Source organism: Nocardia sp. NPDC058640 (genome assembly GCF_042716995.1).
Classification (GTDB): Bacteria; Actinomycetota; Actinomycetes; order Mycobacteriales; family Mycobacteriaceae; genus Nocardia.
Window position 1 is genome coordinate 1 of the sequence record NZ_JBHXRG010000027.1, and the last position, 55,993, is coordinate 55,993.

Annotated in this window: 56 protein-coding genes and 1 pseudogene (1 of these 57 cut by a window edge); 24 read left to right on the top strand and 33 right to left on the bottom strand. The window is 66.3% G+C overall.

The window, feature by feature from the left end:
• Nucleotides 1-279 (top strand): IS200/IS605 family transposase (gene tnpA, locus ACFWU5_RS23110; RefSeq protein ID WP_379268771.1); only part of this gene is annotated, 279 nt, incomplete at its 5' end.
• Between the two features lie 580 nt (nt 280-859).
• On the opposite strand, the gene ACFWU5_RS23115 is transcribed toward tnpA, so the two are convergent.
• A complete protein-coding gene (locus ACFWU5_RS23115; RefSeq protein ID WP_379268773.1) occupies nt 860-1,954 on the bottom strand; it encodes a YncE family protein in 1,095 nt (364 codons plus the stop codon).
• A 159-nt stretch (nt 1,955-2,113) separates the two neighbouring features.
• Between ACFWU5_RS23115 and ACFWU5_RS23120 the strand changes: the two genes are divergently transcribed.
• Nucleotides 2,114-2,890: an alpha/beta fold hydrolase gene (locus ACFWU5_RS23120; RefSeq protein ID WP_379268775.1), complete on the top strand. Its 777-nt coding sequence runs from the start codon at nt 2,114-2,116 to the stop codon at nt 2,888-2,890.
• A 46-nt stretch (nt 2,891-2,936) separates the two neighbouring features.
• On the opposite strand, the gene ACFWU5_RS23125 is transcribed toward ACFWU5_RS23120, so the two are convergent.
• Nucleotides 2,937-3,224, bottom strand: coding sequence for a MerR family transcriptional regulator (locus tag ACFWU5_RS23125; protein ID WP_379245762.1), 288 nt, complete (start codon nt 3,222-3,224; stop codon nt 2,937-2,939).
• A gap of 498 nt (nt 3,225-3,722) precedes the next feature.
• On the bottom strand, nt 3,723-4,145 hold the full coding sequence (locus ACFWU5_RS23130; RefSeq protein WP_379268777.1) for an anti-sigma factor antagonist: 423 nt from the start codon (nt 4,143-4,145) through the stop codon (nt 3,723-3,725).
• Nucleotides 4,146-4,338: 193 nt separating this feature from the next.
• Between ACFWU5_RS23130 and ACFWU5_RS23135 the strand changes: the two genes are divergently transcribed.
• Entirely contained in the window at nt 4,339-5,025 is a 687-nt protein-coding gene (locus tag ACFWU5_RS23135; RefSeq protein WP_379268779.1) for a PAS and ANTAR domain-containing protein, read from the top strand.
• 4 nt (nt 5,026-5,029) lie between these two features.
• Here the strand turns inward: ACFWU5_RS23135 and ACFWU5_RS23140 are convergent, their stop codons facing one another.
• Nucleotides 5,030-7,174 (bottom strand): catalase, encoded by a 2,145-nt coding sequence (locus tag ACFWU5_RS23140; protein WP_379268781.1) that lies wholly within the window; start codon nt 7,172-7,174, stop codon nt 5,030-5,032.
• Nucleotides 7,175-7,498: 324 nt separating this feature from the next.
• Here ACFWU5_RS23140 and ACFWU5_RS23145 point away from each other — a divergent pair, with 324 nt between their 5' ends.
• The 4 genes from ACFWU5_RS23145 (at nt 7,499) to ACFWU5_RS23160 (ending at nt 9,944) form a co-directional block, all read left to right on the top strand.
• Nucleotides 7,499-7,936 (top strand): anti-sigma factor, encoded by a 438-nt coding sequence (locus ACFWU5_RS23145; protein ID WP_379245638.1) that lies wholly within the window; start codon nt 7,499-7,501, stop codon nt 7,934-7,936.
• Between the two features lie 98 nt (nt 7,937-8,034).
• Nucleotides 8,035-8,856, top strand: a complete 822-nt coding sequence (locus tag ACFWU5_RS23150; RefSeq protein WP_379245640.1) for an RNA polymerase sigma factor SigF — start codon at nt 8,035-8,037, stop codon at nt 8,854-8,856.
• Nucleotides 8,857-9,019: 163 nt separating this feature from the next.
• The gene (locus tag ACFWU5_RS23155) at nt 9,020-9,436 is read left to right on the top strand and encodes an STAS domain-containing protein (protein ID WP_379268782.1); all 417 of its coding nucleotides are present in this window, start codon (nt 9,020-9,022) and stop codon (nt 9,434-9,436) included.
• Between the two features lie 79 nt (nt 9,437-9,515).
• Nucleotides 9,516-9,944, top strand: coding sequence for an anti-sigma factor (locus ACFWU5_RS23160; protein WP_379268784.1), 429 nt, complete (start codon nt 9,516-9,518; stop codon nt 9,942-9,944).
• Here the strand turns inward: ACFWU5_RS23160 and ACFWU5_RS23165 are convergent.
• From ACFWU5_RS23165 to ACFWU5_RS23185, 5 genes are all read right to left on the bottom strand, one after another.
• Entirely contained in the window at nt 9,919-10,911 is a 993-nt protein-coding gene (locus ACFWU5_RS23165) for an iron-containing redox enzyme family protein (protein ID WP_379268786.1), read from the bottom strand. The genes ACFWU5_RS23160 and ACFWU5_RS23165 overlap by 26 nt on opposite strands.
• Nucleotides 10,908-11,213, bottom strand: a complete 306-nt coding sequence (locus ACFWU5_RS23170; protein ID WP_379245647.1) for a CDGSH iron-sulfur domain-containing protein — start codon at nt 11,211-11,213, stop codon at nt 10,908-10,910. The genes ACFWU5_RS23165 and ACFWU5_RS23170 overlap by 4 nt, the downstream gene beginning before the upstream one ends.
• Entirely contained in the window at nt 11,170-11,820 is a 651-nt protein-coding gene (locus tag ACFWU5_RS23175) for a HemK2/MTQ2 family protein methyltransferase (RefSeq protein WP_379268788.1), read from the bottom strand. The genes ACFWU5_RS23170 and ACFWU5_RS23175 overlap by 44 nt, the downstream gene beginning before the upstream one ends.
• Nucleotides 11,821-11,845: 25 nt before the next feature.
• Complete coding sequence (locus ACFWU5_RS23180) at nt 11,846-12,133, bottom strand: hypothetical protein (protein ID WP_379268790.1); 288 nt, start codon at nt 12,131-12,133, stop codon at nt 11,846-11,848.
• A gap of 67 nt (nt 12,134-12,200) precedes the next feature.
• A complete protein-coding gene (locus tag ACFWU5_RS23185; protein ID WP_379268792.1) occupies nt 12,201-13,088 on the bottom strand; it encodes a ribonuclease Z in 888 nt (295 codons plus the stop codon).
• A 107-nt stretch (nt 13,089-13,195) separates the two neighbouring features.
• Between ACFWU5_RS23185 and ACFWU5_RS23190 the strand changes: the two genes are divergently transcribed.
• The 3 genes from ACFWU5_RS23190 (at nt 13,196) to ACFWU5_RS23200 (ending at nt 20,747) form a co-directional block, all read left to right on the top strand.
• The gene (locus ACFWU5_RS23190; protein ID WP_379268794.1) at nt 13,196-14,659 is read left to right on the top strand and encodes a nucleobase:cation symporter-2 family protein; all 1,464 of its coding nucleotides are present in this window, start codon (nt 13,196-13,198) and stop codon (nt 14,657-14,659) included.
• 293 nt (nt 14,660-14,952) lie between these two features.
• Nucleotides 14,953-20,418: a carboxyl transferase domain-containing protein gene (locus ACFWU5_RS23195; RefSeq protein ID WP_379268796.1), complete on the top strand. Its 5,466-nt coding sequence runs from the start codon at nt 14,953-14,955 to the stop codon at nt 20,416-20,418.
• A gap of 140 nt (nt 20,419-20,558) precedes the next feature.
• Nucleotides 20,559-20,747: a hypothetical protein gene (locus ACFWU5_RS23200; RefSeq protein WP_379245663.1), complete on the top strand. Its 189-nt coding sequence runs from the start codon at nt 20,559-20,561 to the stop codon at nt 20,745-20,747.
• Nucleotides 20,748-20,765: 18 nt separating this feature from the next.
• Here the strand turns inward: ACFWU5_RS23200 and ACFWU5_RS23205 are convergent, their stop codons facing one another.
• Nucleotides 20,766-21,248, bottom strand: coding sequence for a hypothetical protein (locus tag ACFWU5_RS23205; protein ID WP_379268797.1), 483 nt, complete (start codon nt 21,246-21,248; stop codon nt 20,766-20,768).
• A gap of 274 nt (nt 21,249-21,522) precedes the next feature.
• On the opposite strand from ACFWU5_RS23205, the gene ACFWU5_RS23210 reads away from it, so the two are divergent.
• Both ACFWU5_RS23210 and ACFWU5_RS23215 read left to right on the top strand, forming a co-directional pair.
• Complete coding sequence (locus ACFWU5_RS23210) at nt 21,523-23,268, top strand: FAD-dependent oxidoreductase (protein WP_379268799.1); 1,746 nt, start codon at nt 21,523-21,525, stop codon at nt 23,266-23,268.
• 137 nt (nt 23,269-23,405) lie between these two features.
• Nucleotides 23,406-24,959, top strand: coding sequence for an acyl-CoA carboxylase subunit beta (locus ACFWU5_RS23215; RefSeq protein WP_379268801.1), 1,554 nt, complete (start codon nt 23,406-23,408; stop codon nt 24,957-24,959).
• 1 nt (nt 24,960) lies between these two features.
• Here ACFWU5_RS23215 and ACFWU5_RS23220 read toward each other — a convergent pair whose 3' ends face one another.
• Nucleotides 24,961-26,226, bottom strand: coding sequence for a PucR family transcriptional regulator (locus ACFWU5_RS23220; protein ID WP_379268803.1), 1,266 nt, complete (start codon nt 26,224-26,226; stop codon nt 24,961-24,963).
• Nucleotides 26,227-26,501: 275 nt separating this feature from the next.
• On the opposite strand from ACFWU5_RS23220, the gene ACFWU5_RS23225 reads away from it, so the two are divergent.
• Nucleotides 26,502-26,714, top strand: a complete 213-nt coding sequence (locus ACFWU5_RS23225) for a hypothetical protein (protein WP_379268805.1) — start codon at nt 26,502-26,504, stop codon at nt 26,712-26,714.
• Between the two features lie 70 nt (nt 26,715-26,784).
• Here the strand turns inward: ACFWU5_RS23225 and ACFWU5_RS23230 are convergent, their stop codons facing one another.
• The 4 genes and pseudogenes from ACFWU5_RS23230 to ACFWU5_RS23245 all read right to left on the bottom strand — a co-directional run bounded on the left by ACFWU5_RS23230 (nt 26,785) and on the right by ACFWU5_RS23245 (nt 29,757).
• A complete protein-coding gene (locus ACFWU5_RS23230; RefSeq protein ID WP_379268806.1) occupies nt 26,785-27,429 on the bottom strand; it encodes a hypothetical protein in 645 nt (214 codons plus the stop codon).
• Nucleotides 27,430-27,521: 92 nt separating this feature from the next.
• Nucleotides 27,522-28,361 carry an alpha/beta fold hydrolase gene (locus ACFWU5_RS23235; RefSeq protein WP_379268808.1) on the bottom strand — a complete coding sequence of 280 codons (840 nt, stop codon included), beginning with the start codon at nt 28,359-28,361 and terminating at the stop codon, nt 27,522-27,524.
• Nucleotides 28,362-28,471: 110 nt separating this feature from the next.
• Complete coding sequence (locus ACFWU5_RS23240; RefSeq protein ID WP_379268810.1) at nt 28,472-28,933, bottom strand: VOC family protein; 462 nt, start codon at nt 28,931-28,933, stop codon at nt 28,472-28,474.
• Nucleotides 28,934-29,017: 84 nt separating this feature from the next.
• A pseudogene (locus tag ACFWU5_RS23245) lies at nt 29,018-29,757 on the bottom strand (alpha/beta fold hydrolase).
• Nucleotides 29,758-29,847: 90 nt separating this feature from the next.
• Between ACFWU5_RS23245 and ACFWU5_RS23250 the strand changes: the two are divergent.
• The 3 genes from ACFWU5_RS23250 (at nt 29,848) to ACFWU5_RS23260 (ending at nt 32,201) form a co-directional block, all read left to right on the top strand.
• Nucleotides 29,848-30,696, top strand: a complete 849-nt coding sequence (locus tag ACFWU5_RS23250; protein ID WP_379268812.1) for an SDR family NAD(P)-dependent oxidoreductase — start codon at nt 29,848-29,850, stop codon at nt 30,694-30,696.
• A gap of 91 nt (nt 30,697-30,787) precedes the next feature.
• Nucleotides 30,788-31,762, top strand: coding sequence for a diiron oxygenase (locus tag ACFWU5_RS23255; protein ID WP_379268814.1), 975 nt, complete (start codon nt 30,788-30,790; stop codon nt 31,760-31,762).
• An 88-nt stretch (nt 31,763-31,850) separates the two neighbouring features.
• On the top strand, nt 31,851-32,201 hold the full coding sequence (locus ACFWU5_RS23260; protein WP_379245685.1) for an Lsr2 family protein: 351 nt from the start codon (nt 31,851-31,853) through the stop codon (nt 32,199-32,201).
• A 66-nt stretch (nt 32,202-32,267) separates the two neighbouring features.
• Here the strand turns inward: ACFWU5_RS23260 and ACFWU5_RS23265 are convergent, their stop codons facing one another.
• The gene (locus tag ACFWU5_RS23265; RefSeq protein WP_379268816.1) at nt 32,268-33,569 is read right to left on the bottom strand and encodes a lipase family protein; all 1,302 of its coding nucleotides are present in this window, start codon (nt 33,567-33,569) and stop codon (nt 32,268-32,270) included.
• 283 nt (nt 33,570-33,852) lie between these two features.
• Between ACFWU5_RS23265 and ACFWU5_RS23270 the strand changes: the two genes are divergently transcribed.
• Nucleotides 33,853-34,560 carry an MgtC/SapB family protein gene (locus ACFWU5_RS23270; RefSeq protein ID WP_379268817.1) on the top strand — a complete coding sequence of 236 codons (708 nt, stop codon included), beginning with the start codon at nt 33,853-33,855 and terminating at the stop codon, nt 34,558-34,560.
• An 8-nt stretch (nt 34,561-34,568) separates the two neighbouring features.
• Here ACFWU5_RS23270 and ACFWU5_RS23275 read toward each other — a convergent pair whose 3' ends face one another.
• Entirely contained in the window at nt 34,569-34,919 is a 351-nt protein-coding gene (locus tag ACFWU5_RS23275; RefSeq protein ID WP_379268819.1) for a DoxX family protein, read from the bottom strand.
• Nucleotides 34,920-35,019: 100 nt separating this feature from the next.
• Here ACFWU5_RS23275 and ACFWU5_RS23280 point away from each other — a divergent pair, with 100 nt between their 5' ends.
• The 3 genes from ACFWU5_RS23280 to ACFWU5_RS23290 are packed head-to-tail and all read left to right on the top strand — an operon-like array spanning nt 35,020 to nt 37,340.
• Complete coding sequence (locus tag ACFWU5_RS23280; protein WP_379268821.1) at nt 35,020-35,661, top strand: TetR/AcrR family transcriptional regulator; 642 nt, start codon at nt 35,020-35,022, stop codon at nt 35,659-35,661.
• 34 nt (nt 35,662-35,695) lie between these two features.
• Nucleotides 35,696-36,598, top strand: coding sequence for an alpha/beta fold hydrolase (locus tag ACFWU5_RS23285; RefSeq protein ID WP_379245695.1), 903 nt, complete (start codon nt 35,696-35,698; stop codon nt 36,596-36,598).
• 10 nt (nt 36,599-36,608) lie between these two features.
• Nucleotides 36,609-37,340: a MerR family transcriptional regulator gene (locus ACFWU5_RS23290; protein ID WP_379245697.1), complete on the top strand. Its 732-nt coding sequence runs from the start codon at nt 36,609-36,611 to the stop codon at nt 37,338-37,340.
• On the opposite strand, the gene ACFWU5_RS23295 is transcribed toward ACFWU5_RS23290, so the two are convergent.
• Genes ACFWU5_RS23295 through ACFWU5_RS23310 form a run of 4 tightly spaced genes read right to left on the bottom strand, consistent with a single transcriptional unit; the run spans nt 37,325 to nt 41,116 of the window.
• The gene (locus tag ACFWU5_RS23295) at nt 37,325-38,803 is read right to left on the bottom strand and encodes a flavin-containing monooxygenase (protein WP_379245699.1); all 1,479 of its coding nucleotides are present in this window, start codon (nt 38,801-38,803) and stop codon (nt 37,325-37,327) included. The two genes, ACFWU5_RS23290 and ACFWU5_RS23295, sit on opposite strands and share 16 nt — an antisense overlap.
• Nucleotides 38,800-39,360, bottom strand: a complete 561-nt coding sequence (locus tag ACFWU5_RS23300; protein ID WP_379245701.1) for an NAD(P)/FAD-dependent oxidoreductase — start codon at nt 39,358-39,360, stop codon at nt 38,800-38,802. Before ACFWU5_RS23300 ends, ACFWU5_RS23295 begins: the two co-directional genes overlap by 4 nt.
• On the bottom strand, nt 39,357-40,283 hold the full coding sequence (locus ACFWU5_RS23305; RefSeq protein ID WP_379245766.1) for a ferritin-like domain-containing protein: 927 nt from the start codon (nt 40,281-40,283) through the stop codon (nt 39,357-39,359). The genes ACFWU5_RS23300 and ACFWU5_RS23305 overlap by 4 nt, the downstream gene beginning before the upstream one ends.
• Nucleotides 40,280-41,116, bottom strand: coding sequence for an SDR family NAD(P)-dependent oxidoreductase (locus ACFWU5_RS23310; RefSeq protein ID WP_379245702.1), 837 nt, complete (start codon nt 41,114-41,116; stop codon nt 40,280-40,282). The genes ACFWU5_RS23305 and ACFWU5_RS23310 overlap by 4 nt, the downstream gene beginning before the upstream one ends.
• 102 nt (nt 41,117-41,218) lie before the next feature.
• Between ACFWU5_RS23310 and ACFWU5_RS23315 the strand changes: the two genes are divergently transcribed.
• A complete protein-coding gene (locus ACFWU5_RS23315) occupies nt 41,219-41,875 on the top strand; it encodes a TetR/AcrR family transcriptional regulator (RefSeq protein WP_379245704.1) in 657 nt (218 codons plus the stop codon).
• 1 nt (nt 41,876) lies between these two features.
• Here the strand turns inward: ACFWU5_RS23315 and ACFWU5_RS23320 are convergent, their stop codons facing one another.
• From ACFWU5_RS23320 to ACFWU5_RS23335, 4 genes are all read right to left on the bottom strand, one after another.
• Nucleotides 41,877-42,326, bottom strand: a complete 450-nt coding sequence (locus tag ACFWU5_RS23320) for an SRPBCC family protein (protein WP_379245705.1) — start codon at nt 42,324-42,326, stop codon at nt 41,877-41,879.
• Between the two features lie 91 nt (nt 42,327-42,417).
• A complete protein-coding gene (locus ACFWU5_RS23325) occupies nt 42,418-43,560 on the bottom strand; it encodes a N(5)-(carboxyethyl)ornithine synthase (protein ID WP_379268823.1) in 1,143 nt (380 codons plus the stop codon).
• Between the two features lie 37 nt (nt 43,561-43,597).
• Complete coding sequence (locus ACFWU5_RS23330) at nt 43,598-45,178, bottom strand: sugar porter family MFS transporter (protein ID WP_379268824.1); 1,581 nt, start codon at nt 45,176-45,178, stop codon at nt 43,598-43,600.
• A 302-nt stretch (nt 45,179-45,480) separates the two neighbouring features.
• Entirely contained in the window at nt 45,481-45,759 is a 279-nt protein-coding gene (locus tag ACFWU5_RS23335; RefSeq protein WP_379245708.1) for a hypothetical protein, read from the bottom strand.
• A gap of 591 nt (nt 45,760-46,350) precedes the next feature.
• On the opposite strand from ACFWU5_RS23335, the gene ACFWU5_RS23340 reads away from it, so the two are divergent.
• A complete protein-coding gene (locus ACFWU5_RS23340; protein ID WP_379245709.1) occupies nt 46,351-47,070 on the top strand; it encodes a GNAT family N-acetyltransferase in 720 nt (239 codons plus the stop codon).
• Nucleotides 47,071-47,074: 4 nt separating this feature from the next.
• On the opposite strand, the gene ACFWU5_RS23345 is transcribed toward ACFWU5_RS23340, so the two are convergent.
• The 3 genes from ACFWU5_RS23345 to ACFWU5_RS23355 all read right to left on the bottom strand — a co-directional run bounded on the left by ACFWU5_RS23345 (nt 47,075) and on the right by ACFWU5_RS23355 (nt 50,120).
• A complete protein-coding gene (locus ACFWU5_RS23345; protein WP_379268826.1) occupies nt 47,075-47,920 on the bottom strand; it encodes an alpha/beta fold hydrolase in 846 nt (281 codons plus the stop codon).
• A gap of 69 nt (nt 47,921-47,989) precedes the next feature.
• Complete coding sequence (locus ACFWU5_RS23350; protein ID WP_379245711.1) at nt 47,990-49,246, bottom strand: aspartate kinase; 1,257 nt, start codon at nt 49,244-49,246, stop codon at nt 47,990-47,992.
• A gap of 124 nt (nt 49,247-49,370) precedes the next feature.
• Complete coding sequence (locus ACFWU5_RS23355; protein WP_379268828.1) at nt 49,371-50,120, bottom strand: SDR family oxidoreductase; 750 nt, start codon at nt 50,118-50,120, stop codon at nt 49,371-49,373.
• Nucleotides 50,121-50,222: 102 nt separating this feature from the next.
• Between ACFWU5_RS23355 and ACFWU5_RS23360 the strand changes: the two genes are divergently transcribed.
• Nucleotides 50,223-51,068, top strand: a complete 846-nt coding sequence (locus ACFWU5_RS23360; RefSeq protein WP_379268829.1) for a helix-turn-helix transcriptional regulator — start codon at nt 50,223-50,225, stop codon at nt 51,066-51,068.
• Between the two features lies 1 nt (nt 51,069).
• Here ACFWU5_RS23360 and ACFWU5_RS23365 read toward each other — a convergent pair whose 3' ends face one another.
• Nucleotides 51,070-51,345, bottom strand: coding sequence for a YggT family protein (locus ACFWU5_RS23365; protein WP_379245716.1), 276 nt, complete (start codon nt 51,343-51,345; stop codon nt 51,070-51,072).
• Between the two features lie 149 nt (nt 51,346-51,494).
• A complete protein-coding gene (locus ACFWU5_RS23370; RefSeq protein WP_379245718.1) occupies nt 51,495-52,382 on the bottom strand; it encodes an alpha/beta fold hydrolase in 888 nt (295 codons plus the stop codon).
• 90 nt (nt 52,383-52,472) lie between these two features.
• Here ACFWU5_RS23370 and ACFWU5_RS23375 point away from each other — a divergent pair, with 90 nt between their 5' ends.
• The gene (locus ACFWU5_RS23375; RefSeq protein WP_379268831.1) at nt 52,473-53,069 is read left to right on the top strand and encodes a TetR/AcrR family transcriptional regulator; all 597 of its coding nucleotides are present in this window, start codon (nt 52,473-52,475) and stop codon (nt 53,067-53,069) included.
• Nucleotides 53,070-53,121: 52 nt separating this feature from the next.
• Here ACFWU5_RS23375 and der read toward each other — a convergent pair whose 3' ends face one another.
• The 3 genes in view from der to ACFWU5_RS23390 are tightly spaced (at most 38 nt apart) and all read right to left on the bottom strand, a layout consistent with a single transcriptional unit that may run on beyond the window.
• On the bottom strand, nt 53,122-54,537 hold the full coding sequence (gene der / locus ACFWU5_RS23380; protein WP_379245722.1) for a ribosome biogenesis GTPase Der: 1,416 nt from the start codon (nt 54,535-54,537) through the stop codon (nt 53,122-53,124).
• A complete protein-coding gene (cmk, locus tag ACFWU5_RS23385; protein ID WP_379268845.1) occupies nt 54,534-55,238 on the bottom strand; it encodes a (d)CMP kinase in 705 nt (234 codons plus the stop codon). Before cmk ends, der begins: the two co-directional genes overlap by 4 nt.
• Before the next feature lie 38 nt (nt 55,239-55,276).
• On the bottom strand, nt 55,277-55,993 hold the 3' portion of the coding sequence (locus ACFWU5_RS23390) for a pseudouridine synthase (RefSeq protein WP_379268833.1). It continues 711 nt past the right edge of the window; 717 of the gene's 1,428 nt are visible here — the last part of the coding sequence; the start codon falls outside the window, past its right edge; it ends in the stop codon at nt 55,277-55,279.

The window sequence follows — 55,993 nt, forward strand, 5'->3', positions numbered from 1 at the left end:
GAATTCAACGGCGAAACCGACCATGTGCACCTGCTGGTGGAGTACGCGCCCAAGGTCGCGGTGTCGAGGCTGGTGAACAGCCTCAAGGGGGTGTCGGCTCGCCGCCTTCGTGACCAGTATCGGTACTGGGTGGACCAGCACAGCATGAACGGGCATCTGTGGAGTCCCAGTTACTTGGCCGCGTCCTGCGGTGGCGCGCCGATCTCTGTCGTGAGGCAGTACATCGAGCAGCAGCAACGGCCGCCCCGTGCCCCGGGAAGGCCGAAGTTGATGCGCTGACCCGGCCCTGAAGGACCGGGCTTGCGCGCTACGTTTCCTGGTCAACGAGGTGTAGTCATGCGCGGGAAACCCCGCCCCCGTATCCCGCGACGGCGCACACACATCGGCAGTGCCGGTAGTGCCGTGCGCCCACGAAATCAACGGCCACCCACCCGCAGGCGCATCCCCTCAGGAACCGCAAGCGTGCCCGACACCGCCACCGGCCGCCCCTGCAAATCCACCGACCGATACAGCACCAGATAATTACGCGCCCCCGGCAACCCCGGCTCCCCCACAGTCGGCCGCGAACAAATTACCGATCCATGCTCACCCGCCACCAATTCCGGTGCAGGAGAATAAAAGTCGAGACCACCAGCAGAGGGTTCAGCAACGGCAGCGGGCGCCGTCGACACAGCCAGTGCGGCGGCCAAAATCGCCACCGACCACCCGAACTTGCCAGTGGCAGCCAACCACACCTGAGCTTTTCAACGCCGAACCTCCATGTTGCCAATCGAGCTTCGGGCCACGCTAACCCACCACCAGTCCGTTCGTACGGCTAACAATCAACCTGATCGCGTCCACCGCTCGTCGGGTTCGGCAGTCACTCAGGCACGAGGACGTCGATGGTTTCGGCGTCCGCACCGTGGGTGACATAGACCCCGTGGTACGTGGTGTCCACCGCGATCCCCATCGTGTCGTGCCTGCCGATTGCGTCGGCCGAGGCTCGGCGAGACGCGATGACCGTGCGGGTCCTGGTGTCGATCATCGTAATGCTGCTGAACGCACTGGAGGTGAGGTACGCGGTATGCGTGGTCGGATCGACCGCCACCGCGAACGACGGTTCCTGACCCAACGAGATCTTGTCCACGACCATAGTTTTGGTATCAATGACAAACACCGAATTCGAATTCCCAGTGGCATCGGTGACGAAGGCAGTGTTCGTGCCGGGGTCGATGTCGATATCTTGCGGGTCGGTACCCACTTCGACCGTGGTTACCACCGCGAACGTGACCGGATCGACGACGGAGACATTGCGTCCGTGGGCCACCCATAGGCGATGGCTACCTGGGTCAACCGCCAGGGCGACAGCCTCAGGACCGACCCGGATCGTGGCCAGCACGGCGTGGGTTCGGGTGTCGATCGCAGTGACCGTCCCGTAGTAGTCGTTCGCGACGTAGACGACGTGGCGATCGGAATCGACGGCGACAGCCCGGTGATCGTTCTCGTCGCCGGTGAAGATGCGGGCAGTCACTGTGTTGGTGGCCGGGTCCACCACCAACAGTTTTTCCGCCGGGCCATGATCGATCACGTAGATCAGGTGTGTCGCCAGGTCGACCGCGATCGACTGGGGACCACCGACGAATGCCTCGTCCACCTCGAACTTGTCCTTCACCGACTGACTGCGGGTGTCCAGGATCGTGACGGTGTGGTCACTGTTGGCGACATACGCCTGCTGCAACCCCGGATCGACGACAACACTGCGCGGCCCTTCACCGACATTCACCGGCCCGCGGGCGCGATACGGCCCGACGCCGACATTTTTGAAGTTCGGATTGGCCGCGGGATCAGTGATCGTGGTGACGGGACTGGACGTCGGCGTGTAGGCCGCGACCGGCGTCCGCGAAGCACAACCACTGGCGACCACGACCGCCACCACAAGGCCGATCCCCCCGATACCCTTTGCTACGAAGCACATTCGCGGAATGTAGCACCCACACCACGAGCACACGCCCGACCGATCACGGCCGCCGTTGCTCACCCGGCACGACCTCGGACGCCGAGACCGATGAGTTTCACAGGGCGGTGGCGTCTTATCGGTAGGGGCTGACCGGTATCCACAGGGAGCGTGACGATGATGACTGCGATATCGAAGGATGGCACGGAGATTGCTTATGACGTCTCCGGGGACGGACCGGCGCTGGTCTACATCACCGGTGCCACGTGCTTCCGGAGGTTTCGGCCGATCGCGGCCGACGCGAAGGTGTTTTCCACGGAGTTCACCGTCTACAACTACGACCGGCGCGGGCGTGGGGACAGTGGGGACAACCTGCCGTATTCGGTCGAGCGGGAAGTCGAGGACATCGAAGCTGTTGTCGATGCCGCTGGCGGGCGCGCCATTCTCTATGGGCATTCGTCGGGGGCGGCGTTGGCGCTCGAGGCTGCGCTACGGATGCCGGAGAAAGTCGATCGCGTGGTGGCCTATGACGCTTCGTATGTGCACGACGAGGTCGAGCGGGTTTCCTACGCCGAATTGGCGGAGAAGGTTCGGGTCCTGGTCGACGGAGGCGAGAACGGGCGTGCGCTGAAGGTTTTCCTGAAGGGAATCGGGATGCCGGGTGTGTTTGTCGGGTTGCTGCCGTTGTTTCCGGGGTGGAAGACGATGAAGGCTCTCGCGCCGACGTTGATGTACGACATCGCCATCACCGAAGACCGGCCGCCGGTCGAGCGCTTCGCCGGGATCGAGGTGCCGGTGCAGATCGTGGTCGGCGAGAAGAGTCCGCCCGAACTGCATCAGGTGGCCCGCGCCCTGGCCGACGCCGTTCCCGGTTCGACCCACCGGGTACTTGCAGGGCAGAACCACATGGTCGGCGCCAAGAAATTGCTCCCTATCCTGGCCGCGGCGAACACCTGAACCCGGATCAGAGTAATCCGGGTTCCAGCCGCAGATCCGACGACGGTCAGTTCGTGGACGGGTGTTCAGAAGATCGGTTGTCCAGCGCGTGCTGCAACCCCGCGTTGATGCGCTGGGCTTCGGCGAGTTGGTCTTCCAGGATGACGATGCGGCACGCGGATTCCAGGGAATTGCCCGCGTCGACCAGTTCGCGGACTCGGCCCGCGATGCGCAGCTGGTAGCGGGAGTAGCGGCGGTGGCCGCCCGAGGAGCGTTGGGGGATGAGTAGTTCGGCGGCGTCGAGGGCGCGCAGGAAGGCCTGGGTGACGTCGAGGATTTCGGCGGCTCGCCCCATGCTGTAGGCGGGGTAGTCGTCGTCGTCGAGTTTGTCGGCGGCGCTGAGGCCGTCGGTGGTGTTCATGTTCGGTTGCTGCACAGCACCTCTCGTGATTCAACGTCGGAAGGCCCCGGCGCATTGTGCGCCGGGGCCTGAGATTTACGGATGAGGGATTGACTTCAACGGTAAGTGACTTTTCAGAGACCCACCACCTCCTGGTCGACCAGTCCTACTCACGATGTTTCGTTCACCTTGCTGTATTCATCTTGCGGTTGTTCGTCTTGCGGTTGTGCTTCGTCATTCCTGCGACGGTCCGGCCTACTACACCGGATCCTCTTCTCCGCCGAAGGAACGGTGGATCTTCGTGCTCCAGGCAGTTCACCTGCCTGGCTTCTCGGACTCTCTTGTTCGTACTCCAGCGACTGTACACACGCTCGTCGAGAATGTCTACACCCGCCACCATAGATTTTTTGCGACGTGGGTATCCGACTCGAAAATGGTGCGGGACCTGCGGTGTTAGGCCGTCATCGACGACGGCGGCGGGGTCGACGACCGCGCGGACGGGTGCACGGGCAGGGTGGGAACGGTCGCGGACAGGGCTCGGGTGCGGCTGGTGAAAACGGGTAGCCACTCGGTGAGGCCGGCCGCGGCGATGATCCGGTCGGTCACTCCGGCAACCGGGTTCACCACGCTCAGGCGCACCCGGCCCTGTTGGGCGCGAGTGGCCATTTCCATGATCGCGCGGCACGACATGAAGGTGACTTCCCTGATGTCGATCACCAGGTGACCGTTGTCCCCCTCGGCCGCCATGGCGTCGTCGAGGATGTCGCGCCACTGGGGCAGCGTGTACGCGTCGATCTCGCCGTGCACATGCAGCACGGTCGCCGCATGGTGAAGGGTGAGTTCGGTGCGCAGTTGTGCGCTGAATTGGGTGTTCACGAGACTTCTCGAATCCTCGGCACCGGCAGCAACGATGCTGCTCCGGCTGACCCTGGTGGCTCAAGGTCGGCTGGTTCGTACATTTGAGCACGCAGGCCCGGCGCTGTCACTATTTGTGACGGATCTGATGCCAACCGGAGCACGGTTATGACGATCGCCGGTGTGCCGACGTGGGACGTGAATAATCAGACCCATGACCGAACGGAACGACGTATCCATGGCGCAGCGTGCTCTTGTCGAGCGCGTGATCGGAGTGGGCGATCCGCTGACAGTCGGCCGGTTCCGGTTCCGGTTCGCCACCCGGCAATGGGAGTGGTCCGACGAGGTGGCGCGGATGCACGGCTACCCGTCGGGCACGGTGCCCACGACCGAGATGTTGTTGTCGCACAAGCATCCCGACGATCGCGACCGGGTCGCGGCGATGATCACCTCGGTGGAGGACAGCGGCGCGTTCTCCAGCCACCACCGCATCATCGACACCAGCGGCCGGGTGCGTGACGTGCTGGTGGTGTCGGAACCGCTCAACGATGTGGACGGCACCGCGATCGGCACCGAGGGCTATTACATCGACCTGTCCGACACCGCCGCCGAGTACCGACGCGAGGCCCTGGACACCACCCTGCCCGGCCTGCTCGAGGCCCGGGTGGCGATCGAGCAGGCCAAGGGCGCGTTGATGCTGGCCTATGGGGTCAGCGCCGAGCAGGCGTTCCGGGTGCTGCGCTGGCGTTCACAGGAGACCAATGTGAAGTTGCGGGTGATCGCGGACAATGTGGTGGCCGCGCTGCCGACGGTGGCGGACAACGAGGTTCGATTGCGAACCCGACTGGACCATGTGCTGTTGACCGCACACGAGGGGGCCCAGGTCGACACCGTCGGCTAGCGGATCAGGAGCGCTCGATCCGCGCCCACGCACGGTGTTCGCCCAGGTCGGTGAGCAGCGCGGTGGTCGCGGCCCCGGCATCGGCGACGGTGATGCCCGGGGCTTGCGCGTCGATGTCGTTGCGCTGCGACACCGTTGCGGCGCTGTCGACCGCGGCGATCGCTTTGCCGTGCCGCCACATCTCCTGCACCAGCAGATCGACGCGAGGGTCGGCCGGAGCGGCCAGCGCGATCACGCCGTCGAATTCGACCGAGCGCATCGTGGCGAAGGTGCGGGCCACCGGTTCACCGTCGATGAAGCCGCCGTGCGGGGCCACCAGCATCGGCGTGACTTGCGCGGCCTCCAAGTCGCTCGAAACCTGTTGCACCGCCGCAGCATCGGTCGAGCCGTCCACCAGCACCGCGACCACACGCCCGTCCACCGGGAAGCTGCCGTGTCGTTGTGACAACGCGGAGCTCGGTGCGAGGTCAACGGGTTGCGCGTTCGGTGCCGGCTTCTCGAGACCGAGTTGGCCCGCGACATAATCGGCCAGCCCGTCGTCGACATTGACCAGCATCTGCAATCCGCGTTTCTGGATCGCCTCGGACAGGCACTTTCCGAGTTCGAACGAGAACGCGTCGGCGACGTGCTGCTGTTCGCCGGGGGTCAGACTGCGATAGAACATGCGCGGTTGCGAGTAATGGTCGGAGAACGATACGGCGCCTTCACTATTGGCGGACGTGCGCAGTTTCGCGGTCGGCGGCGGAATGGGTGTCGGCGATTCCACGTAAGCCTCGCCCGCGAAACTCGCGGCGTAAGGACAACCGCCTGCCAGCGAATTCGGTTTGTAGGCAACAACTCCCGGATGCACCGCGGTCTGGTGCATTCCGTCGCGGAACAGATCGTTGACATCGGCGTGCGGGGTGTTGATCGGCAGCTGAGTGAAATTCGGGCCGCCGAGCCTGCTGATCTGGGTGTCGAGGTAGGAGAACAACCGGCCCTGCAGCAGCGGATCGTCGGTGACCTCGATGCCGGGGACCAGGTGCGTCGGGCAGAACGCGACCTGTTCGGTTTCGGCGAAGAAGTTCTCCGGATTCGCGGTCAGACGCAGCGTACCGATGGTTTGCACGGGCGCGAGTTCTTCGGGGACCAGCTTCGTCGGATCGAGCAGATCAATTCCCTCGAACAGGTGGTCGGGTGTATCCGGGAAAACCTGGATACCGAAATCCCATTCCGGTGCCGTACCAGCGGCGATCGCGTCGGCCAGGTCCCGGCGATGGAAGTCGGGATCGAAACCGGCGGTGAGCTGACATTCCTCCCACAGCATCGAATGCACGCCGAGCCGCGGCTTCCAGTGGAACTTCACCAGGCTCGTCGAGCCGTCTTCGGCGACCAGCCGGAAGGTGTGGATGCCGAAGCCTTCCATCATCCGCAATGACCGTGGCAGTGCCCGGTCGGACATATTCCAGAAGGTGTGCGCGGTGGCCTCGGTGTGCAGGGTGACGAAATCCCAGAAGGTGTCGTGCGCGGATTGCGCCTGCGGGATCTCGCGGTCGGGTTCGGGCTTTCCGGCGTGGATCACGTCGGGGAATTTGATCGCTTCCTGGATGAAGAACACCGGAATGTTGTTGCCGACCAGGTCGTACACGCCTTCGCCGGTGTAGAACTTCACCGCGAAACCGCGGGTGTCACGCACGGTATCGGCGGAACCGCGCGAACCCAGGACCGTCGAGAACCGCACGAACACCGGGGTGCTGGCGTCGGCGGCGAGGAACTTCGCGCGGGTCAGCGACGCGGCGGCACCGTTGGCGACGAACACACCGTGCGCGCCGGTTCCGCGCGCGTGCACGGCCCGCTCGGGAATGCGTTCGTGGTCGAAGTGGGTGATCTTCTCGCGCAGGTGGAAGTCCTGCAGCAGCGTCGGCCCGCGCGGTCCCGCCTTGAGCGCGTGATCGGTGTCGGCCACGCCCGCCCCCTGCGGGGTGGTCAGCCGACCGCCCTGCTGTGCGCGCAGGTTCGCGTCACCGGGAATCGGGGCGCCGGTGGGGCTGCGCAGCGCGGGGCCTTCCTGATCCGGGGCGGGTCCCGCCTGCTCGCACGGCGTTGCCGCGTCCTCGTCGGGCGGGGTCGGCGGGCTGGTGAACTCGGCGGGAATACGGGGCTGGTTCATCGGTTTTCGTCATCCCTTCGTCGCATTCGAGAAAGTCGCGGAAACGTCAACAACGCTCCCCGAGGGACTACCGCGTAATTCGCCGGGCAAACAGCGGTTCGGCGGCCGCGGGTGGGGTAAGCGCCGAACATGGAGATTTTGCTGGTTTTGGCGCTGATCGTGCTGGTCGCGACGGTTCTGGTGATGCGCAAATCCCGTGGCAAGCGACCGGGCGAACCGGAATCCACCGGCAACGACCCGAAATGACAGTCGAAATGAGCCGCAGGCGTGACCCGATGGTTACGGGGTAACCTCGGACAACGGTTGTGGAACGAGGGAGGTGGCGTGCGAGCTCGAGATCGCGACACCGCTCCCCGCTCGAGAACCGTCGGATTCCAGGTGCCCGCCGAACTGGACCAGCTGTCCATGGTGCACGCCCTGGCCGAAACCGTGCTGCTGGTGAACGGTTTCGCACTCGACGAAGTCACCGACCTGCTGCTGGCACTGGACGAAGTGGCCACCGCGTTGATGCTGGTCGCGGCCCCGGAATCGCAGCTGGACTGCTCGTTCACCGGCGGCGACGGCGCACTGGGCGCCCGCGTGAGCGCGCTGGCACGCGAGCCCGCCGCCATCGACGAGAACTCCTTCGGCTGGCATGTGGTCGCCACGCTCACCGACGCCTTGCGCACCGATTACGGCAGCTTCGACCCCGCCCGCGACGGCTACCCGACCACCGTGGAATTCGGCTGGATCCGACGGCTGCACGGACCCGCCGCCTCCTGACGATCCGCGGTTAGTCTCGTCAGTAGGGCATGCCCCTGGGTGCCCGTGGGTACCCCGTGATCACACCCGCAATCGCCCAGAAAGCGAGGCACACGGTGATGACGACCGCAACACACCAACCGACCGCCCGGCGATCACACTCACACGGCGACAGCTACGACAACATCGAACCCTGGTTCGAGAAGCTGCGCGCGCTGCCGCCGGGCGACGAACTCGACACCCTGCGCGCCCACATCATCGAACTGTGTCTGCCACTGGCCGACCACATCGCGCGCAAGTTCAACGGCCGCGGCGAACAGTTCGACGACCTCGCGCAAACCGCCCGAGTCGGCCTCGTGCTGGCCGTCGATCGGTACGACGTCGCGCGCGGCTCGTCGTTCCTGTCGTTCGCCATCCCCACGATCATGGGCGAGGTGCGCAGGCACTTCCGCGACCGCACCTGGGCGGTGCGCGTGCCGCGCCGGCTCAAGGAGATCCAGCTGCGGATCGGCCCCGCCACCGAGGAACTGTCCCAGCGGCTGGGTCGCCTGCCCAACGCGCGCGAGCTCGCCGACGAACTCGACGTGGACCTGGTCGAAGTCACCCGCGCGCTGGTGGCGAGCAACGGCTACCAGACCAACTCCATCGACGGTGTCACCCACGACGGTCGCGACAATTCCACCCAACCGATCGCCGAAACGTTGGGCGCGGACGAGCCCTGCTACCAGCTCACCGAGGACGCGATGGCGGTGCGACCGCTGATCGCGGCGCTGCCCGACGAGGAGCGGCGCGTGCTGATCATGCGTTTTTACGAGTCCAAGACGCAGGGCCAGATCGCCGACGAACTCGGGGTGTCCCAGATGCAGGTCTCGCGGATCCTGTCCCGCACGCTTGCCCTGCTGCGAGAACAGGCACTCGCGGAGCCGACACCCGCACCGTGACCACCCGCGCAGTGACAGCAGCGCCCATACGTGCCAGAATTGTCCTAGGTTGAGACCTCCAGCCGACCCCGGTTCTCGTGCACCCCGCACCAGGCGCCCGTGACTGTCGGCCAATGGCCTTCGGTCGTGCGAACCGGAATTGCCCTGTCGCACAGGAGGCTCTATGTCTGTCGTGATGGATCGTCGGCACTCCAGCCGGTTGCGCTGGTACCGCGGATCGTCGGTGCACGCCGCTGCCCAACTGGCCCTGCGCGATGCGCAACGCCCCGGCTGCTGGGTTCTGCACGCCGGAATCGAACTCGACGCGGCGCGCATGCCCCGCTTCGCCGCACTGCTGGAACGCGCACTGCGCTCCGGTGCGCGCGTGGTCATCCTGGATCTGCGCGATACCGAATTCCTCAGCATCCGCGTCGCCGCGCAGCTGGGGGTGGCCAAAGCGCAGGCGTGCGCGCACGGTGTCGACCTGCGACTGCTCACCGGTACCCGCGAGGTGGAACGCGCCCTGGATCTGGTCGGTGTGCGTCCACTGTTCCGGTATTACCGGTCCGTGGACGAGGCATCGGGATACGAACCCGACTGACGAGCTGTTTCGCTCCCCCTGATCCGGGGTAAGCGCTGCATGAAGCCAACTCCGGCGCAACGCCAGGGAGGAGGACCTCATGGATTCGAGCGACCGGCTCATCACAGACTCCGAACACGCGACAGCGATTCAGATCCAGATCGACGCCGATCTGGAGCAGATCGTCATGCTCCGCGCGGTCGCCGAGACCGTGGCGTTGATCGCGGGTTTCGCGGTCGACGAAGTAGCCGACACCCGAGTGGCGCTCGATGAGGCGGCGACCTGCCTGATCCTCGGCGCGGTGCCCGACTCGGCACTGCACTGCGACGTGATCGCCGACGGGTTCCGCATCCGCACCAGCGTGCGCGCGGTCTGCGGCGACACAGACCCGGTCGATACGACCGGTTTCGGCTGGCAAGTGATGTCGTCGATCACCGACCACCTCGTCGCCGACCACGACCCCTACGATCGCGACCTGGGCGGTTACCCGGTGTCGATCACCTTCACGCAGGTGCGGCGAGTGCACTGAGCGGCACGCGCAGCGAACTTCTATTGTCGTTCCAAGAACGCAGAACATGTTCGGCGAAGCGATCTTCCAGCAGGTTCGTGGCCTGGATGCCGAACACGATCGGGCCTGCTTGTTCGGGTTCGGCGGCCAGCAGCCCGGCGATGACATCGCGGCGCATCACCTGTTCGTGCACGGCATCGGCTTCCACGTGCTCGGTGTAGAAATGCGCGCACGCGGGGTGCGGGAGCAGGGTGCGGGCGAGGCTGGCCAGGCGGCGCGAGGCCGGCGAGGAGGTGATCTCGGCGGTGGCGAAATGGCCGACCAGGGCGCCGCGTAGGTCGCGATGCAGGCCGAACAGCGACATCATGTTCACCAGCGCGAGCATCGGGGCGGGGATGTTGTCGAGGTAGTGCAGGTAGGCCGGTTCGAGGTCGGCGCCCGCGAGCAGGTCGGCGAACAGTTGGGCGTGCACGCGTTCGCCTCGGCCGCCGCCGAACTCGTCGAACTCCACTGCCACCAGCGACGCTTTGGGTTGGCCGCGTAGGCGCGGGATCACCCAGGCGTACGGGTCGGCTTCGATGTGGTGGTAGATCGAGCGGTGGGCGAAGTATTCGCGCAGGTGGTCGGGGGTGCCCTGGTCGGCGAGGAAGCCGGCGATACCGTCGGTGTCGCTGGTGGGTTCGAGGAGCAGGTCGAGTTCTTCGTCGACGTTGTCGCCGCCTGCGACGTCGGCACGCAGGGCTGTGCGGAACTGAATTTCCAGGTCGCGGCGCAGGCGTAGCAGGTCGGGGTCCCATTCCCAGTTCTCGTCGACGGCGGTGAAGCCCTGGTAGTGCAGTTCGTAGCAGGTGTGCAGGGTCAGGTGTAGGTCTTCGCCGTACGGGTCCAGTTCGCGGACCGGTGGGACGGTGGAACCCGGTGGGCGCGTGAGCAATTCGATCACCGCGGCGGAAAGCTCGCCGCGCGGGTCGGGTAGTCGACGGGTCATCGGTCAGTGCTCCTTCGATGACGGCGGCGGTGGCTGGTGTCGCACAGCGGGTAGGTGCTGGACCGGCGGCACAGACATAAAGCCACGACGAAACGGTCGCAGTGCAGGACTTCGCCGTCGGCGGTCACCAGATCGATCGGCCCGTCGATGAGCGCGGGGCCGTCGTCGGTGAGCACGACACGGCGCGGCTCACTCTGGGTCGACTCGACCAGCGGCAGGACGGGGGCAGTCAGCTGGGTCGACCTCGGCGGGGCCCCCTCACGCGGGGTCGGCGACGACGGGGGACGTGGTTCGGTCGACACGGATCACCACCAATTCCTCCTCGCGCTGACCCGGCCGAATGAACCCGTTCGCCGCCAACCACGCGGCACGCGCCCGCATCACCGGCCCGAACGGCACCGTCCCGGTCGCCACCACCTGCGCGTTCGCACCCAGCTCACGCAGCTGACTCAAACTGCGGTCCGGGTCGCTGACCGCCGAGTGCACGATCAGGCCCACGCCGCGGTCGGTGAGCAGATCCGGCAGCATCGCGCACAACCGATCCAGCACACTGCGCCCATCGGGCCCCGCATCCCACGCCAGCGCCGCCCCGCGACCCGCCGCCTGTTCGGCGGGAACATACGGCGGGTTGGCCACCACCACGTCGAACCGCGGCAACCGCAGCGCCGACGCGAAATCGCCGTGCAACAGTTCCACCGCGACCCCGCGCAGCCGACAATTCATCCAGGTCGACGCCAACGCCGACCACGACAGGTCGACCGCGGTCAGACTCCCCGCCCCCGCGGCGGCCGCGGCCAACGTCAGCGCACCCGTGCCCGCGCACACGTCGAGCACGCGCCCACCACGCAGGGTGGGCACCTCCCGCAACGCGCGAGCCAGTAACCAGGTATCGGCCTGCGGTCGGTACACACGCGGCCCCCTGATCACCACCACCTCAGCGGTCCCGCGGTTCGTGCAGGGCGAGGTCGTTCTCCCTCACCCGCCGATGCTCCGCGACCACGAGCCAGACTCCGACCACCAGGCACAAAACGCACGCCACCCCGGCGATCACGGCCCAGCCCGCGAACCCGTATCCGGCCGCGGTGAGGGTCGCCGCCACCAGCACCAACCCGACGGCGCACAGCACCAGTCCGGGCCAGTTCCGCGCGTCTCTGATCGACTCCCCCGCGTGTGTCCGCGTGGTCCGAGCGTTATCGGGGAACTGTTTTTCTGCCTGATTCATCGCGCGCACGCTCCTTTCGAGGACGACACCGTCCTGTCCTGGGCATGCCCCCAAACCGGCAAACCAATCAGTTCGCTCGGCGAGCGGGCAGCGGGATGCGGTCCAGATCATGGGCGAGAACCGCGCCGGGGAACCCTGCCTGTTCGAGGAACAGCGGGTCGTCGTTTTCGGTATACCGCTCGGAGAAATGCGTCAGAACCAGGGTTCGCACGCCGCACGCGCGGGCTACTTCACCGGCCTGCCGTGCGGTGAGGTGGCCACGTTCGCGCGCCTGTTCTTCCTCGGAATCCAGGAACGTGGATTCGATGATCAGCATGTCCACGCCCTCGGCGAGCGCGAACACGTTGTCGCACAATCGTGTATCCATCACGAACGCGACCTTCTGACCGGGTCTTGGCACCGAGCACTCCTCCAGCAGCGGCCCGCTCAATTCCCGGACCGCCGCACCGGAAATGCCATGCGCGCGAAGCTTTTCGGGCAGAAATGTGCGCCCGTCCGGTTCGACGAGTCGGTAGCCGTAGGTGGCGATGCTGTGGTCCAGCGGCAGCGCTGTGAGCGTGAAACCGTTGCCCTGCAACGTCTCTCCGTCACCGATGATCGGATGCTCCACCAGCGGTGCCGACCCGTAATAGCTGGTCGCGAACTTGAGCCGCTCCCAGTATTCGGCCCCGTCGGCGGGAAACACCGCGTGCACATCGTGCGGCACCCCGTCACGCCCCAGTCGCTGCACGATTCCGGGCACCCCGAGCGAATGATCCCCGTGAAAGTGCGTCACACACACCCAGTGCAGTTCGGTGGCCGACGCCCCCGCGTGCGACATCTGCCGTTGCGTGCCCTCGCCGGGATCGAACAGCACCGCCTGCCCGTCCCACCGCAGCAGATACCCGTTGTGGTTGCGCCGTCGCGTAGGCACCGCCCCGGCCGTGCCCAACACCACGAGTTCCCGTCTCGACATCTGTCCATCCTGACCGTTCGCGAAGGCAACTGTCACGTTCTGGCTCGAACCGGGCCGGATCTGACGCACTCTGAAAGGCACGGACTCACCGATCAACGGAGATCATCATGACCACACCGGCTCGACCCGAAGACGAAAAGCTGCCCCTGGCAACCACATTCGGTTACGGACTGCAGCACATCCTCGCCATGTTCGGCGGTGTCATCGCGGTGCCGCTGATCATCGGCAGCGCCGCACAACTGTCGGCCGCGGACAAGGTGCTGCTGGTCTCGTGCTGTCTGTTCGTCGGCGGTGCGGCCACCCTGCTGCAAACCCTCGGCCTGCCCTATCTGGGGTCCAAACTTCCCCTGGTGCAAGGTGTCTCGTTCGCGACCGTGGCCACGATGCTGGCGATCATCGGCACCGACGGACGCGACGGCCTGCGCACGGTGTACGGCGCGGTGATCGTCGCGTCGGTGATCGGTTTCCTCCTCGTGCCGATCTTCGGCCGGATGCTGCGGTTCTTCCCCGCGGTGGTCACCGGTTCGGTGATCACCGTCATCGGCCTGTCGCTGATGCCGGTGGCCGCGGGCTGGATCACCGGGCAGAAGACGACCATGGTCAACGGCACCGCCACCCCGAACCCCGACTATCTCAATCCGGGCGACATCGGGCTGGCGTTCTTCACGCTGGGTGCCATTGTGCTGCTGGCCAAGTCGCGCAAGCTCGCGCGCATGGCGATCCTGCTCGGCCTTGTCATCGGCACGCTCGTGGCCGCCGCGTTCGGCAAGGTGTCCACCTCGGCCATCGGCAGCGCGGGCATCGTCGCGGTGCCGCAACCGTTCGCCTTCGGGATGCCGCTGTTCGAGATCGGCGCGATCGTGTCGATGACCATCGCGATCCTGGTGATCATGGTCGAGACGACCGCGGACGTGCTCGCGGTGGGCGAAGTCGTCGGCACCGAGGTCGACTCGCGACGCGTGGGTGACGGCCTGCGCGCCGACCTCGCCTCCTCGGCTCTGTCGCCGGTGTTCAACAGCTTCCCCGCGACCGCGTTCGCGCAGAACGTGGGCCTGGTCGCGATCACCGGCATCAAATCCCGTTTCGCCGTCGCGGCGGGCGGCGCGGTGCTGCTGGTGCTGGGCCTGTCGCCGATCGCGTCGGCGGTCGTGGGGATGATCCCGACCGCGGTACTCGGCGGTGCCGGCATCGCCCTGTTCGGCACCGTGGCCGCCAGCGGCATCCGCACCCTGGGCAAGGTCGCCTACGACGGGACCAACAATCTGATCGTGGTCGCCATCGCGATCGGCGCCGGACTGATTCCCGTGGTGAAAACCGACTTCTGGCACCGCTTCCCGAGCTGGTTCGAAACGATCTTCCACTCCGGCATCAGCACCACTGCCATCGTCGCGGTGGTGCTCAACATCGTGTTCAACATGATCGGAGGTGGTCGGAAGGCCGGCTCGACGCTGGCGACAGCGCCCGCTCTGCAAGTCACCGATGTCGAGATGCGGGTGCTGGCCGAGGGCGGTGCGTTCGAGTCCGGGCAGGTGGTGCGGGTGCGCCCGGTGAAGGAGCCCGAACGAGACTGATGTCACTTCGAATGTGTTGTCGGTCAACATGATTGATACGATCTGCGGGTAAGTGGATGGTCGGGGACCGCAGACCTCGACCGTCCACTTGCTTGGGGGATCTGACCGTTTCCGCGACTGCCTGTCGCATCGAGGTTGTAGGGTGCTGCGCGGCCGACAGTGTCCGGCTACGTGCCGGTAACCCCGTCTCGGTGTTTCTATATGAGGCACGGGGGTGCAGACTGCGCACGGACCGGGAGTTGCAAACCTCACCCGAAGGACGATGTCCCTCGGGGAATGGAAGGAGTCGGGCAGTGTTCAGCCGTATCGCCATCGTGAATCGGGGCGAGGCCGCCATGCGCCTCATCCATGCCGTCCGTGATCTGGCGGCGGCGACCGGGCTACCGATCGAAACCGTCGCGCTGCACACCGACGTCGACCGGAACGCCACCTTCGTCCGCGAAGCCGACATCGCCTACGACCTCGGTCCGGCCTCGGCGCGACCGTACCTGGACCTCAAGGCCCTGGAGAAGGCACTGCTGGCCACCAAGGCCGACGCCGCCTGGGTGGGCTGGGGCTTCGTCGCCGAAGATCCCGCGTTCGCCGAACTGTGCGAGCACATCGGGGTCACCTTCGTGGGGCCCAGCGCCGACGCGATGCGCAAGCTCGGTGACAAGATCGGCGCCAAGCTCATCGCCGAGGAAGTCGGCGTCCCGGTCGCGCCCTGGAGCCGCGGCGCGGTCGACACCGTCGAAGACGCCATCGAAGCAGCCACCGGAATCGGCTACCCGCTGATGCTGAAGGCCACCGCCGGTGGTGGCGGTCGCGGCATCCGCGTGATCACCAACGAAGCCGAACTGGTCGACGCCTACGAGCGCACCAAGCAGGAAGCCGCGCGCGCGTTCGGCAGTGGCGTGGTGTTCCTCGAACGCCTGGTCACCGGTGCACGGCACGTCGAAGTCCAGGTCATCGCCGACGGTCAAGGCACCGCATGGGCGCTCGGCGTGCGCGACTGCTCGGTGCAGCGCCGCAATCAGAAGGTGATCGAGGAATCGTCCTCCCCCGTGCTGAGCGCGCAACAGACCGCTGAGCTGAAGGCCTCCGCCGAACGACTGGCGATCGCGGTCGGGTACTGCGGCGCGGCGACCGTGGAGTTCCTGTACCACCCCGGTGACCAGCTGTTCGCGTTCCTCGAGGTCAACACCCGCCTGCAGGTCGAGCACCCGATCACCGAGCTCACCACCGGTTTCGATCTGGTGCACGCGCAGCTGCACGTGGCCTCGGGTGGTCGGCTCGAGGGTGAGCCGCCCGCCGAGCGCGGCCACGCCATCGAAGCCCGGCTCAACGCCGAGGACCCCGACCGCGACTTCGCGCCCGCCCCCGGTCGCATCGTGCGCCTGGATCTGCCCGCGGGCCCCGGTATTCGCGTCGACACCGGCGTGAGCCAGGGCGACACCATTCCCGCAGACTTCGACTCGATGATCGCCAAGATCATCGCCTACGGTCGCGACCGTAACGAAGCGCTCGGCCGCCTGCGCCGAGCCATGGCGCAGACCCGAGTCGTCATCGAAGGCGGCGCGACCAACAAGAGTTTCGTGCTCGACCTGCTCGACCAGCCCGAGGTCATCGACGCCAGCGCCGACACCGGCTGGATCGACCGGGTGCGCAACGAAGGCCGCCTGGTCACGCACCGGCACTCCACCGTCGCGCTGGCCGTGGCCGCGATCGACGCCTACGAAGAGGACGAGCGCGCCGAACGGCACCGGCTGCTGTCCACCGCGTCCGGTGGGCGTCCGCAGGTGCAGCACGAATCGGGACGGCCCCTGGATCTGAAGCTGCGCGGCGCGAGCTATCGCGTGCGGGTGGCCCGGATCGGCGCGCACCGGTTCCGGGTGGGTATCGAAGCCGGTGGCGACCTGCGCACCGCCGATGTCGATCTCGAACGTTTCGACGACCACACCGGCCAGATCGTGGTCAACGGCACCCGCTACCGCCTGATCACCGGCACCCACGGACCCACCCACGTGGTCGACGTCGACGGCGTGACCCACCGGATCAGCCGCGACGAAGGCGGCGTGGTCCGCTCCCCCGCGCCCGCGCTGGTCGTCGGCACACCCCTGGAAGTCGGTGCCGAGGTCGAGGCCGGGGCGCCGCTGCTGGTGCTCGAGAGCATGAAGATGGAAACGGTGCTGCGCGCACCGTTCCGCGCACGGTTGAAGGAATGCACGGTTTCGGTCGGCAGCCAGGTCGAAGCGGGCGCGCCGCTGATGCGCCTGGAACCCCTGGCCGAGGACGGTGACGAAGCCGTCGAGACCGTGGCCACCGGCACCGTCGAACTCGACTTGCCCAGTCAGACATCGCCGTTGCGCGCGCACGAACGCGTGGCCCGCGGGCTACAGGACCTGAGCAGTCTGCTGCTGGGCTTCGACGTGGACCCGCACGACGACCACCGCGTGCTCGACGACTACCTCACCGCCCGCCGCGAAGCCGTCGCCGACAACCTGCGACCGCTGGCCGAAGAGCTCGAACTGGTGCAGATGTTCGCCGACCTGGCCGAACTGAGCCACAACCGGGCCGCCGACGACGATCACGGCCAGGGTCACGTCCACAGCGCTCGCGAACACTTCCACACCTACCTGCAGAGCCTCGACGTCGAACGGGCCGGACTGCCGCAGGCCTACCAGGCCAAACTCGGTGCGGCACTGCGGCATTACGGCATCACCGAGCTGGACCGTTCGCCCGACCTGGAAGCGGCGGTCTTCCGGATCTTCCTGGCCCAGCAGCGCCCCACCGACACCGTCACCGTGGTCACCGCGCTGCTGCGCGAATGGCTGACCGAGCCGATGCCCGACCAGGTGCTGCGCGAGCCCGTCGGCCTGGCGCTCGAACGCCTGGTCGCCGCCACGCAGGTGCGTTTCCCGGTGATCGCCGACCTGGCTCGCGGCCTGGTCTACGGCTGGTACGGCCAGCCGCTGCTGCGTCGCAACCGCGCCCGCGTCTACACCAACGTGCGCAAGCACCTCAGCTACCTCGACGCCAACCCCACCGCCGACGATCGCACCGCCCGCATCGCCGAAATGGTACGCAGCACAGAACCTTTGGTGCGTTTGCTGGGTCAGCGGCTCGAGCGGAACAAGCCCGATCACACCCCGATGCTCGAGGTGCTGACCCGCCGCTACTACGGCAACAAGGGCCTGGCCGACGTGCGCACCGACCAGGTCGGTGACACCACCTTCGTGGTCGCGCAACGCTACGGTTCGCTGCTGGTGTCCACCGCGGTGAGTTTCGACAAGCTCGGCACCGCGCTGGACGGGCTGGCCGAATTGGCCACTGGCGCTTCGTCTATCGACGCCGACATCTACCTCAGCTGGGAAGCCCAGCCCGAGGACTTCGACGCGATGGCCGCGGCACTGGAAGCCGTGCTCGGCGCGCACCCGGTACCGAATCAGGTGCACCGGATCACCGCCACCGTCGCGGGCAGCGGCGGCTCGATCATGCACCACCACTTCACTTTCCGGCCCTCGGTGACCGGCATGGTCGAGGAACGACTGATCCGCGGTCTGCACCCCTACATCGCGCAGCGGATGCAGCTAGAGCGGTTGCGCAAGTTCGACCTCACCCGCCTGCCGTCCTCGGACGAAGAGGTCTACCTGTTCCGCGGTGTGGCCAAGGACAACCCGTCCGACGACCGCTTCATCGCCTTCGCCCAGGTCCGTGACCTGGCGGCCCTGCGCGACCACGACGGCCGCCTGGTGGCCCTGCCCACCGCCGAGGCCGCCATCGCCACCTGCGTGGACTCGATCCGTCGGGCCCAGTCGCGGATGCCCAATGCCAAGCGGCTGAACACCAACCGCATCGTGATGTACATCTGGCCGCCGATGGATGTCACCCGCGCGGAGCTCGAGACCATCGGTGGGCACGTGCTGCCCGCCGCCGCGGGCGCGGGGCTCGAGGAGATCCTGCTCATCGCCCGTCAGCGCGACACCGACACCGGCGAACTGACCAAGATCGGCGTGCGGATCACGTTGCGTCCCGACGGCGGCACCGACGTGACCGTGGGCGAACGCACCGACGAGCCGGTCGAGCCGCTCGACGAATACCGTCAGAAGGTGCTGCGCGCCGCGGCCCGCAACACGGTGTACCCGTACGAATTGACTTCGCTGCTGGGCGAATTCGCCGAATACGACCTCGACGCCGAGCACGCACTGGTGCCGGTGCAGCGGCCCAAGGGGAACAACAAGGCCGCGATCGTCGCCGGTGTGGTGACCACACCGACCATCCAGCATCCGCAGGGCGTGACCCGCGTGCTGCTGCTGGGCGATCCCACCAAATCCCTTGGCGCACTGTCGGAACCGGAATGCCGTCGGGTGATCGCGGCACTGGATCTCGCCGAGAAACTGCAGGTGCCGCTCGAGTGGTACGCGCTGTCCTCGGGTGCGCGCATCTCGATGGCGTCGGGCACCGAGAACATGGACTGGGTGGCGGCCGCGCTCAAGCGCATCGTCGAATTCACCCAGGGCGGCGGCGAGATCAACATCGTGGTCGCGGGCATCAACGTCGGCGCGCAGCCGTACTGGAACGCCGAGGCCACCATGCTCATGCACACCAAGGGCGTGCTGATCATGACCCCGGATTCGGCCATGGTGCTCACCGGCAAGCAGTCACTGGACTTCTCCGGTGGTGTGTCCGCGGAGGACAACTTCGGCATCGGCGGCTACGACCGCGTGATGGGCCCCAACGGCCAGGCGCAGTACTGGGCACCGAACCTGTCCGCCGCGCGCGACGTGCTCATGGCGCACTACGACCACACGTACGTGGCCCCCGGCGAGCAGGCACCGCGTCGCGCGGAGACCAGCGACCCGATGGACCGCGATATCTCGGACTTCCCGCATGTGTTGGCCGACAGCACGTTTGCCACGGTCGGCGAGATCTTCTCCGCCGCGGCCAACCCGGATCGCAAGAAGCCCTTCGACATTCGCACCGTCATGAAGGCACTGGCCGACCAGGACCATCCCGTCCTGGAACGCTGGGCAGGCATGGCCGACGCCGAAACCGCGGTCGTGCACGATGCGCACCTGGGCGGAATCCCGGTGTGCCTGTTGGGCATCGAGTCACGCAATGTGGCCCGACGCGGCTTCCCGTCCACCGACGGCCCCGACACCTACACCGCGGGCACCCTGTTCCCGCGCTCGTCGAAGAAGGCCGCCAGGGCCATCAATGCCGCCAGCGGCAACCGTCCGCTGGTGGTGCTGGCCAACCTGTCCGGTTTCGACGGCTCCCCCGAATCGATGCGCAAACTGCAACTCGAGTACGGCGCCGAAATCGGCCGCGCCATCGTCAATTTCGACGGCCCCATCGTGTTCTGCGTGATCTCGCGCTACCACGGCGGCGCGTTCGTGGTCTTCTCGAAGGCCCTGAACCCGAACATGACGGTGCTGGCCCTGGAAGGTTCGTTCGCCTCGGTCCTGGGCGGCGCCCCCGCCGCCGCAGTGGTCTTCGCCGGCGAGGTCAACGCCAGAACCGCCGCCGACCCCCGCGTGCGTGACCTGGAAACCCAGGCCGCCAACGCCGTGGGCACCGACCGCGCCACCCTGGCCGCCGAACTCGACGAAACCCGCTCCTCGGTCCGCGCCGAGAAACTGGGCGACGTAGCCGCGGAATTCGACCGCGTCCACAACATCCAGCGCGCGGTCGAGGTCGGCTCGGTAGACGCCATCGTCAGCGTCGCCGACCTGCGCCCCCGCATCATCGCCGCAATCGAGGCCCGCCTGCCCGCGTAACAGACCCACAACGGCCGGGCTCGGAGTTCACTTCCGAGCCCGGCCGTTGTGCTTTCGTCGGCCCAGTTCACGACAGTGGTCCCGACCACATCGGGGCCCGATATACCATGACTGCTTCAGATCGAAGTAGGAGCATTGAGATGGCCTTGGCACGACACTGTGACCGGGATGGTTGCGATAGCTGGCAGCGGATCGACCACGACGTCAACAATCGCTGGATCACTGTCGACCTCGGCGCCGGGGACGTACGACACTTCGACACCCGCGACTGCCTGATGCACTGGGCGGCCGCCACCAGCGTGCCGACCGAGGTTCATCCGCTCGGGTGATAGCCAAATCCGGGCTGGTCAGTGGATCGGGTTGCCCGGTCGCCGGAATTGATCGAGCCGGGGTGGATCTGTCAGCGTCCTCGTGAACTCGAATCCGACGCCGACCGCCATCAACCACCCGATCGCGGGGATGGACCCGAAAGCCATCAATCCGATGCCCGAGGCAAGAACGGCGACCAGGGTGATCCACAAGACGACCTGCGCGCCGAGAATGACGGCCGCACCGGCTCGATCGCGATAGACCACTACGCCGACGAGAACGAATACCATCGACGCGGCCGCGGAAACCGACAAGAAGGTTCTCTCCGAGGCCGAGAAATTTCCGTCGCGCATCTCCGGATATCGCATGGCGAAGAGAAGGGCCGCCGAGGCGGCGAAGGACGACAGCACAATCGCGACCACGACGACCGTTCTGATCCGCACAATTCGCCGGTTGACATTCATGTCGCTCTGGCGATGCCGAAGCGATGCGTCGCGGTCGAGGTGTCCGCCGGTTGCCATCACCGCACCTCGAAGCGCCGACTGGATCCGAACGTCGGTCTCACCGCTATCACCAGCATCCAGGCCCCCGCCGTACCCGCTCGCCACTGTGCGCGCGCCGCCACAATCCTGGCCACTGCGGACTCAGGAGTCAACACCACCGGGATGCGGGGTCCGCGGCGGGTCGCGGGCCTGCGCTGTCATCCATGCCAAAGTTCCACACTCGCAGTCGTGAGTAAGTCCAGTGGGCGCGGCGAATTGGTCGGATCGCGGTGGGAGGTTCTACCGTCGGTCCGTGTTAGATGATTCCCGCGCAGACGCCACCCCTTCCTACGACTACGACGTGTTGATCGTCGGGTCCGGTTTCGGTGGCAGTGTTACGGCGTTGCGGCTGGTGGAGAAGGGGTACCGGGTCGGTGTCCTGGAGGCTGGTCGGCGGTTCGAGGATGCGGATTTCGCGACTACCAACTGGGATATGCGGCGGTATCTGTGGGCGCCGCGGTTGGGGTGTTATGGGATTCAGCGGATTCATCGGTTGCGTGACTGTTTCATTCTGGCCGGGGCGGGGGTCGGTGGCGGGTCGCTGAATTACGCCAACACGCTCTACAAGCCGGGTGCGGCGTTCTTCGGCGACAAGCAGTGGGCCGACATCACCGATTGGGATGCCGAGCTCAGCCCGCATTACGACCAGGCGCGGCGGATGCTGGGCGTGGTGCGCAACCCGCGCATGACACCGGCCGACATCATCATCGAGGCGGTCGCCAAGGAGATGGGCGTCGGGGAGACGTTCGTTCCCACCCCGGTCGGTGTGTACTTCGGTGAGCCGGGCAAGAAGGCGGCCGACCCCTATTTCGGTGGTGTCGGACCCGAGCGCACGGGGTGCATCGAGTGCGGTGAATGCATGACCGGTTGCCGTCACGGCGCGAAGAACACCCTGGTCAAGAACTATCTCGGGCTGGCGGAAAAGGCCGGTGCCCAGGTTTCGCCGATGACGACGGTGACCGCGATCCGCCCGCAATCCGACGGCAGCTGGCTGGTCGACACCGAACGCACCGGCAGCTGGGTCCGCAAACACCGCGCCACCGTGTCCGCACGCCAGGTCGTGCTGGCCGCGGGCACCTGGGGAACCCAGCACCTGCTGTTCCGAATGCGCGACACCGCAACACTTCCCGCGATCTCCCCACACCTGGGCGTGCTGACCCGCACCAACTCCGAAGCCATCCTCGGCGCGGGCCGCACCGAGGTCGACCCGGCGGTCGACATCACCCAGGGCGTGGCCATCACGTCCTCGTTCCACCCCACCCCGAACACCCACGTCGAGCCCGTGCGCTACGGCAAGGGCTCCAACGCCATGGGGTTGCTCAACACCTACCTCGTCGACGGCGACAAACGCCTGCCGCGCTGGTCGCAGGTGCTGCTGATCGCCGGCCGTCACCCCGTGCAAACCGTGCGGTTGCTGCGCACCAACCGGTGGAGCGAGCGCACGCTGGTGCTGCTGGTGATGCAGAGCCTGGACAATTCGATCACCACCTACACCCGACGCGGCCTGTTCGGTCGCCGATTCACCAGCAAGCAGGGTTTCGGCGAACCCAACCCGTCCTGGATCCCGCCGGGTCACGAGGCGACCCGGCACGTGGCCGCGAAACTCGGTGCGACACCGGGCAGTACGTGGCCCGACGTGTTCAATGTGCCCATGACCGCGCATTTCATCGGCGGCTGCGTGATCGGCACCGACGCGAGCACCGGCGTGATCGACCCGTACCACCGCGTCCACGGGTACCCGAGCCTGAGCGTCGTTGACGGTTCGGCGATCTCGGCCAACCTGGGCGTGAATCCGTCACTGACGATCGCGGCCCAAGCCGAACGCGCCGCGGCACTGTGGCCCAACAACGGCGACCCGGACCCCCGCCCGACCATGGGCGAGCCGTATCGCCGGATCCCCGTCGTGGCCCCGACCTCGCCCGTCGTGCCCGCCACCGCCACAGCCGCGCTGCGCCTGCCGATCTGGCCGGTGACCTCGCAAGCACACAACGACCAGTGAGCGCTTTGTAGGGAGTGCGATGAGATAGCTGGTCGAGACTGTGATCTTTCCCGTGTCATCGGCTAACCGCGGCGCCCGGCGCCGAGACCGCCTACGGTCGCCAGAGCACAAGAGTTGGTCGGAAGGTGGCAACAAGCGTGGTAACAACCAAGGCGAAGCTCGATGAACTAGCCGAAATTCTGGCGATCGCCGCGGAACCCGCCGGTGAGTCCGCCGTGGCCAAGCGGGCGAAGAAGGGCGTTCCCAGCGTCCGCGAGCGGCTGAACATGCTGCTGGATCCCGGCACGTTCATCGAGATCGGCGCGTTGGCGCGGCAACCCGATCAGCCCGACGCCCTCTACGGCGACGGTCTGGTCACCGGTCGCGGGGCGATCGGGGGCCGCCCGGTGGTGGTGATCGCGCACGATCAGACCGTGTACGGCGGATCGGTCGGGGTCACCTCGGCCCGAAAGTTCATGCGCGCGTTGCGACTTGCGTTCGAGAACGCGTGCCCGGTGGTGACGATCAACGACTCCGGCGGCGCGCGCGTGCAGGATGCCGTGGGTTCGATCGCCTCGTTCGGCGATATGACCCGGGTGCTGGAGAAGCTGTCGGGGTATGTGCCGCAGGTGTCGATCATTCTCGGCAAGTGCGCCGCGGGTTCGGTGTACGGGCCGATCAATACCGACGTGCTGATCGGCACCAAGGATTCGTACATGTTCGTCACCGGACCCGACGTGATCAAGGCCGTCAACGGTGAGGATGTCAGCGCCGAGGCGCTGGGTGGTGCGGAGGTCCAGGCCAAACGCGGCACCCTGCACCACGTGGCCGACACCGAACAGGAGGCGTTCGACTGGGCCCGCAACTACCTCAGCTACATGCCGTCGAGCTGCTTGGAACAGCCGCCGATCGTGAATCCCGGCCTGGAACCCGACATCACCGCCTACGACCTGGAACTCGAGACGATCATCCCGGATTCCGATCGCGCGGGCTACGACATGCACGACGTGTTGCTGCGCCTGTTCGACGACGGCGAATTCCATGAGATACGAGCAGCTTTCGCACCGAACCTGATCACCGGGTTCGCCCGGGTCGACGGCTACCCGGTTGGTGTGATCGCCAATCAGCCACTGGTGCTGGGCGGTTCGGTCGACGCGGCCTGCTCGGACAAGTCGACCTATTTCATCCGCCTGTGCGACGCCTTCAACATCCCGCTGATCTTCGTCGTCGACACCCCCGGCGTACTGCCGGGTCTGGACCAGGAGGAAGCGGGCGTGATCATCCGCGGGGGCCGGGTGCCGCGCGCGATCATCGAGTCCACCGTGCCGATCATCAACCTGGTGGTGCGCAAGTCCTACGGCGGCGCCTACGGGATGATGGGGTGCCGTCAGGTCGGTGCCGACGTCAGCTTCGCCTGGCCCACCGCCCGGATCGCGGTGATCGGCGCCGAGAGCGCGGTCGACCTGGTCGCCAAACGCCAATTGGCCGCGGTCCCTGTCGAACACCGCGCTGCCGCACGGGAATTCATGATCAACCAGTACAACGAGACGATCGCCACCCCGTGGATCGCCGCCGAACGCGGGTACATCGACGCGGTGATCGAGCCCTCGCGCACCCGCCTCGAGATCCGGCACGCCCTGCGTCTGCTGCGCGACAAGCCGCCGGTCACACCGGAGTTCAACCCGCGCAAGCACTCGCTGTATCCGATGTGAATCAGCCGGCGCGCGGACTGGTTTCGCGCGGATAGATCGGCGTTGATCCGGACCCACGATGGGTCCGGATCAATAGCGCCGCACGCAGATGGCACAGCCCGGACACATCATTGAGGTCGAACCCGGTCAACTGGCCGATTCTCTTCAATCGATAATCGACGGTATTGGTGTGGATGAACATGGTGCGCGCGGTTCTGGAACGCTGCATATTCGTGGACATGTACACCTCGAGAGTGCGTAATAGCTCGGGATGGTCTTCCAGCGAATCCACCACCGAACTCAAGTAATCACGCGCGGGGCCGGGGCGGGTCAGCTGATATTCGAAGGCCAATTCGTGCGGCCGATACACCTTGCTCGGACCGCCCAACCGGTGCACGATATCGACCAACTCGTGGACCTCCTCTGCCGCGCGCGGGATCTCGGCCGGTGCCGCCGACATCGCCACCGCCCGCACCGGCACCTGCGCCGCCGCGGACAGCCGCACGATCAACTCGTCCAGCTCCGCTTCGGAGAACTCGTGTGTCGGCAACAGCAGCGTGCCGCCGTCCACGCTCAGCAGCGACAGCACCTTGCCCGCGCACCGGTCGGCCAGTTCGGCCTGCACCCGGCGGAGTTTGCGTCTGGCCACCACTGTCGCGTCGACGGTGGGGTCGAATTCCTCGGCGTGCGGGGGCAGTTCCAGTGCCATCACGTGATAGCGGTCGGCGACTTCGATCCCGCACTCGCGGGCCATCGTCGAGGTGCTCTGCCCACCCAGCAGCGCCGAGGTCAAAGTGTGCACGGCGGTGTGGTGCTCGCTGTTCACCGAGCGCAGTTCCCGCAGGTAGGCCACCGACACGGCCGAGGTGATCATGTTCTGGGCGTCCATCAGGCGCCGCGTCACTCCGACGACGGTGTCGTAGTCGTGGTTGGTGACATTGGTGATGATGAGATCGAAGCCGAGTTTGAAGCCTTCGTGTACCGCGTCGTGAATGGTGCCGATCGGGATTCCCTCCCGCGCCCAGTCGGCGGCGGCGGCCTGCACGCGCTCCATCCGTCCCGGAATGTCGCGGCCGTCGAGCATGCTCCTGGTCAGTTCCAGACACACCCGCGTGACCGTGGTGACATCGCCGTCGAGCGCTTCGCCGGGCAGCGTGCCGCACGGGACGACGTTCTCGATGAAATGCAGCACCATCTGGCGGGAGATCGTCCGCACATCCTTCAACGGGGTCGATACCGGTCGACCGGTGACGGTCAAGAACGGTTCGATGGAAGTTACGCCTGCCATGATGAATCCTTCCCACCCAGCACACTGGGCAAGCCCCCAAACTACCGTGGTCGTGAATCTGCCGTCCGGGCTTCGATTGTGACAAATGGCAAGGGAATTCGGAATCGTTGATGCGTCGCGACAACCGCGCCCTCGATCCCGCTGCTGGACCCCACCGCGCGGCAGTGGCGAGGAAACATCGCCACTGCCGCGGTAAACCTGTGTCAGCAGGTTACACACACAAGCTGACCTCGAGCACCGGAAGGGGAAGCGGGAGGCACACTTCCACCGAACCGGTGCTCGAACCCGAGATTGGGGACCCGGCGGTGGCAGTTCCGGCGCTCAGCGCACCCACCGACAGCGCGATAGCGGCGATGGTGAGCGGGCGGGAAATTCTGGAATTCATCACGGTGATCCTCGATTTCAGTCTGTGGAGCATCCCAGTTTCGGGATATCTCGATCAGATCACGGTCACCGCACCGATTTCCATCATCGCGCGCAGATTTTGACCTTCCTATTCACCGTCCGCGTCATTGTCGGAGATATCCACAACGCGATAGGTGTTGTCGCACCGGCGAATCAGACCGGGACGGCTCGGCCGCGAAGGTAGGTCATGACGTCGGGGTCCGGGGCCGATAATCGGAACTGGGTCAGGGCGTCGTCGAGTTGCGGGCCGGGGCCTCGGTCGGCGAGCAGGACCACGATCGCTTCCCAGGTGGCAGCATTGGGGTTCGGGGCGGCGAGGAGTTCGTCGAGGTAGACGTTCGGTTCGAGCAGGCGCAGGGCTCGGCGGGCGTAGGCGTGGATGCGGGCAGGCAGTTCGGTGCGGACGGTGTCGACATCGGACTGCAGGGCCGGGCGGGAGTGGTGATCGGGGTCCACTCGCAGCGACCACCATTGGGTCAGGTCCGCGAGGATGCCGTGTTCGTCGATCAGGCCGGGGCCGGTTGCTTGTTCGAGTTCGGTGAGCGGGAGGTCTCGCTGTGCGTTGCGCCAGTTGCAGAATTGCCACCACGCCGTCGGGGTCGCGGTGAGTTCGAGGCCGAAGCGCAGGACCTGTTGACCGTCGGTCCAGGTTCGCTGGGTGCGGGACCGGCGGATCGACGCGACACCGCCGGGCGTGACCTGGGTCCAGGCGGCGTCTTTTCCGTCGAAGCCGTAGGGCCGCAGTAACTTTCCCGCCTCGCGGGTCAGGCGGCGTAGCGCAGAGTCCGGTCCGTCCATTACTGCAGACTAGAGGTGCCCACCGACAAGTTCGGCGCACCAGCGGGCAGCCGCCGCTCTGCCCGCATGTCGCGATGAGGGGTTGCCGCGCGCTAGGAATCCATCGCGCGGGTGGCGGTCGTCGCGGCGAGCACCGCGGCGGTGACCTGTTCGGGCGCCTCGATCATCACCAGGTGACCCGCACCGTCGACGACGATCGCGCGCGATGGTTTCAATGTCCGGTTCAAAGTGCCGCCGGCCTGGGGCGACAGCACGCGATTGCGACTGCCCCAGATGGTGGTGATGGGCGGAAAGTTGTTGGACGGCACGAAGTTATCGAGTTCGCCCAGCAGCGGAATATCGCGCGAGATCGCGGCGGTCACCATCAGTCGACGAGGTTCGGTCCAGCTTTTACGCAGGTGTGCGACTATCTCGTCGGCGTGCGGACCGGGCTGCTGTGATCCGAGCTGTTCCGCCACGATCAGCTCCGCGAGCGGCCCGGGAACGCGGATCCTTGCGAGCAGCGAATCGAAGTTCACTCGCCGCCCCAGCTGCGCCGCCCACGCCGTTCGAGTCGGTCGCAGGGTCGCCGCGGTGAGCGGACTGCTCAGCACCAGCGATCGCACCCGCTCAGGATGTCGCTGGGCGTACAGCAACGCCAACGCACTCCCGAAACAATGCCCGACCAGCGTCACATCCCACAGTTCATGCTCTTCGACGAAGGCGGTAACCATCGCGAGGTAGTTCTCGACGGTGTATCCCTCATCGGGAGCATCGGAATCGCCATACCCGATGAGGTCGATCGCGAACACCCGATGCGAGGTCTTCAACGCGTCGAACTGCGCCCGCCAGATATGCCGATCCCCACCGAGGTTGTGCAGGAAGACAATCGGCGGCCCCACGCCCGCCTCGTCGTAGGTGATCAAGGTTCCGCGAAAGTCGAAATGCCGCATCGCCCGGGTTCCTTCCACTGGCGACCACCTCATTGTGGTTCTCCCACGGTAACCCGAGGTCCACGCCCCGGCGGCGAAATTCCCGGTTCGCCCACAGGCGCGCGGTGACGTCAGTCCAGGCAGAACTCGTTGCCCTCGGGGTCGGTCATCACGATCCACCCGGCGCTCATCGGCGGGGCGGGCTCGAAGCGTTCGACCCGGGTGGCTCCGAGGGCGACCAGCCGGTCACATTCGGCCTCCAGTGCCGCCATCCGCTCGTCGCCCTGTAAATCCGGTGCCGCGCGGACGTCGAGGTGCACCCGATTCTTCGCGACCTTGCCCTCGGGTACCTGTTGAAAGAACACTCGCGGCCCGCGACCTTCCGGGTCTTCGATGGCCGACTTCGAGTTCCGTTGCTCGGCAGGTACGCCGATGCGCGCAAGAAACTGGTCCCACACGACCAGCGGGTCGACGCCAGGGGGCACCTCGACTCCGGGCGGGCCTGGATGTACATAGCCGAGCGCATCGCGCCAGAAGGTCGACAGTGCGGCCGGGTCGTGCGCGTCGAAGGTGATCTGAATGTGGCGGCTCATCATCACTCCGTTCGTGGCGGGCTTTGTCCCCACCGTAGGCCAAGCCTCTGACATCTTTGCGCGGATCAGCCCTGGACCAGCCGATCAGTTGATTTCCGCGTGGTCGGCGACGACTTCTCGCAGCGCCGCGAGCAGGAAGGCGTTGACCTCGTCGGTGCGTTCGAGGTGCACGAGATGGCCCGCGCCGGGCAGCTCGACGACCGCGCGCAGGTCGGTGACGTTCGCCCGCAGCGTGGCCAGTGGGTCGCGGCCGCTGAAGCCTTCCATGTCGGGGTCGTTCTCGCCGTAGAGGAAGTAGGTCGGGACCTGGATGGTGGCGTCGGCGAAGGGCTCGGTGAGTTCCCAGTTGCGGTCGAGGTTGCGGTACCAGTTCAGGCCGCCGGTGAAGCCGGTTCGTTCGAATTCTGCTGCCAGGGTGTCGAATTCGGATTCAGAAAGCCATGGCCATGGCAGAGGCGGCGCTTGGGGCAGCACGTCCAGATAGCCGAGGCCGGGTGGGTTCTTCCAGGTGTCGAGGTAGTGGTAGTCGCCGGACACGGAGTAGAACACGCGGGCCAGGAATTCCCTTGGGCACGCGGCCAATTCGGCATCGGCGACACCGGGTTCCTGAAAGTAGGACAGGTGCAGGAAGTGGCGCTGGGCGGCTTTGGTGCGGCCACATCCGCGGGAGCCTCGGTTCGACCGTACCCGCGCAGGTCAGGCGCGAGGGCCCGAAATCCCGCCTCGGACAACGCTTTCAGCTGCCGGTGCCAGATATGCCCCGTGTGCGGGAAGCCGTGGCAGAACACCACGGGGTACCCCTGCCCCTGCCCGGTGACGTGCATCCTGACGTCGCCCGTGTCGAGGAATCCACTCTCCACTACCGCCTCCAATTTCTAGAACGTGTTCCTATTTGACGGTAGTGTCCGGAGGTCATGAGCGGAACAGCCAAAATTCTCGCGGGACACGTCGCGGTCGTGACCGGCGCCAGTCGCGGCATCGGCAAGGGAATCGCCCTGGAACTGGGCGCGGCCGGGGCGACCGTGTACGTCACCGGGCGCACCACCGAGCCCGGACGGCTGCCCGGCACCGTGCAGGAAACCGCCGATTCGGTCACCGAACTCGGCGGACACGGCATCGCGGCGGTCTGCGACCATCGAGACGACGACACGGTCGAGAAGCTGTTCGCCCGCATCCGCGACGAGCAGGGCCGCCTCGACGTGCTGGTCAACAACGTCTACAACTCCCCCGCCGCCGCCCGCTGGCTCGGTCGCAAGTTCTGGGATGTCCCCGCGAAAGCCTGGGACGAGACCTTCGACATCGGCGTTCGATCCCATTACGTGGCAAGCGTTTTCGCCGCACCTCTGCTGATCGAATCCGCGGGACTCATCGCGAATGTGTCGTCACCGGGCGCGCACCGGTACATGCACAACGCCGTCTACGGCGTGGGCAAAACTGCGCTGGACCGCCTCACCGCCGACCTCGCCCACGACCTGGACGGCACCGACGCGACCGCGGTGTCGATCTGGCCCGGCATCGTGAATACCGAACTGCTGCAGATAGTTCCGGCCGACGAGCACGGCCGACGCCAGGTCACCCTGCCCGGCGAGGGTACCTACGACCTCGACACCGCCGAAACCCCGCGCTTCGCCGGACGTGCGGTGGTGGCACTGACCACCGCCCCCGACAGATCCACGCGGGCAGGCAAAGCCTGGAAGGTCGCCGATCTCGCGCACGACTACGGCTTCACCGACATCGACGGCCGCATCCCACGCGCCGATTGACATTCACCCTAGAAATACCTGGAACAGTGCGTTACATTTACATTGAGGATTCGCCCGCTCGATGGCGATCCAGGTGACGACGGAGAGCACAATGACGTACTCGAAAACCGCGGCTGCCGAATACGCCGAGACCCTGCGCACCCTGTCGGAGGGTTCGGTCCACCGACGGTTCGACCCCTTCCTCGACATCGACTGGGACGCACCAGAACTCGCGATCGACCGCGACGACCCCCGCTGGGTCCTGTCCCCCGTGCTCGACCCGCTGGGCGCCACGAGCTGGTATCAGAACCTGCCGCTGGAACGTCGCATCGAGATCGGGCGGTGGCGGCAGGCCAACGCGGCCAAGGTCGGTCTGGCGTTCGAATCCATCCTGATCCGCGGGATGATGCAATACGCGATGACCCTGCCCAACGGTTCGCCCGAATTCCGGTACTGCCTCCACGAGATGACCGAGGAGTGCAACCACATCCAGATGTTCCAGGAACTGGTGAACCGGATCGGCGACGACGTGCCGGGGATGCGGCCGATGTTCCGGGTGATGTCACCGTTCATCGGCGTCGCGGGCGGCTATTTCTGGGCGATTCTGTTCATCGGCATTCTCGGCGGCGAAGAACCGATCGACCACTATCAAAAGGCGCTGATCCGCTCCGACAACGACACCCAGCCCACGTTGCTGCGGATCATGCAGATCCACATCGCCGAAGAGGCGCGCCACATCTCGTTCGCCAACGAGTTCCTGCGCACCCACATCGCCCGGATGGGACCGGTGCGCACCACGGTGTGCGCGGTGGCGTTCCCGATCGCGATGCGCTGGCTGGCCGATGAGCTGGTCAAACCGCCGAAATCCTTCGCCACCAAGTTCGACATTCCCGACGAGGTGTTCCGCGACGCGTTCTGGCGCAGCCCCACCTCCCGCAAGCTGCTGAGCGGGTTCTTCGGCGACATCCGCACCCTGGTCGACGAACTGGGCATGATGAACCCGGTGACCCGGCAACTGTGGAAAGCGCTGAAAGTCGACGGCGGCTACACGCGCTACCGCGGTGAGCCACAACGCCGCGCGAGCTGAACCGCACCGGTCCCGAACGAATTACCCGCGCCACCATCTACTAGGCTCGGCGACGGTAATTCACGGCACCCGAACGAATAGGACCCCCATGGCGCGCAAAGTCGTTGTCACACTTGTCGATGATTTCGATGGCACCTCTGCTGCCGACGCGACTGTCACATTCGGAATCGACGGCGCTGCCTACGAAATCGACCTGTCCGATGCCAATGCGGCGCAGCTGCGTGAGGTTTTCGAGCAGTGGGTTCCGTTCGCACGCCGCACCGGTCGGGCGAAGGCAGGCGTGGCACGTCGCGCAGGCACCGCACCGGCCGCCGAGTCCACCCGTCGCAACGACCTGACCGAGATCCGGGCATGGGCCTCGCAGAACGGGCACACCGTGTCCAGCCGCGGCCGCATCTCCGCGGAGGTCATCTCGGCCTACGAGCAGGCGTCGGCGTAAGGCTGACCAGTTCGCACTGAAACAGCATGGCCCGCAATCCGATTGCGGGCCATGCTGGTTTTCGCGCTAGTTCGGCAGTGGGATATCTGCCTTGAATCGCGGACCCGGCGACAGGCCGCGCAGCACGGCGCTGGTCCATGCCACCGCGGGCGGCCAGCCCGCGACGGCGTTGACGAGGTGTTCGGGCAGCGGCATCGTGTAGAAACGCATGTCCGCGCCGCGGTTCCAGTAGTCGTTCACGGTCGGCAGGACCGCCGACGCGGGGATCAGTTCGTCCCAGATGCCGTGCCACCAGAAGATCGGGCTGTCGGGAATATGGTGTCCGATGCTCTGTTCGGCGAGCAGTTCCATGACTCCGGGTTCGGTTTCCAGGGATCGTCCCGGCAGGAAATATTCGCTGATCGGCCGGTACACGCCCGCGGCGGCGATCGTGTACACGCAGCGGCTTTGCATATCCGCCACCAGCGCCTGGCCTTCCGGGGTCAGCATTTCCTTCGCGTCGAACAGGTCGGGGAATTCCCGTGACAACGCGGCGAACCCGAGCCACATGGTGAAGTTGCTGGTGCCTTCCAGGCCAGGTTGTCGGGCGATCGCGTAGCGGGCTTGGGTGCGCAGGTCGGCGGGAAAACCACCGACCGCGGTGCCGAGCAGGCGAATGTCGGGGGCATAGGTTTCGCGCAGTTCGGCCGCGCGGATCGACCCGGAGCCGCCGCCGGAATAGCCGTACAGCGCGATCCCGGAATCGGTCAGGCCCAGACTCGAGTTCTTCATGGCGCGCAGACTGTCCAGCACCATTTTGCCTTCGTCATAGGTGTTGAAGGTGTTGAACTTGCCGTCGAAGTCGGGCACGTTGATCGCGAAACCCTGCGCGAGCCAATAGACCGCCAGCGCAGCCTCTTTCATCGTCCCGGTCTGCAACGTGTAGGACGGGTTGCACGCGGAGTCGGTCGAATCGATCGCCTCCTGGAACGACACCACCGGTCGCGGGCTACCCGACCACGGGATGCCGGGGACGATCACCGAGGTGGCGGTCACGATCGGATTGTCGTGCACGTCGTTGCTGCGGTACAGAAACTGTTCGGTGTGCACCGGGAAAGGCAAGCCGAGCAGGCGGGTCTGCACCGTGCGGGAGCGGATGATCTGGCCGGGCGCAAAGGAATTCAGATCCGCCGGATCGTTGTACCAGGGATCTTCGGCGGGCACCGGAATCGGCAGCATGTCGTAGAGCTGGGGTTCGGTGGGCAGTTGCGGGAGCTGGTTCTGATCCGGCGGAAAACTCGGATACGGGTCGCCGGAGGCGCCACCCGTGCCCGACACCGCCAGGCAGATCGCGGCCAGTGGCACCGCCGCCCACCTGGCCCGCGACATTGCCTTCCTCGCCGAACGCGATCTGGCGCCCGGGCGGGCGGTAGCGGCCGTGCTGCGCTGCATGGCTTCTCCTTCAGTAGGTGACGCCGATTACAACACGACTCCTTGTTTCAAACAAGAGTGCTTGTTCACAATGCGGCACTGCCTCGCCGCTGTGAGCGTGGCCACCCGGGGTTGTCATTTTTCCTGCGGTGACCGCGTTTTCGTGCGCGCAGCCGGGGCGGCGAACGTTTAGCCTGGTCCAGCTCGGGCCGTCACCATTCGATCGTTCGAAGGTGTTGTCATGTCCTTTTGGGAAGTTCTGTTGCGGCTGGGAGCCGGTGTCGGGCTCGGTGCGTTGATCGGGGTCGAGCGGCAGTATCGGGCTCGGATGGCCGGGTTGCGCACCAACGCTTTGGTTGCCGCGGGTGCCGCGCTGTTTGTTTTGTTGTCCGCCAACGGTTTCGAAGGCGCCACCGCTGATCCGACGCGGGTCGCGGCGCAGATCGTGTCCGGTATCGGCTTTCTCGGCGCGGGTGTGATCATCCGCGACGGGGTCAATGTTCGTGGGTTGAACACCGCGGCCACCCTGTGGTGCGCGGCGGCGGTCGGGGCGCTGGCCGGGGCGGGAATGTATTCCGTGGCGGCGGCGGGCACGGTGGCCGTCGTGCTGGTCAACGTCGCCTTGCGCGCCGCCGGACACGCCGTGGATCGGGTGCCCGTCTCCGGCACCGAGCAGTCCGTTCGCTACGTATTCCTCGCCCACACCGACGATGCCAACGAGGCGCACGTACGAGCGCTACTGGTGCAAGCGTTGACGCGCACCGACTTTCGGTTGACCTCGATCGCGAGCGCGAACACCGAGATACCGGGGCGAGTCGAGGTCCGGGCGGAGTTGATCGGCGACGAACGCGATGACCGGCAGATGGAATCGGCGGTGAGCCGGTTGAGCCTGGAACCGTCGGTGACCAGCGTGGGCTGGGACGCGGTGGAGGTCGACACGGAGGTCTGAGGACCCGCTCACAGGGTGCCGACACCGAGAATCACCGGCACCGCCGCGACCAGTGTCAGCACGGCCGGAACCAGGCTGCCCGCAACATCTTTGACGCGCAGATGCGACAGCACCGCGCCGAGGAAGTACAGCGTCACACCGATTCCGGCCGCGATGCCGAGCGGGCGGTAGACGATGCCGGCCAGCAGGCCGAGTGCGCCCGCGATCTCCAGCCCGGCCAGGACCGGGAACCAGGACAGCGGCACGCCCAGACGGACCATCGTCGACGTGACCTCCTCCTCCTTGACGAGTTTGGCGTACGCGGAGAACACCAACACGAACGACAGCAGGACCGCTACGACGACATAGGCGGTGAACATGGGTTCCTCCATCAGGGGCGGGAGCAGGGGTACAAGAAGTAAAGTACAACGTGCATTGCACCTTGTAAAGTGTGCGTTGTACTTCGACGAGGAGGGACCTATGACCAGCACGGACCGACGGGGTGGGCGCCCGCGCAAAGGCACGCTCGACAAACGATCGGACGTCCTCGCGGCCGCACGCCGGGTGTTCGGGCGAGTGGGCTACGTCGGGGCGAGCATCGACATGATCGCCACCGAGGCCGAAGTGTCGACCCGCACCATCTACAACCATTTCACCAACAAGGAACAGCTGTTCGCCGTCGCGTTGACCGAGAGTTCGCAGCAGGTCGCCGCCGCGCACGAGGCCATCATCGATCGGAATCTGCCCGGCGATCTCGCGGCGGTGAATCTCGAATCGGCCTTGATCGAACTCGCGACCCAGTGGCGAAAGCCCGATAGTGCCACCGCCGAACACTTCGCGGTCGTGCGCCGAATCCAGGCCGGCGGCGAGGACTTCCCCGCCGACCTCGTCGACGCCTGGCAGGAGGCGGGCCCCCGGCGAGTTCGCCGCACCCTCGCCGAGCACTTCGCCGCCCTCGGAACCCGCGGCCTGCTCCACATCGACGATCCCGCCATTGCCGCCCAGCACTACATCGCGCTCATCACCACCGACTGGAACAGCGACGCAGAACTCGAGGAGTCGGTCAGTGCCGGCGTGCGCACATTCCTGTACGGACACCTGCCCCGCCCCGCCACGGGTTGACCTTGACGCTGCGTCAGGGTTGCACGCTTGTCGCATGACGGACACCAACATTTCCTCGACTCAGATCACCCCGCCGGTCGGCGGGTTTCACGACATCGATGGCCGCCGGATTTTCGCGCATCGGTTGGGCAGCGGTGGGCCCGCGGTTGTATTCCTGCCGGGTGCCAGTGCGGTCGGACTCGATTATTTCTTTGTGCAGCAGGCGGTTTCGCACTTCACCACCGCTGTGGTGTATGACCGTGCCGGTACCGGCTACAGCGATCCGGTGGCGTTGCCGCGCACCGGCGAAGCTGTCGCGGTGGAGCTGCGTGCGCTGTTGCGGGCCGAAAACATCGACGGCCCTTGTGTTCTCGTGGGGCACTCGCTGGGCTGCCTGTACGCGCATCGGTTCGCGCAGCTGTACCCGGAGCAGGTCGCGGGGTTGGTGTGGATGGATGGGCTGCATCGTGACTGGGACCGGTACATGCCCGCGGCGATGAGTCTGGGGGCGGCCGCGCAGCCCGAACCCGATCGGGAACAGCTCGTGCGGTTGGGCGCGGATATGCGGGCGATGCGCACCCTGTTGTTGGCGGATTACCCGGAGCAGGTGCGGCGGGCGCTGGTGGATGCCAAGGCCAGTGACGCATGGATTCGGGCGGGCTTCGCCGAGCGCCACGGGCTGCCCGAACTTGCCGCTGAACTGCGCGGTGGTGCCGACGTTCCTGATGTTGCGCTGATAGCCCTGAGCGTGCTGGGTGCCGATCCCGGCCGGTCGCGTGCAGCGCTCACCGCGATGCACGATGGCCGAAGGCGAATGGACGCGGCGCTGGTGGCCGGGGTGTCCCGAGGTGAACAGCGCGTGCTCACCGACACCGTGCACCACCGGCTGTGCTTCGACCGTCCCGATGCGGTGGTGGAGGCGATCGGCGATGTCGTCGATCAGGTTCGTCGCGCCTAGAATCGGCGCGGTGCTCACCATCGGCCAACTCGCGGCGACAGCCGGCGTGACCGTGCGCACCGTGCGCCACTACCACCAGGTCGGCCTGCTACCCGAGCCCGAACGCGACGCCTCCGGCTACCGTCGCTACCCCGCCCAGGCCGCGGTGGATCTCATCCGGATCAGGACCCTGGCCGACGCCGGTGTGCCGCTGTCGCGGATCGACGTGATGTTGCACGCGCAACCGACCGAATTCGCTTCCGCCATCAGCGATATCGATGCCGAACTGCAGCGCAAGATCGACCAGCTCACCCAGTACCGACACCGGATCGCCGAACTGGCCGGTGGCGAAAGCCTTTTCGTCCCAACCGAAGTGGTCGCGATCTTGAACCGGATGCGCGATCTGGGCGTGGGTGAACAGCGGGTTCGGCTGGAGCGAGATGCCTGGATTCTGTTGCAGGCGTTGGACTCCGCGGCGGTGGCACAGCGGGTTCGCGAGAAGAATGCCGAACTCGACGACCCCGAGACCACCCGCTTGTACCTCGCGGTAGACGAATCGGTGGACTGGGATCCGCGTGATCCGCGCCTGGACCGGCTCATCGATGAGCTCGACGCCTGGGAGATCGCACACCGACGAGCCGGCGGCCAGTCGACGAAATTGGTCGCGGCGCGGATCGCCGAGTCATCCCCGGCCTGGCAGCGCATCGTCACTGCGCTGACCTACCGCGCCGAGCGGCGAACCGCGTCCTACGAGAAGACGTAGTCGCTGAGCGGGAAATGCCCACTGCGCCAAGCCGCTTCGACGGTGGACGTGGGGCGCAGGGGAACGTCGCCGTGTTTGTCGAAGTAGTAGCTGTTGGCGGTGGCGCAGGATTCGTGCCAGAAGACCTGGCTGTCGCGGCGGGCCAGCATTTCGCGGAAGAAGCGGTCGTTGGCGTCTTCGGTGACCTCGATGCGGTGGGTGGCGGTGGTGCGGGCGTGCTGTAGGCAGCGCAGGATGTGGCGGGTCTGGTTTTCGATGAGGGTGAAGTAGGACGCGCCGTTGTAGCCGTAGGGGCCGATGATGGAGAAGAAGTTGGGGAAGCCGGGGACGCTGACGCCCTCATAGGCTTGTAGGCGGTTGTCGTCCCACCAGGTTTCCAGGTCGCGGCCGCCGACGCCGTGCAGGTCGTAGGTGGGCATATTGCCTGATTCCATGACTTTGAAGCCGGTGGCGAAGATCAGCACGTCGGCGGGGTGGTCGGTGGTGGCGCGTACGCCGGTGGGGGTGATTTCGCTGATGGGGGCGGTTTCCAGGGTGACGTTCGCGCGGTTGAAGGTTGACAGGTAGTCGTTGGAGAAGCTCGGGCGTTTGCAGCCGAGGGTGTATTTCGGGGTCAGTGCGGCGCGGACGGCGGGGTCTTTCACCTGGCGGCGCAGGTGCGCCAGGCCCGCGCGTTCGCCGATGGCTGCGGTGGGCAGAGAGCGGTAGTAATGGGCGGCGAGCGGGAAGGTGAACTCGACGTAGGTTTGGCTCACGAGGCGCGTGAGGGTCCGTCCGCCGGGGAGCTTCAAAGCCAGGCGCGCGGGCAGTGGCAGTGGGGCGTCGGGGCGGGGTAGGCACCAGATCGGGGTGCGTTGGAAGACCGTGAGGTGTTCTACCTGGTCGGCGATCTCCGGAATCACTTGCACCGCTGAGGCTCCCGTGCCGATGATCGCCACGCGCTTACCTCGCAGGTCTTGGCGATGATCCCAGCGGGAGGTGTGCATGGTGGCACCGGCGAAAGTTTCGACGCCGGGGATATCGGGCAGTTTGGGGCGGGTGAGCACGCCGGTCGCGCTGATCACGAAGCGGGCGGACAGGTCGCTGCCGTCCTCGGTGCGCAGTACCCAGCGGTCTGCGGGCTCGTCGAAGTCGGCGCTGATCACGGTGGTGCTGAAGCGAATTCGCGGGCGCAGGTTGTATTTGTCGACGCAGGATTCGGCATACGCTTTGAGTTCACGGCCGGGCGCGTAGACCCGTGACCAGTCGGTGCGCTGTTCGAAGGAGAACTGGTAGCTGAACGACGGAATGTCCACGGCCACACCGGGATAGGTGTTCCAGTGCCAGGTTCCGCCCACGCCGTCGGCATCGTCGACGATCAGGAAGTCGTCGAACCCGGCGTTGCGCAGGGCGATCGCCGCGCCGATTCCGGAGAAGCCGGCGCCGACGATGATGATCTCGTGGTCGATTTCGTTGGGGGTCAAGCGATCTCCTTCAGCAGTGCCGCGCCCGAGTGCAGTCGGCCCGGCGGGGCGAGCGTGCGGACGATGTGGTCCGCGTCGTCGGCGTAGACGATGATGTCCACTCGGTGTTCGATGCCGTCGACGGTACGCACACCCTGGGGTACGAGGCGGGCGATCGGCCAGGTCACCAGGGTGCAGTGCGGTTTCTGCAGGGCACGGTAGTAGCTGTTGTGGATCGCCACACCTGCGGTGTCGTCGGGCGCCAGTCGGTGGCGAAGCCATGAATCCCGCACCTGGACACGGAGATTGACGCGTGCGATCAGTCGCAGCAATCGTTGCGGTGCGCGGCGCAATACCGGCACGCTGGGCAGCGGTGCGCGCGGCAGAATCCACACCGCATCGGCCTGGAACACCGTCACCCGCGCTGCCTCGGCCGCGATGCCGGGCAACAGGCGGGCCGCCGCCGCCCCACTGCCGATGATCGCGACCCGCCGACCAGTGAATTCGTGCCGGGGCGAGAAGGCCAGGCAGTGGACATGGTCACCGGTGAAGGTCTCGGCGAAGCGGGGTGCGGTCATTTCGCCACCGGTTCGTAGGTGAGTTCGTTCGACCACGACGGCCTGCGACCCAACACCCGGATCGGAAAGCGGTCGATGCAGGCGTTGGAGACGTCGGCCAGCAACTGGAACGGCTGACGGCGGTTGATCGTGGCCTTTCCGTGCATCTTCACCACGTGATACAGCGGCACCCGCCGGATGGCCGGACTGCGCTGTCCCCGGTTCTCGAATCGACGGACCGCCTGCCACAGCTTCTGTTCGTCCAGGCCCAGCGCGATGATATTGGTCGACATCCGTGACAGCAGTGGCGCATACAGCAACGCACCGAGCACAAACGACGGCCGCACCGCGAAACCTGTTGTCTCGATGATCATTCGGCGCAGCGGACCAGCACCCAGTTGCTCGAGCACCTGGAAACCGACTGCCAGGTGCCGGGATTCGTCGTTGTTGATGTGCCGGAAGACCTCGTGGCAAACCGGGTCCTCGACCTCGTCGAGCAGGAACTTCACCAGCGCGCCGTCGAGGGCGGTTTCCAGTGAGGGGATGACCGTGCCGAGCACTGGCAGGGTCAGTTGGTCGGCGTAGCGGTCCAACCAGCTGATGACCAGGCGAATGTTGTTGTTGGGCAATGGCATAGAAGCACCGTTGGGCAGCATTCCCCAGCGGCGCATCAGGGCGAGTTCGGCATTGGCGTGCTTTTGTTCCTCGGCGTGGAAGTACCGGTAGATCTCGCGCAGCGGACCCGGTGGTGCCTGTTTGGTCAGGGCCGCGAAACCGCGCGCGCCCACGTGTTCGATCCACACCAGGTCCGCCATGAAGGTGGCAAGCCGCGGGCGTTGCTCATCAGTGATGGTGTCCGAACCCGGTGCGTCCCAATCGATGTCAGCCAGCGCCCATTGCTTGGCGCGAATGGTGTCGAGCATGTCGGAATAGGCGAACATCAGCGCACCACTCTTTCCAGCAGACCCGCCGAACGGGTGTAGGTCGCGGGCATCCAGCGTTTGGCCTGCCACAGCACTTTGGCTTCCAGCTGCGGCACCACATACAGTTCCCCGCGATCCACCGCGTCGAGAGTGGTGCGCGCGATGGCGGATGGTGCGCGGCCGGTCCACCGCAACAGCAGCGCGCCGAGGCGTTCGGCGGTGTCGTCCATCGGCGAATCCGCCTGCATGATATTGGTTTTCACGCCCGTGGGGCACAGCACGGTGACACCGACGCCGGTGCCCGCCAACTCGGCCGACATCGTTTCCGACAGCGCCAGCACGCCGGCTTTGCTCACGTTGTAGGCGGCCATGCGCGGTGCCGCGCCGAACGCCGCGGCCGAGGCGACGTTGACCAGTGACCCGCGCCCCGCTTCGCGCAGGATCGGCGCGAAGACGTGACAGCCGTGGATCACGCCCCAGAGGTTGACCCCGAGCGTGCGTTGCCAGTCATCCAAGGCGAAGTCGCCGACCGCCGGTCCGCCCGCCCCGATACCCGCGTTGTTGACCACGACGGTGGGCGCGCCACCGAACCAGTCCTGCGCGGTGGCGGCCAGCTGCTGCACGTCGGCGATGGCGGTGACGTCGCAGGCGGTGCCGATCGCCTTGCCGCCCGCGGCTTCGACCAGCTCGACGGTTTCCGCGGCGCGGTCGAGGTCGATGTCCGAGCACACCACCCGCCCGCTCCGGCGACCCAATTCGACGGCGAACGCGCGCCCGATTCCGCTGCCCGCGCCGGTCAGCACGGCATCGGCGGCGGTGGTCCGGCGGTGTCCGCCGAAGGGAAACAATCGCATGGCAACTCCCCTGAGTACCCGGCGAGACTACAACTGGTGGCATCTGCCACCACTGGCCGCACCTGACACCAATTAGGCGCGCACGGGTGTACTTTGTCAACCATGGATGTGCGCGCACCGGCACGGACCTGGGGCGGTCGGACCGCCGAACAGCGCAAGGCGCAGCGGCGGACCGCGCTGGTCGAGGCCGCGGTGGAAATCTGGCTCGACAGCGGCTGGGCGGCGGTGACCATGCGCGGGGTGTGTCAGCGGGCCGCGCTCAACGACCGGTACTTCTACGAACACTTCGCCGACCGGGACGAACTGCTCGCTCAGGTCTGGGACGAGGTGTGCGTGGAGGTGTTCGCCGAACTGGCAGGCGTGGTCGTCGAACAGACCGGGCGGCCACCACTGGAGATCGCCCGCGCCACCATCGCACGCGCGGTCGAACTACAAACCGACCTGCGCGGTCGCGCCAGGATTCTGCTCGCCGATCACGCGGGCAGCGCCGTGCTGGAACAGCGGCGCAAAACCATGCTCACCGACGCCACCGACGGGCTCATCGCGTTCGCCTGGCCATATCTGCGCCCCGACGTCGACGAAACCGCCATGCGCATGAGCACCCTGGCCGGGATCGGCGGGTTCGTGGAGTTGCTGTCGGCCTGGCGCACCGGCGTGCTCGATGTGGACGCGCAACGCCTGGTCGACCACACCAGCGCGATCGCGACCCAACTGGGCACGATGTTCCTGCCCGGCGAGATCATCGGCGAACCTGGCTGACTCAGCCCCGCGCGCGGCTCTTGCCCACGGCGATATCGGACAGGCGATCGAGCGATTCGCGATTGCGGGGCGTGAGCAGCAGGGTTTGCAGCACGTGTGGCAGGAAGCGGCCGGGGCCCCTGGTCGCGCGCTCCCCCATCACGACCTCGGTGGTCGCGGGGCCCACCTCACGCAGGTCCAACCGGACCACCGCCGCGCCGATCGGCCAGGCACGGGCGTCGAGTTCCAGGATGTAGGGCGGCTCGACGACCCGGACCGCGGTGGTGTCGGAAATGACCAGTGGCCACGGCCCCACACTGTGGTGGATGCGCGAACCGAGTGCGGGCCAGTCCTGGTCGACGCGTCGAATATGCGACGCGCCGACCACCCACCCCGCGTACGACCACCCGTCGGCCAGCACAGCGAACACGTCCTCGATCGAGGCAGGAACGGTGAGCCGAACTTCGACCAAGCATTTCCTGTTCACTGTTTCTACCCTCCGTGAGTCGGCAGATCAGTCGGCGTGCAGCCGCGATTCTACCGAGGCGATCGCGGTGTGACCGTCAGTTCACCGCGTACGGATACTGCGCCGCGCGACCCTGGAACGACAGGATCCGCGGATTCTGCACTCGACCGCCACGAATCTCGATGGAACGGCGAATCGTTTCGCTGCCGTCCCACGCATCGGGTCCGCCCAACACCACGGGCAGGTATTCCAGCAGCGCCTCGGAGTTCTCCCACGTGGCCGAATCCCACAGGAACGACGGGCTGTGGTCCACACCGTAGTAGTGCAGATCGTCGCCGACACCGAACATCGGATCGGCGAACGACGTGGGCCGCGAGAATTCGAAGCCCATGCCCTCATCGCACGAAACATCCACGAAAAGCGTTCCACGCGTGAACAGTTCGAGATCGTCGTTGGTCACGAACGTCAGCGGATCCTCGGTGTCTTGGAACATGCAGTTCACGATCACGTCGTAATTGGCCAGCATTTCCGCCAGCGGGCCAGGTTCAGGAGCCTTCAGCGCCAGCGTGCGGCCTGCCACCTCCGGGTCACGTTTGAAGTGCTGCATGCGCACCGACGCGAACGGCGACGCCACCGACGACACACTGCGCTGGGTCAACACCGTCACATCGCTGATGCCCAGCGCCGACAGCGCGCGCACCGCACCACGCGCGGTGGCGCCGAAACTGATCACCGCCGCGCGCATGCGTCGGCCGTAATCGCCTGTGACACCGCGCAATTGCAGCGCGTGCATGACCGAGCAGTAGCCGGCCAGTTCGTTGTTCTTGTGGAAGACGTGGACGTTGAACGCGCCCGATTTCGTCCAGTGGTTCATCGCTTCCCACGCGATCAGCGTCAGGTCGCGATCCACGGCCAGCTGGGTCATGCGCGCGTCCTGCACGCAGTGCGGCCAGCCCCACACGATGGTGCCCTCGCGCATCTGCTCGAGATCGTCGGCCAGGGGTTTGGCCAGCAGCAGCACATCGCATTCGGCGAACAGCTCTTCGCGCTTGCGAAACCCCGCTACCAGCGGAGCCAGGGCATCATCGGGGTAACCGAAACGGTCACCGTAGCCGTATTCGAGAAAGATCTGACCGCGCAGTTCTGGGTCGATGCGGTCGAGGTGAGCCGGGTGGATGGCCAGCCGGTGTTCGTTTTCCTTGCGAGAGGTCGCGACGACGCCGACGGTCAGGTTCTTCACAGTTGCTTCACCTGGTCAGTCTACCCGTTTTCGCAGGTCAGCTCTCCGCCTTGGTGGTGATCTCGTCCAGCGACTCGCCCATCGTCTCGGGCACCCGTCGGTAGCAGAACACCAGCGACAGCGCCGAGACCACCGCGAAGATGAAGAACATCGTCGATGCGCCCCACAGGTCGCCCAGCGGCGGGAACACCAGGGAGACAATGAAATTGCCCATCCAGATGATCAACGTGCAGATACTCATCGCGGTCGCGCGGATCGGCGCGGGGAAGATCTCCGCCAGCAGCAACCAGGTCGGCACACCCACACCGAGCTGGAACGCGGAGACATAGACCACCATCAACGCCAACAGCACGTAACCGGTGGCCGTGCTCTGGGTCAGCCGCTCGATCACGCCCATGCCCACCAGCGCCACGACCATGATCGCCAGGCCCACGAACATCAGCGGACGCCTGCCGACCTTGTCGATCAAACTCATGCTGATGACCACGCCGATCACCGCGCCGATGCCGATACCGATCGACGACGTCACCGCCGCGTTGTCGCCCATGCCGGCTTTGGTCAGTGTCGACGGTGCGTAGTAGATGACGGTATTGACGCCGACGAATTGCTGGATGATCGCCAAACCGACGCCGGTGTAGAACAGCGCGCGCACCTTCGGTTTACGCAGCTGATTGCCCAAACTGTCCTTGACCGCCTCATCGGCCGCCTCGGTCTTTTTGATGTCGACGATGGTGGAGTCGACATTCTCCGGATAGTAGGACTGTTCCAACACCTTTTTCGCGTCGGCGTCGCGGCCCTGTTTCAGATACCACCGCGGTGAATCGGGCATGTAATACATGCCGATCACCAGCGCGGCCGCCGGAATGGCCGCCATCGCGAGCATGAGCCGCCAATTCCCGGTGGGAGCGAGCAGGGCGTTGACGATGTAGGCCAGCAACTGACCGCTGGCGATCATCAGCGAGTTCATCGAGACCAGCCGCCCGCGATAGGTCGGCGGGGAGATCTCGGACACGTACATGGGCACCACCAGCGAGGCCGTACCGACCGCCACGCCCAGGAACAGACGGGTGATGACCATGACCGTGGCATCGGGCGCCAGTGCCTGCGCGATCGCGCCGACGAAGAACAGGCCACCGGCGAACAGCAGCGTCATCCGCCTGCCCCACCGGTCGGCCATCCAGCCGCCGGTGACCGAGCCGATCGCGGCACCGATGAGCAGCGAGCTGGTGATGATGCCGACCTGGGTCTGACTCAGGCCGAAGTCGGGCGTGAGGTAGACCAGCACGCCGGAGATCACGCCGGTGTCGTAACCGAACAGCGCACCGCCCAGCGCGGCGATGATGACGACGGTGAGGACGAACTTCTTGATCCTGGCCCGCATCGCCACCCGTTCAGGCGAGTCGGGTGGGGCATGGGTGGGGGGTTCGGTCACCGGGGACGACAGCACGCTCTCGGTGTCGTCCTGGACCGTGTTAGCCACCGCGCCACGCACGGGCTTGTCGGTGCTGGGCGGGATGACTCTGCCGTCCGGACCTTTCGCCGGTGGGACAGCGGGGTTCATGACGGCTCCGGGCCGCTCTGGTTCCTTATCGGTGGATCCGCGATGGGAATCGGTCATGTCCACACCTCCGCCGGATGAATCGAACGATTCCTGCACCTTAATCGAGCTCGGAACACCTGCGATAGCGCGAAAATCGCAAACAATTCGTTAGCAACCGCGGACAAGCGGCGATCGGGAAATGTTGTCCCACCCCCTGCGTGGGAAACATTGCCCGATCAGCGCGCTCTTGCCGGAAATTCCGATCACCGCAATGCTGACCGTTTGCCGATCCGAGGAAAAGTATCGCGTAGTTATTCGACGCCGTCCATCCCTCAAACCGTGACCACCCAGCGTCCGATTTGCCGGTTTCGATCGCGGGACTAACGTCGATGCAGCGACCAGACGGTCACCGCACCCCACAGCACCAGGCGCGCAGCCGCCGCCATATAAAGGACATAGGCCAGCACGACCAGCACGGGGCCGTAGTTGCCCGCCCAGTCGCCCAGGCGCAGCGCGCCGGCCAGGCCCGCGCCGAGCAGGATCAGACCCAGGATCAAACCGGGCGTTGCCAACGGGGCGACCGGCGACTCGGCGGTCACGCGATGATGGCGGCTGGTAACTGCGAGGTTGCTGTTCGGTTCGAAGTAGATGCTGCTCATAGCACTGAGTTCCCTTCCGGACAGCCGTCCCGATACGGCAGATTGGTGCGTCACGCTCGGACTGGGCGTCCCTGACGGCGGGTCCGCGTCGACCTTGCCGATGATCACAAACGGTTAACGTTCAGCAATTACGAGCTTGCCAGCTGGGATAGCTCCACAAAAGGTGGTGTGATCTGGGTCACAACGAACACCAGTTCGACACGAAATGATAACGGGCGTTACAGCCGCGAAGAACACGTACTGGAACTGGCAGAAGTCCAGCACAACTGGACATTTGCTCAAGATGACTACACGCGTGTCATTTATCGAACCGTTACGGCCCTGAAGTGCGAAAACGTGCCCTGACGCACACCGCGACACACTTGGTACGTCCCACAGTCCTCGACACGACACCGTGACTCGCCGCGCCCGCGAAACTCCCGACGCGACATGTGCGCCCCGAGGCACCGATCCGCACACTCTCCGCTACTGTCCATCTAGTTTTTCGATGCTGCTGGATCGTTCGTGTCGCTTCGCCGCAATCACGTGTCGCGTGAAGGATCCACGCCCTCGTGCTTCGGCGACCCTCCCCAACGAAGGACGCCGGTCACCATGCCCGCACCCGTTATCCTCCACGGCCGCATCGCACGGCTGGAACCCCTTGCACCCCACCATGTTCCCGGTCTGGTTACCGCGGCGACCGCGCTGCACGGCCCGGCCGGGTTCACCGTGGTCCCCCACGGTGAACAGGAGGCGCACACCTATGTCTTCCAGGCGCAGGCCGCGCAGGCGGCAGGCACGGCGCTGGCCTTCGCGATCGTCACCGTCTCGGACAACTGTGTGGTCGGGGCGACGCGATTCACGCGCCTGGACTACTGGCAGGGCCCGCTGACCTGGCCGCTGTCCTCCGAGCCGGTCACCGCGTTGCCGGGCGGGGCCATCCCCGACGCCGTGGAGATCGGCAACACCTGGCTCACACCCGCGGTGCGGGGTGGTCAGGTCAATCTGGAATCCAAACTGATGCTGCTGACCCACGCGTTCGACAGTTGGGGTGTACGGCGGGTGAGCCTGCGCGCGGATGCCCGCAACGTGCGGTCACGGGCGGCGATCGAGCGGTTGGGTGCGGTGAGTGATGGTGTGCGCCGGGCACATTCGCGCGGACTGGACGGCGAGGTGCGCGACACCGCGTTCTATTCGATCCTGCACGAGGAATGGGCGGGCGTGCGGGGGCGCATTCACGAGCAGTTGGCCGCGCGTGCGATGCGGTGCGCCCCGTTGATCCCGGCGATCCCCGAGGCGTTGCGGCCGATGGCCTCGTCGCAGCCCGGCTGACCCGTTAGCGCGGCAGCGACTCGACGCGGTCGATGATCAGTGCGGCGAGTTCGCCTGGGCATTCCTCGGGGAGCCAGTGCGAACCGTCGAGCACCGCGAGGCGGTAGTCGCCGTCGACGTATTCGCCGGACAGGTCCGCGCCGCGGCGGGTCAGGAACGGGTCACCGGTGCTCCACACATGCGTCACCGGGACGCTGATCCGCCCTGACACCGCAGCGCGGGTGGTGAACGGCATGCCCCGGTACCAGTTCAGTGCGGTGGGCAGGGCTCCCGTGTCGATGATCTCGGTGTGCACGCGGGCGATCGCGTTCGCGCTCATACCTGTCTTGGCCAGTGACTTGTCCATCTGGGTCGTCATCGTGCGCATCACGCGCTCGGGAAGTGCCGGGAGCTGGAACAGCCCCATGTAGTACGAGCGCAGGAGTTGACCGCTGCTGGTCATCGCGCGCAGGAAGGCGGCGGGGTGGGGCACCGACACGGCCACCATCGTGCGCACGAGCTCGGGGCGAGTCGCGGCGAACGACCAGGCGACCGCGGCACCCCAGTCGTGCCCGACCAGATGGACTGGACCGCGGTCTACGGTCTCGATCAACGCGACCACGTCGTCGACGAGTTCGGACATGCGGTAGGCACCGCGCCCCGGCGGTCGGGCGCGCGGTGAGTAGCCGCGCTGGTTCGGGGCGATGGTGCGGTAGCCGCGAGCGTTGAGTAAGCCGGTGAGGTCTCGCAGCGAGGCCGCGGTTTGCGGAAAGCCGTGCAGCGCAACGATTACCGGGCCGTCTATCGGGCCGGAGTCGACGACATCGAACTCGAGCCCGGCCCTGGTGAACGTGGTCCATCGTGTACTCAACGTGCTCCCCGTTCGAAGAACTTACTTATCGGTAAGTTACGCCTGGCCCGAGTCCGTCGTCAACCACGCTCACCTGCCCGTTCCGCCGTGCACCACGGCTACTTCGGCACCACCGAGATCGAAGGCGCGGTGCAGGATGCGCACGGCTTCGTCGAGGTCGGTGTCTCGGACCAGCACCGAGATGCGGATTTCGGAGGTGGCGATCAGGTCGAGGTTGATGTTCGCGGCGGCCAGGGCTTCGCAGAAGGTGGCGGTGACGCCGGGGGTGTTGCGCATCCCCGCGCCGATCAGCGAGACCTTGCCGACGCGGTCGTCGTAGCGGACGTCGGTGAAGCCGATCTCGGTGCGGCGTTGGCGCAGCATCGCCACCGCGCGGGCGCCGTCGGCGGCGGGCAGGGTGAAGGTGATGTCGGTGCGGCCGGTGCCGGTGTTCTGCACGACCATGTCGATGCCGATCTCGGCGTCGGCCACCGCCCGGAACACCTGGGCGGCGTAGCCGGGCTCGTCGGGCAGGCCGACCACGGTGATCTTGGCTTCGTTGCGGTCGTGCGCGACGCCGGTGAGCACCGCCTGATCGGCGGGGATGTCGGCCATCGAACCGAACACGGTGGTGCCGATCGCGTCGGTGTACGACGAGCGCACGTGCACGGGCACCTGGTAGCGGCGGGCGTATTCCACGCAGCGCAGCATGAGCACCTTCGAACCGCAGGCCGCCATTTCCAGCATCTCCTCGTAGGAGACCTGGTCCAGTTTCTGGGCGTCGGCCACGATGCGCGGGTCGGCGGTGAACACGCCGTCGACGTCGGTGTAGATCTCGCAGACGTCGGCGCCCAGGGCCGCGGCCAGTGCGACGGCGGTGGTGTCGGAGCCGCCGCGGCCCAGGGTCGTGACGTCCTGACTGTCCTGACTCACGCCCTGGAACCCGGCGACCAACACCACCTCGCCGTCGTCGAGCGCGCGACGCACCCGGCCCGGATCGACTTCGATGATCTTGGCGCGTCCGTGCGCCCCGGTGGTGATCACACCGGCTTGCGATCCCGTCAACGATCGCGCGTCCGCACCCAGCGCGTGAATAGCCATGGCCACCAACGCATTCGAGATCCGCTCGCCGGAGGTGAGCAGCATGTCCATCTCGCGCGGCGGCGGCGCGGGCGCGACCTGACCCGCCAGTTCCAGCAGCTCATCGGTGGTGTCGCCCATCGCCGAACACACCACCACCACGTCGTGACCCTGCTTCCTGGTCTCCACGATCCGCTGCGCGACCAGGCGAATCCGCTCCGCGGTGGCAACCGATGAACCGCCGAATTTCTGCACAACCAGGGCCATACCGTCGTCCTCTCCCCTGCCCCCCACACGCGATCGGCGAGGTGACACCTTCGAGTATCCAGGCAATCCGGGCACGGCCGTACCAATTCGGCAACGAAAACGATTGCCGCCGAATCGTTTCGGGTCAGCCCTGCTCGGTCGGGACGACGACGAGCTCGGCCAGGTTGACCCGCCGCGGGGCCGACACGGCATAGGCGATGGTATCGGCGATGTCCTCGGGGACAAGCACTTCCAGCCCACCGCGCCACTGCTCGAGCTCCGCACGCCGGTCGCCATCGCGCATTCCGGCGCCGAGTTCGGTGCCCACGAAGCCCGGTTCGATGTTCTTGACGCGAACCCCACGCGGCCCGAACTCCGTTCGCAGAGTTCGGGTCAGATGCGCTACCGCCGCCTTGGTCGCGCAGTAGACGCCGTAATTAGGGAACGTGAGGTGACCGGCCACGGAACCGACGAACACCAGGTCCGCGGAGCGGCCGGTATTCGCGGCGGCGAGCAGATCATCGATGAAAGCTCTTGCGGTGTAGAGCAATCCGTTGACGTTGGTCCCCACCATCTGGTCCCATTCGCCGATCTCGGCGTGCTCGAAGGAGGCGCCGAGCATGACGCCTGCGTTCGCGACGACCAGATCGACGGGGCCGAACGCGGCACGCACCTGCGCTGCGGCATCCAGTACCGACTGCCGCACGCTCACGTCGACGGTCACCACGAGGGTGTCCGTGCCGATGCTGTGGGCGAGTTCCTCCAGCCGATCCTTGCGCCGACCCAGCAGTGCGACCTTCATGCCCTGCGCTGCCAGTGCCCGTGCGGTGGCGGCGCCGATCCCGCTGGATGCGCCGGTGACTACTGCGACTCTGCGTTCGTTGTTGTGTGTCATGACGACAACGTTGGTCTCGACCGTCACGGTGTGCCAGGTCGGAAACTTCCTGGTAGCGGCAGGGCCACCCAGCCGCCTCTGAGCACGCCTACCCTCGAACACATGGATTCCGACAATCGTCTCGGCGCGTTTCTGCGGGCCCGGCGCCAGCAAGTGAGCCCCGAGGAGTTCGGGATGGCCGGTGGCGGTCAGCGCCGGGTGGCCGGACTGCGGCGCGAGGAAGTGGCGATGTTGGCGGGAATGAGCGCCGATTACTACGTTCGGCTCGAGCAGGGGCGTGACAAGCATCCGTCGGATCAGATCGTGGCGGCGTTGGCGCGGGTGTTCGCCCTCGACGAGGACGGCGTCGCGCATCTGCGGGAGCTGGCGCGGCCCGCGCCGCGACGGACCCGCGCGCCGCGACGACCCGAGCGGGTCACGCCGAGTCTGCTGCGGCTGATGCGTACCTGGTCGGCTACGCCGGCGCTGGTGTACGGGCGGCATATGGACGTGCTGGCCGCGACGCCGCTGGCCGTCGCGCTGAATGCCTGTTCGGTGCCGGGAGTCAATCAGGTCAGGATGGTGTTCCTGGATCCCGAGGCGCGCAACGTTTTTCCGGATTGGCCGACCATCGCCGCGGAAACGCTGGCCGCGCTGCGGGTCAGCGCGGGCACCGATCTCGACGACCCGCGCCTGACCGAACTGGTCGGCGAGCTGTCGTTGAAGAGTGAGGACTTCCGTCGGCTCTGGGCCAAGCACGAGGTGCGCGCGAAAACCGCTGGGGAGAAGCGGTTCGCGCATCCGCTGGTGGGTGAGCTCGCGTTGTCCTACGAGACGTTCACGGTCAACGGGGCGCCGGGGCAGACGCTCGTCGTCTATCACGCCGAGCCGGGCTCCGATGCCGAGCAGTCACTGGCACTGCTCGGCACCATCGACACCGCACCCGCGAGCGCCACGGCGGCGCACTGATCTACAGGCTGAACGCCACCGAGCGCAGGATCAGCACGGCGATGAACACCGCGGTGAACGCCAGGTCGAGGCCGAAATCACCGATGCGGATGGGCTTCAACACTTTTCGCACCGGGGCGATCACCGGTTCGGTCGCGGCATGGGTCACCTCCCGTGCCTTGCGCGCCCACTGCGGGCCGTTGCCCAGCGCATCGATCCAGTCGACCACCATCCTGGCGATCAACAGCACCAAGAACACCGTCAACGCGTAGCCGACCAGGGTTCCGACAAGACTCATGACGCACTCCTCGCGGAGGCCACAGGGGACCTCTTACCGCTCTCAACGTGCCCGACATTGCCAAGGTGTCCACCATCGGGTGGTTCTCAGTCGATTATCAGGCCTGCGGGAGTGTTCTTCGGGGTGATCGCGGACGTGGCGGGCGTCGGCTACTCGCCGTGGCGGGCGTCTGTCGGTTCGTAGCGGCGGGTGAAGTCGAGGATGCGGGAGGTCACCACGCCGGGGATCTGATAGAGGATGCCGTGGCCGATGTTCGGGAAGATCTCGGTTTCGCAAGTGGCGATGTTGTCGCGTAGACGTTGTGTAGCCAGCTCGGCGTCCACGATCTGGGAATCCGCACCGAAAAGACCAAGGGTCGGGACCGTGATCTCGGCCAATCTCTCGTCGGAGAACATGCGTGGGTAGCCGATGGCGGGGGAGAACTTCAGCGCTGCCTTCACACCGGCGAATTCCGCATCGGAGAGGGCAACCCCGGGATTGAGCCACTCCTGCATCTTGCGCAGATTCTTGTCGGTCGGCCGAGCGCCGACCTTGATCATCGTCCACAGCACGCTCCACGAGAGCTTGGTCAGCGTGCCGCCGGGCTCCGAGATCGTCAGGCTCGCCAACCGCCGCCGCTCCCCCGCGGCGATCGCCATCGCCAGCCACGCACCCTGCGAATATCCGACCAGATGCACCTTCTCGACACCGAGACCGTCGAGTACTTCACCGAGCCAGGCACCGAATTCGAACTCGTCGATCGGCGCGGTCTGCACGCTGAGCCCCGGTGCGCCGATCATCTCCGGCGCGTACACCACGCGGTCTCGCGCGAGATCGGCGATCATGTGACTCCACATGAGGCTGTTGCCACCGAGCGAGTGCATCATCAGGATCGGAACACCTTGTCCGACACCCGATTTGCGCACCTTCGTCGAACCGAAGGAGGTGGGGACGTCGTGCATGGTAGAGGGAACCGGCCACTGCTTTTCCAGTTCTCGATAGGTCCGCATGTACTCCTCGCGAGCCTTGTCGTTCTTGAATCGTCCGAGCTTGGCCATGACCACCCCTGTTCCTCGTTGGTGATATCACCGTACCACAAAGGTGGTATGGGCGTACCATGAAAACCTGCCGGGACAGAAGGAGGCGACGTGCCACGTTTGGCCGATCACGAAGAACGGCGCAGGTCGATCACCAGTGCCGCGCGGCGGGTCATCGCGAGGGGCGGGCTCGAAGCCGCGACCTTTCAATCCGTTGCCGCCGAGGCCGGGGTCTCGGTGCGGTCGGTGCAGTACTACTTCGGCACCAAACGGGAGTTCCTGCTCGCCACCCACCGGGCTGTCGTCGAGGCTTCGGGTGCGCGGATGACGCAGGCGTTCGCGACACTGGGACCCGACGCGGGACCGCGCGATATCGTCCGCATCATCGCGCTCTCGCTGCTGCCACTGGACGAGCCGAGCCGCCAGGACGCGATCATCCTCGGCATCTTCCACGCGGCGGCGCTCGCCGGTCCCGACATCGACTCCGCCGATACTGTTGGCGCGCCCAACTACATCGTCGACGCGATCGCGGGCCAGCTGCGGCAGCTGCGCGGACCCGTTGCCGACGACAAGGCGCTCATCGCCGATGCCGAGGTGATCCTGCTCGCGGTCGGCGGGCTGGCGCAGGGCATGCTCACCAACGACGACTATGCCTCGCGCGCAACGCAATTGGTCGATCATCTGCTGGACCGCGTGCTCGACGCCTGAAAGACGAACAGCCCCGGCGGAATTCGCCGGGGCTGTGTCGTACACGCTCGAATTACTTCTTGCGTTCCTTCTTTTCACGCACACGCACCGAGATGCGCACCGGCGAACCGTCGAAACCGAACTCCTCACGCAGGCGACGCTCGAGGAAGCGGCGGTAGCCCGCCTCGAGGAAGCCGGTGGTGAACAGCACGAACGTCGGCGGGCGGGTGCTCGCCTGGGTGGCGAACATGACGCGGGGCTGACGGCCGCCACGCATCGGCGGCGGGGTGGCCGCGATGACTTCCTTGAGCCAGGTGTTCAGGCGCCCGGTGGAGATGCGCTTGTCCCACGACTCGAGCGCGGTCTCCATCTGCGGCACCAGCTTGGCCACGGCGCGGCCGGTGTGGGCGGAGATGTTGACGCGCTGCGCCCACGGCACGCGCACGAGATCGCGGTCGATCTCGCGCTCGAGCATGTAGCGGCGGTCCTCGTCGACCAGGTCCCACTTGTTGAACGCCAGCACCAGCGCGCGACCGGAGTCCGCGACCAGGCTGATCACGCGCAGGTCCTGCTCGGTCATCGGCACCGAGGCGTCGATGAGCATGATCGCGACCTCGGAGGCTTCCAGCGCCGACTTCGTGCGCAGCGACGCGTAGAACTCGGTGCCGGTGGCGTTGGAGACCTTGCGGCGCAGGCCGGCGGTGTCGACGAACTTCCAGGTCTTGCCACCCAACTCGACCAGCGAGTCGACCGGGTCGACGGTGGTGCCCGCGACATCGTGGACCACCGAACGCTCGTCGCCCGCCAGCTTGTTGAGCAGGCTGGACTTGCCGACGTTCGGCTTGCCGACCAGCGCCACGCGACGCGGGCCCGCGACCGCGGTGCCTTCGCGCGGGGTCTCGGGCAGCGCGCCGAGCACGTCGTCGAGCAGGTCACCGGTGCCACGACCGTGCGCGGCCGAGACCATGCGCGGTTCGCCCAGACCCAGCGACCACAGCGAAGCAGCCTCGAGTTCGACCTTCTGGTCGTCGACCTTGTTGGCCACCAGGATCACCGGGATCTTGGAGCGGCGCAGCTTGCGCACCGCGGCCTCGTCGGTGGTGGTCGCGCCGACGGTGGCGTCGACCACGAGCAGGATCGCGTCGGCGGTTTCCATGGCCACTTCGGCCTGGCGCGCGACGTGCGCCTGCAGACCCTTGGCGTCGGGTTCCCAACCGCCGGTGTCCTGCACCATGAAACGGCGTCCGGCCCAGTTGGCCTCGTACGAAATGCGGTCACGGGTCACACCCGGAACGTCCTCGACGACGGCTTCACGCCGGCCGAGAATGCGGTTGACCAGGGTCGACTTGCCCACATTCGGGCGCCCGACCACGGCCAGCGTCGGCATAGCGACGAACTGCTCGCCCTCGCCGTCGCCGTCGAGTTCCAGGCCTTCCCATTCGGACTCGTCGGTCCAGGTTCCGTCGCCTGCGATTACCTCTTCGATCATCGCGGACCTCCTGTCGTGGCCGAAAGCTGCTGAGCCACCACGCGATACAGCTGTTCGATGGTCTGTGCCATCGTCAGGTCGCTGGTGTCGACCTGCACCGCGTCGGCGGCGGGGCGCAAGGGCGACAGGGTGCGGGTGGAGTCGAGATTGTCGCGGCGTTGCACGTCGGCCAGCACGGCCGAGTAGTCGTCGCCGCGGCCCTCGCGGATGTTCTGCGCGTTGCGTCGTTGCGCGCGTGCCTGCGCCGACGCGGTGAGGTAGATCTTGACGTCGGCGCCGGTGAGCACGACGGTGCCGATGTCGCGGCCTTCGACCACGATGCGTCCGGACATCGCCGTGATCTCGCGCTGCAGCGCGACCAGCTGCTCACGCACCGGGCCCACCGCCGACACCGCGGACACGGCCTTGGTGACGGCCTCGCCACGGATCTCGCTCGACACGTCCTCACCGTCGAGCTCGATCACCTCGCGGCCGGGATCGGTGCCGATCGAAAGCGGCAGTGCGGCAACGGTTTCCGCGATGGCGTCGGTGTCGGTCAGGTCGACGCCCGCACGCAGCACGCACAGGGTCGCGACCCGGTACATCGCACCGGTGTCGAGGTAACGGGCACCCAGACGCGTGGCAAGACGACGCGACACGCTGGACTTGCCGGTACCCGAAGGACCGTCCATCGCGACCACGAGCGTCGCGTCACCGGTCATCGCGTCGCCTGCGAATTCCAAGGGGAAATCCACACCGTTCACAGCTGCACCGCCTCGTAGAGTTTGCCGATCTCGTCGCGGCCGAGCACCCGCAACGTGCCGGGACGCTGATCACCCAGCGCCACGGGGCCCAGGTGGGTGCGAACCAGCCGGATCACCGGGTGGCCGACCTCGTCCAGGAGCCTACGCACGATGTGCTTGCGACCCTCGTGCAACACGAGCTTGACCAGCGAACGGCCCTGGTAGGCCTCGAGCAGGATGAACTTGTCGACCTTGGCGGGCCCGTCCTCGAGCTCGACGCCTTCGCGCAGGCGCTTGCTGACCAAGCGGTAGTTCACCTCGCCGTCGACGGTGGCCAGGTAGGTCTTGGGCACCTCGAACGAGGGGTGCATCAGTCGATGCGCCATCTCGCCGTCGTTGGTGACCAGCAGCAGGCCCTCGGTGTCGGCGTCGAGGCGTCCGACGTGGAACAGGCGCTGACCGGCGGCGATCCGCTCGGCGATGATGTCGCCCACGCAGGGACGGCCCAGATCGTCGGACATGGTGGACTGCCAGCCCTTGGGCTTGTTCAGCACCAGGTGCACCAGTTCGTCACGGACCACGACACGGGTGCCGTCGACGCGCACGACCGCGTTCTCGGCGTCGATGCGCAGACCCTGCTCACGCACGATCTTGCCGTCGACCTCGACGCGACCGGCGGCGATCATCTCCTCGGCGGCGCGACGCGAAGCCACACCGGCCTTGGCGAGAACCTT

Excerpts from the sequence above, each read along its gene's own strand:
- ACFWU5_RS23115 (WP_379268773.1), bottom strand. The coding sequence starts at position 1,954 with ATGTGCTTCGTAGCAAAGGGTATCGGGGGGATCGGCCTTGTGGTGGCG.
- ACFWU5_RS23120 (WP_379268775.1), top strand. The coding sequence starts at position 2,114 with ATGACTGCGATATCGAAGGATGGCACGGAGATTGCTTATGACGTCTCC.
- ACFWU5_RS23125 (WP_379245762.1), bottom strand. The coding sequence starts at position 3,224 with ATGGGGCGAGCCGCCGAAATCCTCGACGTCACCCAGGCCTTCCTGCGC.
- ACFWU5_RS23135 (WP_379268779.1), top strand. The coding sequence starts at position 4,339 with ATGACCGAACGGAACGACGTATCCATGGCGCAGCGTGCTCTTGTCGAG.
- ACFWU5_RS23140 (WP_379268781.1), bottom strand. The coding sequence starts at position 7,174 with ATGAACCAGCCCCGTATTCCCGCCGAGTTCACCAGCCCGCCGACCCCG.
- ACFWU5_RS23150 (WP_379245640.1), top strand. The coding sequence starts at position 8,035 with ATGACGACCGCAACACACCAACCGACCGCCCGGCGATCACACTCACAC.
- ACFWU5_RS23155 (WP_379268782.1), top strand. The coding sequence starts at position 9,020 with ATGTCTGTCGTGATGGATCGTCGGCACTCCAGCCGGTTGCGCTGGTAC.
- ACFWU5_RS23160 (WP_379268784.1), top strand. The coding sequence starts at position 9,516 with ATGGATTCGAGCGACCGGCTCATCACAGACTCCGAACACGCGACAGCG.
- ACFWU5_RS23165 (WP_379268786.1), bottom strand. The coding sequence starts at position 10,911 with ATGACCCGTCGACTACCCGACCCGCGCGGCGAGCTTTCCGCCGCGGTG.
- ACFWU5_RS23180 (WP_379268790.1), bottom strand. The coding sequence starts at position 12,133 with ATGAATCAGGCAGAAAAACAGTTCCCCGATAACGCTCGGACCACGCGG.
- ACFWU5_RS23185 (WP_379268792.1), bottom strand. The coding sequence starts at position 13,088 with ATGTCGAGACGGGAACTCGTGGTGTTGGGCACGGCCGGGGCGGTGCCT.
- ACFWU5_RS23190 (WP_379268794.1), top strand. The coding sequence starts at position 13,196 with ATGACCACACCGGCTCGACCCGAAGACGAAAAGCTGCCCCTGGCAACC.
- ACFWU5_RS23200 (WP_379245663.1), top strand. The coding sequence starts at position 20,559 with ATGGCCTTGGCACGACACTGTGACCGGGATGGTTGCGATAGCTGGCAG.
- ACFWU5_RS23205 (WP_379268797.1), bottom strand. The coding sequence starts at position 21,248 with ATGGCAACCGGCGGACACCTCGACCGCGACGCATCGCTTCGGCATCGC.
- ACFWU5_RS23220 (WP_379268803.1), bottom strand. The coding sequence starts at position 26,226 with ATGGCAGGCGTAACTTCCATCGAACCGTTCTTGACCGTCACCGGTCGA.
- ACFWU5_RS23230 (WP_379268806.1), bottom strand. The coding sequence starts at position 27,429 with ATGGACGGACCGGACTCTGCGCTACGCCGCCTGACCCGCGAGGCGGGA.
- ACFWU5_RS23235 (WP_379268808.1), bottom strand. The coding sequence starts at position 28,361 with ATGCGGCATTTCGACTTTCGCGGAACCTTGATCACCTACGACGAGGCG.
- ACFWU5_RS23240 (WP_379268810.1), bottom strand. The coding sequence starts at position 28,933 with ATGAGCCGCCACATTCAGATCACCTTCGACGCGCACGACCCGGCCGCA.
- ACFWU5_RS23250 (WP_379268812.1), top strand. The coding sequence starts at position 29,848 with ATGAGCGGAACAGCCAAAATTCTCGCGGGACACGTCGCGGTCGTGACC.
- ACFWU5_RS23255 (WP_379268814.1), top strand. The coding sequence starts at position 30,788 with ATGACGTACTCGAAAACCGCGGCTGCCGAATACGCCGAGACCCTGCGC.
- ACFWU5_RS23260 (WP_379245685.1), top strand. The coding sequence starts at position 31,851 with ATGGCGCGCAAAGTCGTTGTCACACTTGTCGATGATTTCGATGGCACC.
- ACFWU5_RS23265 (WP_379268816.1), bottom strand. The coding sequence starts at position 33,569 with ATGTCGCGGGCCAGGTGGGCGGCGGTGCCACTGGCCGCGATCTGCCTG.
- ACFWU5_RS23270 (WP_379268817.1), top strand. The coding sequence starts at position 33,853 with ATGTCCTTTTGGGAAGTTCTGTTGCGGCTGGGAGCCGGTGTCGGGCTC.
- ACFWU5_RS23275 (WP_379268819.1), bottom strand. The coding sequence starts at position 34,919 with ATGTTCACCGCCTATGTCGTCGTAGCGGTCCTGCTGTCGTTCGTGTTG.
- ACFWU5_RS23280 (WP_379268821.1), top strand. The coding sequence starts at position 35,020 with ATGACCAGCACGGACCGACGGGGTGGGCGCCCGCGCAAAGGCACGCTC.
- ACFWU5_RS23285 (WP_379245695.1), top strand. The coding sequence starts at position 35,696 with ATGACGGACACCAACATTTCCTCGACTCAGATCACCCCGCCGGTCGGC.
- ACFWU5_RS23300 (WP_379245701.1), bottom strand. The coding sequence starts at position 39,360 with ATGACCGCACCCCGCTTCGCCGAGACCTTCACCGGTGACCATGTCCAC.
- ACFWU5_RS23310 (WP_379245702.1), bottom strand. The coding sequence starts at position 41,116 with ATGCGATTGTTTCCCTTCGGCGGACACCGCCGGACCACCGCCGCCGAT.
- ACFWU5_RS23315 (WP_379245704.1), top strand. The coding sequence starts at position 41,219 with ATGGATGTGCGCGCACCGGCACGGACCTGGGGCGGTCGGACCGCCGAA.
- ACFWU5_RS23330 (WP_379268824.1), bottom strand. The coding sequence starts at position 45,178 with ATGACCGATTCCCATCGCGGATCCACCGATAAGGAACCAGAGCGGCCC.
- ACFWU5_RS23335 (WP_379245708.1), bottom strand. The coding sequence starts at position 45,759 with ATGAGCAGCATCTACTTCGAACCGAACAGCAACCTCGCAGTTACCAGC.
- ACFWU5_RS23340 (WP_379245709.1), top strand. The coding sequence starts at position 46,351 with ATGCCCGCACCCGTTATCCTCCACGGCCGCATCGCACGGCTGGAACCC.
- ACFWU5_RS23350 (WP_379245711.1), bottom strand. The coding sequence starts at position 49,246 with ATGGCCCTGGTTGTGCAGAAATTCGGCGGTTCATCGGTTGCCACCGCG.
- ACFWU5_RS23355 (WP_379268828.1), bottom strand. The coding sequence starts at position 50,120 with ATGACACACAACAACGAACGCAGAGTCGCAGTAGTCACCGGCGCATCC.
- ACFWU5_RS23360 (WP_379268829.1), top strand. The coding sequence starts at position 50,223 with ATGGATTCCGACAATCGTCTCGGCGCGTTTCTGCGGGCCCGGCGCCAG.
- ACFWU5_RS23365 (WP_379245716.1), bottom strand. The coding sequence starts at position 51,345 with ATGAGTCTTGTCGGAACCCTGGTCGGCTACGCGTTGACGGTGTTCTTG.
- ACFWU5_RS23370 (WP_379245718.1), bottom strand. The coding sequence starts at position 52,382 with ATGGCCAAGCTCGGACGATTCAAGAACGACAAGGCTCGCGAGGAGTAC.
- der (WP_379245722.1), bottom strand. The coding sequence starts at position 54,537 with ATGATCGAAGAGGTAATCGCAGGCGACGGAACCTGGACCGACGAGTCC.
- cmk (WP_379268845.1), bottom strand. The coding sequence starts at position 55,238 with ATGACCGGTGACGCGACGCTCGTGGTCGCGATGGACGGTCCTTCGGGT.